Here is a 57,671-nt window from a genome sequence, read left to right as displayed (position 1 = left end):
CTGTAGGAGTAATGTTAGGTAAAATGTACTTTGATGTACTAGTTCCATTATTTACAGAACATCCAGAAATTAAGCCTGAAGAGCTCAATTAATAATATATAACGTATTATCATGGGGTTGATTATTTTAGAACTATTTGACTAAGAGATATTTTAATAATTATTTTTTAGAAGATAATTAAATCTGAAACGCCAAATATATTTATTTGCTACGGTAGCCGGTAGTGAATTAAATAAAATTTCTTATTTAGCAACACCTACTTACAAGCGTTATAATACTTGCCTACTATTTTTATAAAAAAGTATTATGTCTTTGCCTCTTTCTTCTGATGAGCTTCAGTTAAATATCAAATCGGATCTGGTTTTACGCGTTGGTAAAATTTGTCTGGCAGCAGGTACCGGGAGTTATCGCATTAAACAGTCAATGCGTCATGTTGCTTATATGCTCGGTGTGGAAAATCAGGCACATATTACGCTTACTGAAATCAACTCTACCTGCCGTAATGGTAAACAGTTTAAAACTGAGGTTACCACGATTCAAGGTGTTGGAATTAATACGAATAATATCCAATTGCTTGAAACTCTGCTGATAGATACACAGGCTCGTTATCAGCAGATGAGTGAAAGCGAGCTGATTCGCTTTCTTGATAAATCTTTGTCAGAAATTGAAAATCAACCAGCCCTATATAGTTTACGGCAGTCAGCTTTGTTTGCTGCGGTTGCGTGTTCATCTTTTACTTTTTTAATCGGTGGTGGTTTAATTGAAATGCTGGGTGTATTTTTTGCCTCTGGTTTTGGCCAGGCGCTAAGAAAAACCCTGTTACATAAACATCTGAATCAGTTTGTTGTCACCATGCTGGCAGCTGCTGTAGCTTCTAGTGTGTATTTTCTGATTATTGGCGGTAGCCATCTTTTGCTGAAAGTAAATATTCAGCATACTGCCGGCTATATAGCTTCTATGCTGTTTCTGATACCCGGCTTTCCATTGATAACCGGAGTGCTGGATTTAGCCAAACTGGATTTTTCATCTGGTATTCAGCGTGTAGGTTATGCCATAACTGTAATTTTTTGCGCCACTTTTGCTGCATGGGTAGTTGCAGCCGGAATCCATATGGCACCGGAAGCTATGCTTTCGCCTAATCTCTACCCGGTATGGACAGCTTTTTTTCGTCTGATTGCCAGCTTTTTTGGTGTACTTGGTTTTTCCCTACTTTTTAACAGTCCGGTAAAAACTGCTTTAATGACTGCTTTTATCGGCATGTATGCCAATACTTTACGGCTGGAAATGATAGACCTGACTAATATACCTATTCAGGCAGCTTCTTTGATAGCAGCTTTTATTGTCGGTATCAGTGCATTTTATTTTAGCCACCATAGTAAATGTCCGCGTATTGCTTTATCGGTACCGGCAGTATGTATTATGGTACCAGGCATTTATATGTTTCGCGCTATGTATTTTTTACAGCAAAACGATATTATTAATGCTATTAACTGGGGAGCACAGGCGATGCTTATTGTCTTGGCTTTACCATTAGGCTTAGTACTCGCACGGGTATGCACGGATAAAGAATGGGCATTTAATCAGCTCCCTGCTACGGAACATAAATAGTTTTTTATTTTGAAAATTATTTATATATTTGATACAAAATAAATTGATATTTGACTTAATAAGTCAAATGCAGATTGAGTATGCAAATTTTATGCTAATCTGCAAATCTCTAAAAAATGACTATTAGTGATTTTAAGTTTTATAAAATAAAAAAAGATATCTAAATATTAGATATCTTTTTTTGGAATTCTGGTGCCCAGGAGAAGACTCGAACTTCCACACCATTACTGGCACATGGACCTGAACCATGCGCGTCTACCAATTCCGCCACCTGGGCTTATTCACCAACACCGTTGTGCTTGTGAAGTTGTGCATTATATATTTTTGGCCAAGATTGTCAACAGTATTACTAGTACATCAGACTATAACTATTGATTATCAAAGAAAAGTATTTACCAGCAAAGAAAACTGGACTTAATAGTAATCACTTCTTTACTAAATTGCTTTTATTCAAGTTTATTTCTTAGCAAATTTAGCTTATTTAGGTTTCTTAATTAAGTATTAGATTTAAAGATATTTATTTTTTACCACTTTAATAAATAAAATCGATTATGAATACGGTTATTCAACCCAGCCTGTTCGAGGAACCCTTCTCTTCTCTTAAGTTGGAATTAATGTAATTATTTATATTTGTATACTTCGCTATAGCTTTAGCCCTCGCTATATAGTCCGTCATAATAATTTTTATTAATTTAAAACAATTGTACCGATGTGAAAGTATATCTTTAAGATACAGATATTCAAAATTTATAAGGTTTATAAGCTTTTGTGAAAGTCTGCAGTAAAAACTATTCTGAACTGCTTTTGGAAAGAAATTTTGAAGATTGAAGTCTATTACTAGATAAAGAAAATAACTTGGTGCCCAGGAGAAGACTCGAACTTCCACACCATTGCTGGCACATGGACCTGAACCATGCGCGTCTACCAATTCCGCCACCTGGGCTTTTGCATATATTGCAACTTTCAGTTAAAGTATGTCTTTAACTAAGGAAGTGCATTATATATTCTCTAAAGAGATTGTCAATACTCTATGAAAAAAAAATCAGATTTGCGCCATCAAGATCCATATTTAAAACGTGAATTACAACGTTATTCCAAACCTTTACCCAGCCGGGAATGGATTATTGCTGTTTTGGATAAAGTCGGTATTCCGGTCAAAATGACTGAATTATCACAGAAACTTAATATTACTAATGAAGAAATAGTTTTTTTTGAGCGCCGTTTAAATGCTATGGCACGAGACGGACAGATTCTAATTAATCGCCGCGGTGCCGTTTGTGTAGCCAATAAACTGGCACTGGTTAAATGCCGGATTGAAGTACACAAAGATGACTTTGGTTTTGCTGTACCGTTAAACCCTGCTGATGGTAGTGATTTTGTACTCTACGCTCGCCAGATGTGCGGGTTAATGAACGGAGATATTGTCACTGTAAGACCGGCTGGTTCTGACCGTCGCGGGCGGCGTGAAGGTCAGGTGCTGGATGTCATCGAACGAGCTAATAAAGATGTGGTAGGACGACTCACAATTGAACATGGCATAGCTATGCTGGTGCCTGAAGATAAACGTCTGGGAGCAAGTATTGTGCTACAGCCTGACTCTTTGGGTAAAGCTAAAGCCGGTCAGGTTCTGGTAGCAAAAATTGAGTCCTATCCGAATGCAACTCAGGCAGCTGTGGCACGTGTTACAGAAATTCTTGGTGATTATGCTGACAGTGGTATGGAAATTGAAATTGCAGTACGCAAACATCATTTACCCTATCAGTTTAGTCAGGCCTGTATGGCTCAGGCCACTAAAATACCTGATCATGTTAAAGCTGATGAGCGAAAAAACCGAAAAGATCTGCGTGATCTGCCGCTTATTACTATTGATGGCGAAACAGCACGCGATTTTGATGATGCGGTATATGCAGAAAAAATTGGTCGTAATTACCGCCTGGTAGTTGCTATCGCTGATGTTAGCCATTATGTCCATCCTGATGATGCTATTGATCAGGATGCACAGGAACGTGCTACGAGTGTTTATTTTCCACGGCGGGTTATTCCGATGCTACCGGAGAATTTATCTAATGGCATCTGTTCCCTTAATCCGAATGTAGATCGCCTTTGCATGGTATGCGATATGGTGATTACTTATGCAGGCAATATTAAAAGTTATGAATTTTATCCGGCGGTAATGCGTTCACATGCACGGCTTACCTATACACAGGCATGGGACTGGATTAGTAATGACCAGTTTGATGACCCGATGAAAACACATGTACTGAGTTTATACCGGCTATATCAGATTTTACTGAAAAAACGCCTGCAGCGTGGTGCCGTGGAATTTGAAAGTATAGAAACACAGATGCTGTTCAATCAGCAGGGTAAAATTGAACGTATTATACCGGTTGAGCGCAATGAAGCTCATCGTCTGATTGAGGAATGTATGCTGGCTGCGAATGTCTGTGCTGCAGAATTTCTCAAGCATCATAAACATCCTGCTTTATACCGTAATCATGCCGGTCCGACCAGTGAGCGTCTGAATACTTTACGTGAGCAATTATCGCTACTTGGTTTACACCTAAATGGCGGTAATAGCCCTACTCCAAAAGATTATGCAGAACTAAGCGAAAAAATCAAAGAACGGCCTGATCAGAATGTAATCAGTATTATGCTGTTACGCTCAATGCAGCAGGCGGTTTATGAACCACAAAATATTGGCCATTTTGGTCTGGCCTATCCGGCATATACACATTTCACTTCACCAATCAGGCGTTATCCTGATCTGACTGTTCACAGAGCCATTAAGGCCATTTTACAGCACAAACAATATCAGCCAAAGTCGTGGTCTGAACTGGGTGTGCATTGTTCACTGGCAGAACGTAGAGCTGATAATGCCAGCCGCGATGTGCAAAACTGGCTTAAAACTTACTATATGCAGGACAAAATTGGTGAGGTTTTTTCCGGTACGATTTCCGGTATGGCAAATTTTGGTTTGTTTGTTACTTTAGATAATGTTTATATTGACGGTATGGTTCATATCAGCGATCTGGGTGAAGATTATTTTAATTATCATCCTGAAATGCTGGCCATTGTCGGAGAGCGCAGTGGTATCCGCTTTAAGCTGGGTGATAAAGTTGTAGTCAAAGTTGCTCGCGCGGATCTGGATACAAGCCGGATTGATTTGGTGCTGATTAGCACAAATAGTGGTAAGCGTCGCCGGACAAATAATGCGCAAAATATTCAGAAACAGCTTAAAGCCACTGTTAAACAGCCGCGCAAAGCACCTGGTAAGAAAACCAAGTCAAACAAAACAAAAACTGTTGCCGTTCAGAAGTCACGTAGTAATGGTTCACGCAAAAAACCAGGCCGTAAAAAGTCCTGATGCTGCTTTATAATTGATTAAATTAATTTCTAAAAAGGCTTTTATCTGTATTGATTCAGATGAAAGCTTTTTTATATTATTGACTATTTTTATGCCAATAACACATTTATAAAATAATCAGTATGCGTTACTTATTTTATAAAAAGTAATTTTAATGAAATAAAATATTTTTATATGTTTCTCTTGTACAGGCCGTTTGTTTCTGATTTTTCAAATTTAACTTTATTTTTTAATATATAGATTAAATTGCAATTATTTAAATTTAGGAATTATTACTCTGGTTACTATAAAAAAACTGAAGTCTGTTACTACAGACTTCAGTTTTCAATGGCATTTTACTTTTAGGTAAAATATTAATCAGATGCAGGTATTGATCTGTACTGCTTATTTATTTTTACCTGTAGCAGAAGCAATAGCCAGATTTTCATTGCGATTTAACGCAACGCTGGTCACACCTTCCGGGAGCACTAAATCGGTCAGGTGACGAATTTCACCGGCACTGATGGTAGAAACATCCAGTTCCAATACAGCCGGAATGTTTTTCGGTAAAGCATTTACTTCTACGCTGGTAGCCAGCAGAGACACACGACCACTTTGCAATTTTTCTGCCGGAGAAATAGCAGCATTCAGCAAGTGCAGCGGAACGCGAATATTGATGGCTTTATTTGCATCAACGGCCTGGAAATCAATGTGCTGTACCTGTTGTTTAAACGGATGCATCTGGAAATCACGTACAATAACGTCGTAGGTTTTGCCATTAACATCCAGTTTGATGATAGCAGTATGGAAAGATTCTTTTTCCAGTGCGTACCATAAAGTACGATGATCTACTGTAATGGCTACCGGTTCGGTACCTTCACCGTACAATACAGCCGGTACTTTACCTTCGCGACGCAGGCGGCGGCTCGCACCAGTGCCCTGAGCTTCACGGATTTCTGCTTTAATTTCGTAAGACATAACTACTCCAAAGTTGATAATGCCGTCATCGGCCGCGACCAGCTTAAGACGGCTTGGGGGTATTAAGGGAGGAACATTGCTCCCGGTATGGCCACATCTTCATTGAAAAGATATGACACAGATTCTTCGTTACTGATACGACGTACAGTTTCTGCAAGCAGGCCTGAAATACTCACCTGACGAATGCGTTCACATTTCTGTGCGGCTTCAGATAAAGGAATAGTATCAGTGACTACAACCTGATCGATTTCTGATGAAGCAATACGCTCAATCGCTGCTCCGGAAAATACCGGATGAGTAGCATAAGCCAGCACGCGTTCCGCACCGCGCTCTTTTAATGCTGATGCAGCTTTACATAAGGTATTTGCTGTATCAATCATATCATCAATAATCAGGCAGGTACGATTCTGAATTTCACCGATTACATTCATTACTTCTGCCACGTTGGCTTTTGGCCGGCGTTTATCAATAATAGCCAGATCAGTACCCAGTGTTTTTGCTACGGCACGGGCGCGCACTACACCACCGATATCAGGGCTGACAACTGTCAGGTTATCAATGCGCTGCTTTTCAATATCATGCACCAGAATGGGTGTAGCATAAATATTGTCTACCGGAATATCAAAAAAGCCCTGAATCTGGTCAGCATGCAAGTCAACTGTAAGTACACGGTCGATACCGGCAGAATACAGCATATTGGCTACCAGTTTGGCAGAAATCGGCACACGTACTGAACGCGGACGGCGATCCTGGCGTGCATAACCGAAATAAGGAATGGCTGCAGTAATCCGTCCGGCTGAAGCACGCTTGAGTGCATCAGCCATTGTCAGGATTTCCATTAAGTTATCGTTAGTCGGTGCGCAGGTAGGCTGTACGATAAATACATCACGACCACGTACATTTTCGAGTAATTCAATTGCTATTTCGCCATCAGAAAATTTTCCAACTGAAGCACGTCCCAGAGAAATATCCAAATGTCTGGCCACGTTATTTGCCAGTTCCGGGTTTGCATTGCCGGTAAAAACCATCAAACTGTCGTATGCTGCCATTTCTGTTGTACCTGAGTCCTGTTTTGGTTTGATTTGATTTGTGTGAGGTAGATTAAACATTAATCCAAGGCTTTCATATCACCACTTACGCTGTAGTGTATCTGTCATATAAACAAGTAATGGCTTTCAACGTTATGAAATTTTGTGCTCATTTCGTTGTTAACCCGTTTACGTTATTTCTAAACTCAAAAGCAATGATCACCTCTTTAAAAAATATTTCCAGTCTGTACTGAATAGCTGCAAGTATCATAGTTGAAACAGATTTAATCAATTATTTTACTGATATTTAATAGAAATACAGCAAAATAGTAACACTATTCTATTACTATGATTAAAACTGTATTACATTTTTGCAGACTCAATCACGCTATGTATCACTAAAAAGTGAATACAATAATACAAACTTACAATATTTATGCCTGTTTTCCGACTGGAACCTGCCCGTCTGAAATTTAGACAAATTATATCACTTATGGCATCAACACGCGCCCTAAAATAACAATTTGTCATTTACACATTAAATAAGCGTGTAAGTAAACTTACACGCTTATCTGAATTGGCTGGGGAGGTAGGATTCGAACCTACGCATACCGGAATCAGAATCCGGGGTCTTAACCACTTGACGACTCCCCAATAGGGTTTACTGCCTGTTTGCTCGAAATGTGGCTGGGGAGGTAGGATTCGAACCTACGCATACTGGGATCAAAACCCAGTGTCTTAACCACTTGACGACTCCCCAATGCTCTTTATCAAGCAACTGGCTGGGGAGGTAGGATTCGAACCTACGCATACTGGGATCAAAACCCAGTGTCTTAACCACTTGACGACTCCCCAACTACACACATCATTGATAAAACGGATGCCTCGTCAGGGAAGCAACACAATATGCCTGATGCGCACAAGAAACTTTATTGTAAACAGCTTTTGCTGCACTTTCAGAATTAAATGACAAAAATACACATGCACCAGAACCACTCATCATTGGTGAACCGTATTCAGCCAAAACATCAAATGCCGCTTTTACTGCTGGATACTCAGCTAAAACAACGCTCTGCATATCATTGCGCCAGTGCTGTCCTGCTTGGAAGTCTGGCATTATCCATGGCTTGGAATCACGTGTCAAGTCTTTATGTGCAAATATTTTCGGCGTACTGACATGCACCGGGGGCTTGATAATCACATACCATTGTTTTGGCAAAGATATCGGGCTTAATTGCTCACCAATGCCGCGGGCAAATGCACTTTGTCCAAAAATAAAAAACGGTACATCTGCACCTAAGCGCACGCCAAGCTGTAATAGCTCTGTCTTACTCAGATTAAGCTGCCACAAACGGTTAAGCACCATTAATACGACTGCCGCATCCGCACTGCCGCCACCTAGTCCGCCACCTACAGGAATCTGTTTTTCCAGCCAGATATCTACTCCGTATTCAGTACCGGTATGGCCGGATAATAACTGGGCTGCACGTACACACAAATCCTGTTCTTCAGTAATGCCGTCAGTTGGCGTATGTAACTTTATGCAGCCTGTTTGATTTACGTTGAACCAGATATGATCATACAGCTCAATCAGAGTAAAAATGCTTTCAAGTAAATGGTAGCCGTCGGCGCGCCGTCCGACGATTCTCAAATCAAGATTCAGCTTAGCCGGCGCCAGAAAATGCCGTGCATCAGCTGCTGGAGATTTATTCATATTTTAAATAATTAATCAGGATAATCTTTGACGCAATTCGCATTGTGCTGATTTCGGACTCTCATCAGTATCTGTATATTCATCAAACACCAGTCTGATATTAAAGCGTGCATTATTTAACAGTACAATACGTGGATTACGGCTTCCGTTTTGTTGCTGACGCTGGATAATCCAGCCAGACTGTTTAAGCTTGCCGTCGGGCAATAACTGATAAGGCTCACCTGTAATCCAGTATCCCTGCACCCATTGATTTAAATGATCAAACGGAAGCTCAAAACCAAGCATACGCTGACTTAATTCCTCAATACTGGCTGCAGTAATTACCTGCCCTTTACTGTCCTCTGCAATTACTCCTGAGCTATCAGTACATAAAACCCCTACACTATTACCCAATGGTGTTTTGACTTCAATTGTTTGTACCATACCGGTATTCTGCCAGCTAAAATTTGCATAGCTTCCTTTACCCTGATCCTTGATAGCCAGACGTCCGGAACTGTCAAAACCGGAAACATCATTTTCATTACCGGCCTGCCAGTCTGATGCTGATGTTATTCTGTCCGGTATCAGGCTGCCACAGGCACTTAAAGCCAAACTAAAAATAACTACAGCCAGATAACGTTTTTTTGTATACAAATATGAATATATCATTTTTCGCTTTAATTTCAATAATGGTGATTATTGTAATGTTAGAAGTAGTAACTGTATCTACAATATAAAGTTAAATTTATAATTACAATTTTAAAATAAATAATCAGCTGCCGTTTATACTAGTGCATACGGCAGCTTTTCCAATCAATTTCAATAATTCTGCATCAAAATCAGTAACTATTAATTATTTGCTGTTTTGTGTCTTCGGTGTGGCAGTTACTGTAAGAGTCGACGGATTTACATTAAATTTCTTCAAAATTTGCTGTAATTCTTTCTGGTCTGAGTCTTTATTAGCCAATCCCTGTGCCCAGATTTGGCGCGCCTGTTCCTGCTCTCCTTGCTGCCACAATACTTCACCCAGATGTGCTGCAATGGCACTTTCCTGCCGAATCTGATAGGCTGAGCGTAAAAGCGGTAACGCTTTTTCAGGCTGGTTATTCAGATAATAGGCCCACCCCAGACTATCCTGAATCGCCCAGGACTGATTATCCAGCTGACTTGCATGTTGCAAAATCGATAAAGCCTCTGCCCAGTAGCGTTTTGGCATACTCAGCATAGTATAGCCTAGCCCATTATATCCTTCCGCATCATCAGGTTTTAATTCAATAAAAGCGCGAATATCTTTTATTGCTTTTTTCGGCTGATCCAATTTGTCACTATAAGCTGTTGCTCGCGAATACAGGAGGAATGCTTTTAGGTCTGTATTATTATCTTCAGATGTAACAGTTTTTTTGTCTGCATCTTTTAGCATCTGTGTAAGCTTTTGCACATAAGCTTTCGGATCAAGGGTTTTATTATCAATTGAAACTGATAACATAATGGTATCGATATCATCGGAAACAGGTGATTCTTTATTCTGATTCATCCGATCTAACCACTGCTTTGCAGCCGGTATATTATTCTGGATTACTTCAATCATCCCCATCAGATAGGCTTTATCTCTGGCTAATTCATTATCAGTCACTTTATCTAGCCACTTACGTGCAGAGGTCATATCCTGATTAGAAAAATAATGAGTTGCAGCGAGAAGTGCTGCCTGGCTTTGTTGAAGTTTGTTACCTGTCTGAATAACTTTGTTAATATTTTCAATCAAAGCCGGTTCATTGGTTCCGTTGCTAAATAAAACTGCTGCCTGTTGCAAATAGACATCTGCCTTAGCCTGAGTTTCTGCTGTTTTCGCTGTAGCTAAGGGCAGACTGGCCGGAACGATTTGATATTTACTCAATATTTCACTCAGAATCTTATGATCACTGGCTTTATTAATCCAGCCCTGAGCCCATATCTGACGAGCTTCATCCTCACGCCCCAGCTGCCAGTAAACTTCACCCAGATGGGCAGCCACTTCACTCTCCGGCTGATTATGAAATGCATACTCTAGTAAAGGCAACGCTTTTTCTGCATCACCATTAAGAAAATAAGCCCAGCCAAGGCTGTCATTAATTGCCGGAGACTGGCTACTTAATGCATAAGCTTGCTCGAGCAATTGCTGAGCCTCCTGCCAGTTATCTTTAGGCAGGCTTAATAAGGTGTAGCCCAGTGCATTAAGTCCTTCCACCTGATTAGGCCGCATTTTCACATACCGGCGCAGATCTGCTACTGCTTTTACTGGCTCATTAAGATTATCTGCATACAATAGTCCGCGCAGGAGTAATAACGGCGGAACATCTACTGTCTGCGCTCTGGCATCACCATGTTCTGCTTCATTAATCACTCTATTCAGATATTGTTCATATTTCTGGTTGGTGAGTGAAGAACTATTTATAAATGTTTGCAGACGAAGTAAATCCGAAGCGCTGAAAAAAGTACCTGCCGGTGTTTTAGTTGTCTGAGCTTTATTCAGCCATTGCTGAGCTGCTTTCCAGTGTTTTTCTTCAGCCTCAAGTGAGCACATCATAAGTGCCTGGTCAAAGAAAAACTGCGGGTCATTGACTTTAGTTGCCCATGTACGGGAAGCCGGCAAATTATGTTCATCATAATAGCGCATAGCCACCATCATGGCTGCTTTACTGCGCTGAGTAGGATCACCCAGTTCGACAATTTTATCTGCATATGAGGCAATGGTATCTGTAGCAGCTTTCTGACTGACAGCCAGATAAACCGCCTGCAAATACAGATCCGCGCTTTTACTGTTTTCAAGTAACGGCTGTATAAGCTGATATGCCTGTTGTAATTGATTATTTTTAATCAGCAACTCTATATAAAGACTTTGCCATTTAGCCGGCATAGTATCTACACCGGTTTGCTGATAGAAATCCAGTAAATATTGCGGCTGCTTAAGGTTAATCAGATTTAGTGTCAGCTGACTGGCCGGAAAAATATCGGTATCCAGACGAACCAATGACTGCAATGCTTTAATAGTTTGTTCTTTGTGTGAACCGGTTACACCATAAATGGCATCAGCAATTAACGCTTCTGCCATTTGAGGATGTAAAATTGCTGTTTTGTGTATCGGTGCATTCAATTCATCAGTGGCATTCAGATTATTTACCCGCAGCTGTGCCAGTTTTAAAAACAACCGGCGCAGCTGATAATCATTAACATTAGATAAAACTGCATCTGTATTTTTCAGTACTTGCGGCATATCATTTTTGGCAATAGCCAGCTCTAACAGCAAACGCTGTCTGATCGGCGTCTCTGTCGGCTCGATTTGCTGCCAGCGATTGGCAATGGTTTGCGCTTCAGTGATTTTATTTGCATCAAGAGCCATTTCCATTGCCCGTTCAGCTACCTCCGGTTCCTGTGTATGCTCAAGCATTCGCATATCTGCAGTCAGAGCGAAATCAGTTTTACCCCCAGAATAAATAAGTTCATTAGCAAACAAAGTAAAAATATCATTGGCACGGCCGGCAATAGCCAGACGCCGTTGCAGCGAAGCTGCATCATCCGGTGCTGTAATCTGATTATTTATCCGCTCAATTTTAGTTTGAATCAATGGTACTGGTTTATGCTGCTCTGACACACTGTTGGCATTGGCCATATGTACAGCCATTAAACTTAAAACAATCGGGGTAATACGATGAATCCAATGAGGCATTAAACTTCTCCATATATGCAAATCAGTTTACGTAGACACTGAATCATAAATAAATAACAATTCTGTACTTGTGCAGGAAATTTTTTACTAATCGCGGTCTATTAGGCAATACGTGTTAAGTTATTAAATACTTTAACTGGCACGATAAAATTTGCAGCCGTTTAAAGAATAAACTATAAGGGTAAAATAATTTGCTACTTTAACACAGACAATTTTAGCTGCGTATGACCTATGCCAATTTTATCTAATTAAAACGGATACTGTATGTGCTTTAAATTTTATTTTCATGATGCTATTGTAACGATTCTATTCTGAAGAATATAAATAAATTATGCCCGAATTACCCGAAGTAGAAACAACGCTGCGCGGAATCGCCCCTTTTATTGTCAATCAAACTATTTCAAGGGTAGAAGTGCGTCAGCCGCGTTTACGCTGGCCGATAATAGATAATCTTGGGAAACAGCTTGGCGGCGAAAAAGTATTATCAGTCAGACGCAGAGCTAAATACCTGCTGATTGAATTAGCTTCAGGTACATTAATTATTCATCTGGGTATGTCGGGCAGTTTACGCGTCTTTACTGACTTTACTGCACCGCCGGTACAAAAGCATGATCATGTAGATATTAATTTCAGTAATGGTACGCTCTTACGATTTCATGACCCGAGACGTTTCGGAGCTGTTTTATGGTTTATCGGACTCATTGAACAACATCCTTTATTAGTTAACCTCGGGCCTGAACCACTCAGCCAGGATTTTAATACTGATTATTTGCAACAAAAACTTTCAAACCATAAACGTGCGATTAAAACAGCAATTATGGATAATAAAATTGTTGTCGGTGTAGGCAATATCTATGCTAACGAAGCATTATTCCGCACTGGTATCCATCCGGCCACTCCGGCTATGAAGCTAAATAAACAGCAGATTAGTGCATTAACTGCAGAAATTAAACAGGTATTACAGGAGGCCATTACGGCCGGTGGCAGTACTTTAAGAGATTTTGTAAATAGTGCTGGCACAAGTGGCTATTTTCAGCTACAACATCAGGTATACGGGCGAGCCGGAGAACCATGCCCGCAATGCGGGCATCCGATTGAAAAAATGGTTTTAGGACAAAGAAGCAGTTTTTATTGTCCTCTATGCCAGAAAAAACGATAAATAAAAATGACAAAATCAGAACATACTTCTTTAATTACCCGTTTTTCGCGTATTTTCAGACTGGCTGTATGGCTGGTTAAGACAATCAGACGGGTAAATCGGTTTAAGACCCTGAATGAAACAGAGCGAAATAAGGAATTAATTTCAATTGCACATAATTTACTTGATATTCTGCACGTAAAGGTAAACTCTGAACAATCCTTACCAAACACAGCAAGTATGCCCTGGCTTACTGTAGCCAATCATATTAGCTGGCTGGATATTTTCGTATTAATGTCCTATATCCCTGGTGGTTTTATTGCCAAACAAAGTGTCAAATCATGGCCGGTAATCGGCAGACTGGCCACAAACGGGGGTACTGTTTATATTAATCGTCAGTCGAGGCAAGATATTAATCCGGTTATCAAAGCCATAGTGCTGGCATTACATGAAGGTAAAAACGTCCTGTTTTTTCCCGAAGCATATACATCTGGGGGAATGACTACCCTGCCATTTAAAGCAGCGCTGTTTCAGGCAGCAATTGATACAGATACACCCGTGATGGCAGTAGCCATGCGCTATTACAACCCTCAGGGACAGCGTACATCTAAAGTAGCATTTGCCGGCAAAACCAGTTTATTTCGTAGTCTGTGGAATATAGTATCTATGCCGGAAATTATAGTAAAAGTAGATTTTTCTGCGTTGCTGAATATTGCTGAAAACAAAACAAATGATCGTTTCAGCCTGAAAACTCAGGCTGAAGATTTTATTCAAAACAAAGTTCTTATGGACAGTCCGGCTACAGCAACCGCACCTTCAACTTCCGATTCAATATAGGCACAAAAAGATGTTTAAGGCGATAGGCGCTGTTTAATCCAGAGATTATTTTGTCGTGTATACTGAATACGGTCATGTAAACGGCTTGGCCTTCCCTGCCAGAATTCTACCAGCTCAGGTTTAACCAGATATCCGCCCCAATGCGGCGGTCTGGGTACATTGAACAAATATTTTGCTCCCAGTTTTGCTGCGCGCGCCATCAGCTCGGTTTTACTATTAATTACGGCACTTTGTTCGCTAGCCCATGCGCCAATACGGCTGCTGTAAGGCCGGGACTGAAAATAGGCATCTGATTCTGCTGTAGGTAATTGTTGTACGCTTCCCTCCACCCGTACCTGACGCTCCAATTCCGGCCAGAAAAATGTGAGTGCCGCATGCGGATTCAGACTTAAAGAACGACCTTTACGGCTATGATAATTAGTAAAAAATACAAAGCCTTCCGTTGTCACTTCTTTTAACAGCACAATGCGTGAATTAGGTCGTCCGTTTTGATCAACAGTAGCAACATTCATAGCTGTCGGTTCATTTACTTTGGCATGCATGGCAGCCATTAACCATTTTTGAAACTGCTCCAAAGGCTCTTCACAGCAATCAGCTTCACTAAGTGACTGTTGGCTGTAATCCTCGCGAATATCGTGTAAATCCAGATTCTTCATTCTTTATTTATGCATGCGAAAAAAGTTATTTACATCACTCTCAGGCATGATTTACTGCTTTTTCAGCACTGATAGCGTATAATTGCCCGATTTAATAACTTTATATTTATATAGAATATAAAGTCTGGCTGGCAATTATCCTACCCGCGGTAGCGGGCAAACGCAAATTACTTCAGGTAGTATGTCTTTAACCGTTATCGGACTTAATCACCAAACTGCGCCAGTTTCTGTACGTGAACGTTTGGCTTTCCCTGCCATAGAACTGGCAGAAGCACTGACTGCGCTTGGCAGTCAGGAAGAAATAGCAGAAGCAATGATTCTGTCTACCTGTAATCGTACAGAAATTTACTGTATTGGTAATGCAACCACAGCTATACAATGGCTGGCCGACTACCATCAATTGCCATTATCTGAATTTGCTCCCTATTTATATCAATTCCATGATAAACAGGCTGTGCAGCATGCTTTTCGGGTGGCTTGCGGACTGGATTCAATGGTTTTAGGTGAACCGCAGATTCTCGGACAATTAAAAGAAGCCGTACGCGTTGCCCGCAGCCGGCATACGCTGCATCAGCAGCTGAATGCTCTGTTTGAAAAAACTTTTGCAGCAGCTAAAGAAATTCGCAATGAAAGTGCAGTCGGCGAAAACTCTGTATCCATGGCAGCGGCAGCAGTCAAAATGGCCGCACAAATTTTTCCCGATATTTCGGCATTGAATGTTTTAATGGTGGGTGCCGGTGAAATGATTGAGTTGGTGGCCACCTATTTTGCCGCAGAATGCCCGCGGCGCCTGACTGTTTTAAACCGTACGCTGGAACGAGCTCAGGAATTATGTCAGAAATTAAGCTGCGAAGCAGATGCACGCATATTAACTGCTTTACCTGAAATTCTGGCTGAATACGACGTAATTGTTTCTTCTACTGCCAGCCCTTTTCCGGTTATTGGTAAAGGTTTGGTAGAACGCGCACTCAGGCAGCGGCGCGGCATGCCGATGTTTTTGCTTGATCTGGCCGTACCACGCGACATTGAAGCCGAAGCAGGCGAACTGAACGATGCGTATTTGTATAGTGTTGATGATATGGTGCATATTGTGCAGCATGGTCAGGCAGCACGGCAACAGGCTGCAGCTGAAGCTGAAAAAATGGTTGCAGGCAAAGTTGCTGAATTTATTGCATGGCAACAGACACGCAACAGCGTTCCTTTAATATGTGAATTGCGCGATCAGGGTGAACAGCAGCGCAGCAAAGCAGTCAATAAAGCTCTGCGCCGTCTGCGTAAAGGTACACCTGTTGAAGAAGTATTGCAGCGTTTAAGCCGTGAATTAACCAATAGCCTTTTGCATGCACCTACCCGAGCTTTAAATAAAGACAGTCAGCAATATCCTGAGCTGGCCGAGGCCATTTGTCAGATTTACCAGCTGCATGGAAAAAATCAGCAGCATTAGCTACTGCCTCCAATTTATTCATAATCCTTAACTCTATATATTTAATACAGTCTCAATGGACTGATAGCTTTTATTTAATACGGAATACCAGATGAAACCTTCATTGATAGACAAGTTACAGCACCTGACTGAGCGTCTGGAAGAAGTAACCGCTTTGCTGGCTTCTCCTGATGTCACGAACAATATTGACGAATATCGTCGCCTTACCCGTGAACATGCCGAGCTTACACCGGTAGTAGAAACCTATCGCCGGTATACACAGGCAGAAACTGATTTAGCTGCCGCAGAAGAAATGCTGGCAGACCCGGAATTAAAAGAATTTGCGGCTGAAGAGATCAATACTGCCCGTAATCAGATTACTCAGCTGGATGGCGAGTTGCAAAAACTTTTGTTACCGAAAGACGAAGATGATGATAAGAATATTTTCATAGAAATTCGTGCCGGAACCGGTGGTGATGAAGCAGCTTTATTTGCCGGCGATTTATTGCGCATGTATACCCGCTTTGCAGAACGTATGGGCTGGCAGGTAGAAATTGTATCCGCCAGTGAAAGCGATCTGGGTGGCTATAAAGAAGTGATTGCACGAATTGCAGGCATGAATGTTTACAGTCAGCTCAAATTTGAATCTGGCGGCCATCGTGTTCAGCGCGTACCAACTACAGAAAGTCAGGGCAGAATCCATACCTCAGCCTGTACTGTGGCCATTATGCCGGAAGCCGATGAAGTGGCTGAAGTACAGCTCAATCCGAACGATTTACGCATTGATACTTTCCGCGCCTCCGGTGCCGGTGGTCAGCATATTAACAAGACGGATTCTGCCGTACGTATTACTCACTTACCAACGGGTATGGTAGTGGAGTGTCAGGATGGGCGTTCACAGCATGCCAATAAAGCACAGGCAATGCGAGTACTTGCCTCCCGACTGTATGAACAGCAGAAACATGCTGCTCATGCCAAAGAGGCTGCTGAACGTAAAAGCCTGATTGGCAGCGGCGACCGCAGTGAACGTATTCGAACTTATAATTATCCCCAAGGCAGAGTAACCGATCATCGCATCAATCTTACTCTGCATAAACTGGATTTTATTATGGATGGTGATTTATCTGAGCTGACACAGGCATTAATTGCCGAGCATCAGGCTCAGCAGCTGGCACAATTAAGTAATGCCGGCTAAGCTCATCAAAAAAAGCTGTTCTGAATTTCAGAACAGCTTTTCAATATAAATCGGCTACAACAAAGAATTAAGCTTGCTGCCATACAAAAGAAACCAGATTGCAGCAATCGCCAGTACAATTCCGGCAGCATTCAAGCCATCGATTTTTTCTTTAAACACAAAAGCGCCAATAATAGTGGCCAGTGTTATTACGCCCAGATTCATACCGGCAAACACCAGTGAAGGATCTTGCTGAAAATACTGATGTGCAAGAATGTAAAACAGAATATTGGCAAAATTCAAACCACCCAGTATCAGACCTGCCAGAATACTGGCCGCATTCCAGACTGTTCTGCGTAGACACAGATAACATATAATCAGAATACCAGCGAGAACAAAAGACACCAGTAAAGTCGGTGCTAAAGCTGTTCCGCTTTTCGATATCTGTTTAAACAGAATATCTGTTGTTCCATAACAAAGCCACACACCGAATAAATAGCCGGCGGTACTTAAAAAATCGCCTTTTACTTTGCTTTTAGCCGGATTCTCACGGTACAGCAAGGCAAGCAAGGCCATCAGTGCCAGTGCAATTCCAATAATTTTGTTAGTGCTTAAAGTTTCTCCAAAGAGCACAAATGCGGCTACTATAGGTATAAATAGCGACAGGCGCTGTGCAGCATCTGTTTTTACCATTCCCGCCTGTTCGATAGCCCGCCCCAGCACAATAAAGCCGAGCGGCAGAGCAAGACCTAAAGCCAGAAAAATAACCCAGTGTCTGGTATAAGTATGCCAGTCAGAAAAATCCGGACGTAAAAAAAACCAGGTGCAGGCAGCAGCTACCGGGTAATTAATCGCTACGGCCTGAGCAATATTAACACCGTTTCTGCGTGCCAGTTTCAGTAATACTGACACAGAGACACTACATAGAATACTAATAATCAGAAAATGCATTTTTCCCCCAAAATCAAAATTTAAGAACTGACTTATCAGCTATTAAAAACTAAAAATCAAAATCTGCCTGTAGCCATATTTGCTCAATCAGATTTTGTTCTGTCTGGTCTGCTGGTTGTGATTGCATTTGCTCCAGCTTGCGCCGGCGCAATGCACACAAACGCAGCACATACTGTTTCTGAGTATCAGACATACGTAACCAGTAAAGACGCTCGTCCCTGCTGCGCAGACAGCCTTTGCAATATCCCTTATGATTGCTTTCACAAACACCTTTACAGGGACTGGGAATAACAAAAAATTCTAACTGTTCCATTGCCTAGGTTTTGCATCCCTCTTCAATACCACAATTACAACAGATTGCCTTAAATAACCCAGCCGGAATAACACCGGAAAAATGTTAACTATGACACATACACAGATGTAAGTCAGCCTCTTTAATACTGACAGAACATCTGATTTTGCTAAAAATTCCACGAAAAGCAGAGTAAATGTTATAATTCAAGGTTAATTTTCCTTACAAATAGCTAATAAACTAGGTTACACACTCCTATGAGTAAAAAAATTCGTAATATTGCCATTATCGCACACGTCGACCACGGCAAAACCACACTGGTAGACCAGTTATTGCGCCAGTCCGGTACTTTCCGTGCCAATCAGCAGGTAGACGAACGAGTAATGGACAGCAACGATCTTGAAAAAGAACGCGGCATTACCATTCTTGCCAAAAATACCGCCATCGAATACGAAGGCTACCATATTAATATCGTTGATACACCCGGACATGCCGACTTTGGCGGTGAAGTAGAACGTGTACTGGGAATGGTAGACTGTGTGCTACTACTGGTAGATGCACAGGAAGGCCCGATGCCGCAAACCCGCTTTGTTACCAAAAAAGCACTGGCATTAGGGCTGAAACCGATTGTAGTGATCAATAAAATTGATAAGCCAAGTGCCCGCCCGAGCTGGGTAATTGACCAAACTTTTGAATTGTTCGATAAACTGGGCGCAACCGATGAACAGCTCGACTTCCCTATCGTTTATGCTTCTGGTCTGTCTGGCTTTGCCAAGCTGAATGAAGAAGACGAATCTACCGATATGCGTCCGCTGTTTGAAACCATTCTGAAATATACCCCGGAACCAGCCGGTGATGCAGATAAACCTCTGCAATTACAGATTTCTCAGCTTGATTATGATAACTATACCGGCCGGCTGGGTATCGGTCGTATTCTGAACGGACGAATTAAACCCGGTCAGGTAGTAGCTATCATGAATGAAGATAAGCAGATTGGTCAGGGACGCATTAATCAGTTGCTTGGCTTCAAAGGATTGGAACGCATTCCGCTACAAGAAGCGGAAGCCGGTGATATTGTTACGGTTTCCGGACTGGAAGATATAGGTATCGGCGTTACCATTGCTGATCGTGAACAACCTCAGGGGCTGCCCATGCTGAGCGTGGACGAACCTACCCTGACGATGGATTTCATGGTCAACACCAGCCCGCTGGCCGGTACAGAAGGTAAATTTGTTACCAGTCGCCAGATTCGCGAACGTTTGCAAAAAGAATTGCTGACCAATGTAGCCCTGCGCGTTGAAGACACAGCAGACGCAGATGTATTCCGTGTTTCAGGCCGTGGTGAGCTTCATCTGACTATCTTGATTGAAAATATGCGCCGTGAAGGTTATGAGCTGGCTGTCGGCAAACCACGTGTGGTTTTCCGTGAAATTGACGGCGTTAAATGCGAACCTTACGAAAACCTGACTGTCGATGTAGAAGACAATACTCAGGGTGCTGTAATGGAAGAACTGGGTCGCCGCCGTGGTGAACTGACCAATATGGAAAGCGACGGCAAAGGCCGTACCCGTCTGGAATACCGTATTCCTGCGCGCGGTCTGATTGGTTTTCAGGGTGAATTCATGACCATGACCCGTGGTCAGGGACTGATGAGCCACGTATTTGATAATTACGCACCAGTAAAAGCAGAAATACCCGGCCGCCGCAATGGTGTACTGGTATCACAAGAACAAGGTGATGCCGTAGCCTATGCTTTATGGAATCTGGAAGACCGCGGTCGTATGTTTATCAATCCGGGCGAAAAAATTTACGAAGGCATGATTATCGGTATTCACAGCCGTGACAATGATCTGGTTGTTAATCCGCTTAAAGGCAAAAAACTGACTAATGTCCGTGCTTCCGGCACAGATGAAGCAGTGCGTCTGACTCCGCCGGTACTGATGTCTCTGGAAGCTGCGGTAGAGTTTATCGATGATGATGAACTGGTAGAAATTACTCCGCAAACTATTCGTCTGCGTAAACGCTACCTGAGCGAACAGGAACGTCGCAAACACTTTAAAAAATTAGATTAATTAAAGTTTATTTGGCACAGGCAGCTTTTTAAAGGCTGCCTTTTTTCAATATCGAATATTTATCTTTAAGAACAACATTTTTTAATAAATAGCATTGATATTCAATCTGATTAATGTATTGATATTGAATCATCCAGTCTCAACAAATAACGCAGCTTTATTTATCATTTATATTTTATACAGATTGTCTGTACTGTAATTGCTCACTAATATACAGATACCATGCCAAACTGATAAAATTATCTGTTAGTAATCACCGGTTGATTACATATTTTTTATCTACACTACAAAATTTATCCTTGTATGTGACAACCGCATCCCCCATTTTACTATTCTATATTATGAATTTTATTAAGGACTAATTTGCCATGAATGCAGTATTAGTAATATTGGCTATTGTTTTATTACTCATTGGTTTATTAGGTACATTTATGCCTGCTTTACCTGGTCTGCCTCTCATGTTCGGAGGTGCATGGTTACTGGCATTGAGCAGCAATTATCAGATTATGGGGGCACCCACATTAATTACTTTAGGTATACTGACTTTATTAGGTTGTTTTCTGGATTATATGGCCGGTATGCTGGGTGCTAAACATAGTGGTGCAAGCAGAAGAGCTATCTGGGGTTCTTTTATTGGTGCGATTATTGGCATGTTTTTTGCCTTACCGGGCATGGTATTGGGGCCGCTAATTGGTGCAGCAACCGGTGAATTTATTGCCAGACGGAATCTGGTCGCTGCCGGCAAGGTAGGTTTTGCCACACTGATTGGTCTGGTTGTTGGTGTGGTTGCCAAAATTGGCTGTGCATTTGCCATTCTGATTACCATCGCTGTGATGTATTTGTATTCGCTATATTAATTATTATTATGTAATAATAGCCATAATTTCAGGACTGTGTCTGAAACTGACTTGTTATTCACCCATTCCAAACAATTCTGTTTCAATTGTCTGCTTATCAGGGCTTGTCTTATCATAGCTTGCCCATAAGTACTGGCAATCAATTTCTATTATCTGTAAAACTAAAATTATGCCCGCTGCTGCTTCATTCGCATTGCCTAAAACCAGACAGACTGTAATCTGGTCTGATTTAAATGCTGGTAGTCTGCCATTATTACTTAGCCAGCATTTACCTGAAAAAAAACTGAAAATTATTTTAACTGCAGATGCCGAACAGGCAATCCGTATTCAGGCAGCATGGCAATTTTTTGATCCTGCTGCACGTATCATGTTTTTCCCGGACTGGGAAACTCTGCCCTACGAACATTTTTCTCCTCATCATGAGCTAGTATCAGAGCGACTAAGTACACTGTGGCAACTAAAAAACGGACTGGTTGACGTTTTATTGTTACCGCTGGCAACAGCCATGCAAAAAATTGCTCCTCCTTCATTTTTGCTGGGACATACTTTCTGGCTGAAAACCGGGCAGGAACTGAATATTGAAGCATTGAAACACAGCCTGGTTGAAGCCGGCTACAACCATGTTTCTCATGTGGTGGCGACCGGAGAATTCGCTATGCGTGGCGGTATTCTCGATATTTTTCCAATGGGCAGTGACACACCGTTTCGTCTGGACTTATTTGACAATGAAATTGATACCATCAAAACATTTGATGCAGACAGCCAGCGTACATTAACCAAAGTAGATGAAATTCGTCTGTTACCGGCACATGAATTTCCAACCGACAGTGATGCACAGAAAATATTCCGCAGCCGCTTTCGGGAAGAAATCAATAGCGAAGCCCGAAAAGCAACTGTTTATAATGCAGTATCTGAAGGACATTTCGGGGCGGGTGTTGAATATTACCTGCCTTTATTTTTTGAAGAAGAATGCGTCAGTATCTTTGATTATACAGATGATGAAGCCATTCTGGTTTGTCTGGGTGATATTCATCAAGAATCTGCCCGTATCTGGCAGGATGTCAAACAACGCTACATTCTGGCACAAGGCGATCCGGCCTATCCACCTCTGGCACCAGATTATCTTTATCTTAGTGAAGACCAGTTCGGGGCACGTATTAAATCTTATGCGCGTCTTGTTCCGCAAATCAGCGAAGACACTACTTATACGCTGCCAAGTGTCGCAGTAGACAGACAGGCTGATGATCCGCTGCACACACTGAAAAATTTTCTCCAACAATGGTCAGGACGGGTACTGATTTGCGCAGAAAGTCTCGGACGCCGGGAAACCATGCTCAATTTTATGCGCCAGTACAGTTTACAGCCAGATATTGTCAATAGCTGGCAGGACTTTCTGAACAGTAATTCCAGCTTGTGCCTGACTATTGCGCCGTTAAGTTACGGTTGCCTGCTGACAGATCAGCAACTGGCCATTATTACTGAGGCTGATTTATACCAGTATGTTATTCGCGGCCGGCGTACAAGACGCAAGCATAGTGCTGTTTCTGACGGCATGCTGCGCGATTTGGCTGAAATTAAAATTGGTGATCCGGTAGTACATGAACAACATGGTATCGGACGCTATCAGGGTCTGGTAACCCTGGATTTAGGTGAAGGTGCCTGTGAAATGATGCTACTGGAGTATGCTGAAGGTTCTCAGTTATATGTACCTGTTAGTCAGCTCCAGCTTATTTCCCGCTATGCAGGCAGTGCTCATGATAACATCAGTTTGCATAAACTGGGTCATGGAGCATGGGATAAAGCACGACATAAAGCCGCGGAAAAAGCCAGAGATACAGCTGCCGAATTATTAAATCTATATGCTCAGCGTGAAGCTCAGCAAGGCCACCGTTTTAGTCTGAATGAGATGGATTATCAGGCTTTTGCCAATGGCTTTGGCTATGAAGAAACCGAAGATCAGGCTGCGGCAATCGCTGCAACCATAAAAGATTTATGTGCTGAAAAGCCCATGGACAGACTGATTTGCGGAGATGTAGGCTTTGGTAAAACTGAGGTTGCGCTACGCGCCGCTTTTGTAGCAGCAATGGCTGGTAAACAGGTGGTAGTACTTGCACCAACTACACTGCTTGTTGAGCAACATGCACAAAATTTTGCTGATCGCTTTGCAGACTTCCCGATTAAAGTTGCCCAGCTTTCCCGTTTTAATACCAGTAAACAAACACAGGCCACACTTGCCGGACTGGCTGACGGCACAGTAGATATTGTGATTGGTACCCATAAATTGGTTCAGCCGGATGTCCATTTTAAAAATCTGGGACTGGTTATTATAGATGAAGAACATCGCTTTGGCGTACGTCAGAAAGAACAGCTTAAACGCCTGCGTGCTAATGTGGATGTGCTTACACTGACCGCAACACCTATTCCGCGTACATTAAGCATGGCTCTGGAAGGCCTGCGTGATTTTTCATTGATTACCACAGCTCCAAGCCGCCGGCTGGCTGTAAAAACCTTTGTTCGTCCTTACAGCGATGGTTTAATACGAGAAGCCGTATTACGTGAACTGAAACGTGGCGGACAGGTATTTTTCCTGCACAATGAAGTTGATACTATTGCTAACACTTATGAAAAATTAACTACTTTATTACCTGAAGCCCGTATCGGTATCGCTCATGGACAACTGCGTGAACGCGAACTGGAGCAGATTATGCGGGATTTTCTTCAGCAGCGTTATAACGTGTTACTGTGTTCAACTATTATTGAAACCGGAATTGATATTCCCAATGCCAATACGATCATTATTGAGCGGGCTGATAAATTTGGTCTTGCCCAGTTGCATCAGCTGCGTGGCCGTGTAGGCCGTTCTCATCATCAGGCATATGCATATCTACTGATACCGGATGCAATGACCAAAGATGCACAGAAACGTCTGGAAGCCATAGAAATGGCTGATGATCTGGGAGCCGGATTTACATTAGCCATGCAGGATTTAGAAATCCGTGGTGCCGGCGAAATTTTGGGTGAAGGACAGTCTGGTGAAATGATTCAGGTCGGATTTACTTTATATACCGAAATGCTAAAGCAAGCCGTGCGCAATTTGAAGAAAGGCAGAGAGCCGGATTTGGATGCCCCGCTGGGTATTACCAGTGATATTAAATTGCATAGCCCTGCTCTGCTGCCGGAAAGTTATTGCCCGGATATTCATGCCAGACTGGTGTTGTATAAACGCCTGGCCAGCTGTGAAACCGAAGCTGAGATAGACCAGATACACGAAGAACTGATCGACCGTTTCGGACTTCCTGAACCGGCCGTCTCCACGCTGATTGCCAGCCATCATTTACGCATTGAAGCAGCCAGCTTAGGCATAGACACAATTGACGCCAGTAGTGAAGCCATTACTTTTACTTTTGGCAAACATCATCGCATTAATCCCGCAACTATTGTAGCCATTATGCAAAGTGATAAAAACTACCGTCTGATTGGAGCAGATAAACTCAGAGTTAGCATTGGTATTGAAGACGTTATGCAACGTGTCCAGATTATTAAAAACATTATGAAACAACTTGCGGTTGATGCCAGCTAAACCTAAAAATAACAGGTAAGCATTTTTAGCTGACAACCAAAAATATAAATCAGCATTTAAAGCTGAATAACAAAAAGCAGTCATACGATGAAAATAGTATGGCTGCTTTTTATTTTGTATCAGTATTGAAAACAGCCGGAATTTACCAAATTTTCTAGAGTGAGACTTTAGCTGAATTTATCCAGAGCAAACAGCTCATTAGCATATTTTTTTAGCCACTTACGAGCATTATCAGCATCAGCACAGTATTCTGCAACCATTGCCCAGAAAGCTTTACCATGGTTGGCATGGCGCAAGTGACACAACTCATGAATACAGACATAATCCACCACGTCAGCAGGTGCGCCAATTAATCTCCAGTTCAGACGGATTCCGCTACGCCGGCGACATACTCCCCAAAAAGTTCGTGCCTGACTTAATGTCATTGCCATTGGCTGCAACTGCATTACATTTGCCCAATATTGCAAGCGTAGCAACAATTCTTTTTTGGCACTTTGTTTTAACCATGCTTTCAAAAGTACATAGGGCGACTGCGAATTTACCAGTGGTACTAAAAAGCCATATTGCTTATGCCATTGCACTCTTGTTAGTACGGATATCTGAGTAAAAGGATATGCCTGACCACGAAACCAGATAAATTCAGGTAATGCTGCCGCTATTTTTTCTGATTGCTGCCACAGTTTTTTAATAGCGATTTCATTAACGTTCAGCCATTCAGACAAAGATTTCATTGATACAAATGGCGGAACGTTAATATCCAGTAAACAACCTGATGCTGGACGTACAATAATATTTTTTTTTGCTGTACGCCGTAATTTCAGCCTGATGGTATCGCCATCTGTAGTTGTGTGAAGAAATTCCGACATGACAACTAATCTGTTAAAAATGTAAATAAATTACTATCTGAGACAAGCAGACACTTCTATTAACCAGCACACCATATCATTCATATCCCGTTTCAGATTCAGCTTTAAAAAAAATTAAATAGGCTATCTGTTTATCTGCTCAGGATTCAGCAAAACACTATTTCACAAATAAAAAAGTATCAATATTCAACTAATATCAATTAGTGCGGCACAAACGGCGTTGGTACTTGCGGATGCTCTGGTGCAAATGGCCCTACCCCCTGAATTTTTACTTGCTCGGATTCTATCCATTGCTCACAGATTCTGATTAATTCTTCCGGATTATGAGCTGACTCATAATGAATCGGTTCACCAATCACTACTGTTACTTTACCCGGATATTTAAAAAAGGAATCTTTAGGCCAGAATTCGCCACTATTTAATGCGACCGGCACCAGATTCATATGTAGTTCCTGTGCCATTCGGGCAGCACCTTTTTTATAATGGCCACGGAAACCTGGCTTAATTCGTGTACCTTCCGGAAAAATACAAATCCACATCCCCTTTTGCTTGCATATTTTCCCCTGACTGATAATCTGGGCATTTGCCGCTTTAGGGTTTTTACGATCAATACCTATTGTGCCGCGCCATTTGAGTGCCCAGCCAAAAACCGGTATACGAAAAAGTTCGCGTTTAGCCACAAAGGCAAGATCAGGGAAAAATACCAGCATGGCCAGCGTTTCCCAACCGGATTGGTGTTTACAGCACACAATTCCGGGTTCGCGCGGAATATTTTCCCGGCCGGTTACTTCGTATTTCAATCCGATAATGTGCTCCAGCATCCAGAAAAGAGATTTTCCCCACACAGTGGTTGTCCATGTAACCCCTTTTGGTACCAGCATGGAAACAATTACTACCACCAGCCAGATTAATGAAAATACACACAAACAAAACCAGTAAATCAAATTACGCAACAACAGCATGTTATATTATTCCTCGGCTGCCTGTTCAGCCAGAGTACGACAATATTTGGCAAAATCCAGCAAATCATCGTACACCTGAGTATCTTCCGGCAATTCTTCCATTTTTAATGTTTCCTTGCCTTTACCGGTTAAAACCAGTACAGGATGACCGCCAATTGCGGCAATTGCCTGCATATCGCGAATACCATCTCCGACAAGCCAGGTATTTTCTGCTTTCATATGCAGACGATCCAGAATATCCAGCAGCAAACCCGGTTCAGGTTTACGACATTTACATTTAGCATTACCGGTATGCGGACAAAACCAAACCCCGCTTAAGCGGCCGCCAGCTTTCTGTATATGAGTATGCATTTTGCTATGTACTTCATTCAGCTGCTGCATACTGACCTGATTACGCCCGATACCAGACATATTTTCCGCCACAACAACGGTATAACCACTTTGAGTCAGAAAGGCAACAGCATCCATACTACCCGGTAAGGGAAGCCACTGATCAGGATCGCTGATGGGCTGTGGTTGCATAACATTCAACACACCATCGCGATCCAGTATGATTAATTTGCCTTTTCCATTCAATGCCATATTTAACCTTATTGCACCGGCTTCAAACTTTGCCGCCACTGAATCAAAGCACTATCAAATACGCCATCAAGTAAAGACTGATTTTCATCATTAATTTCTACATGATAAAAACTTTGCAAGGCCGGCGTATTTAATGTTTGCACATAATCTTCCATAAAACGACCATAGCCCTCATCTTCATCTTCATAGTAATAAAGTGAAAACCGTCGTCCTTCATCATTAAAATCACTGTCTTCCAGACAACCGGCCATATTATTCAGAACAAATTCAGCTCCGCTCATAACCTGAGCTTTCAGTGCTGCCATATCTTCTTCTGCAGCTTCATCCCATTGCGGATTATATAAACCCCGGCGTACAGCCCATGACCAGTAATAACCCATATGTGTAGCAGCATTAGCCAGTGACAACGCAGGCGGATAATCTTCTTCTGTATGGAATACTATATTATCAAATATCATAATTTAGCTTTCATCCACTATTTAAGAATGAGCAGAAATGTCTGCTATTATTTACTCACTTAATAAGGCAATATCGGCCACAGCATTCATCTGCTGAGATAAACACAGTAATAAAGCCAGACGGTTATTCTTAATAGCTTCATTTTCATCCATTACCATCACATTAGTAAAGAATGCATCCACTTTTTCTTTAATTCCGGCCAGCTCGGTTAATGCCTGAGCAAAATCCTGCCGTTTCAGCACAGCTTGAATTTTTTCTGCAACCTGCTCAGTTGCCTGATAAAGCTGTTTTTCATCCTGCTGCTGCAAAAGATCCGGATTAACAGCGGATAAAGCAGAAATATCGGCTTTTTTCAGTAAATTATGAACACGTTTATTAGCTGCAATCAGTGCAGTAGCTTCATCCAGCTGTTTAAAGCGGGTTACTGCGGCAAGTCTGGCTTCCAGCTCACCCAGATTTTCTACCTTACCGGCCAGTACAGCAGCCACTACATCCTGTGCAAAGGAATTCTGTAACAGAATTGCCAGTCTGGCCTGCATAAACCCGGCCACTTCGCTGACAGTATTTTCAGCCAGTCTGCCTGAAGCAAATGTATCAAATGCTGCCTGTAATAATGGCTTCAGCGCCAGATTGTGCTGCATCAGCATTCGTAAAATACCCAGTGCACTGCGGCGCAACGCATACGGATCTTTATCCCCGGTCGGAATAAGCCCGATACCCCAGATACCGAGCAAAGTTTCCAGTTTATCTGCCAGAGCAACCACTGTACCAGTTAAATTGTCCGGTAAAGCATCATTAGCAAAACGCGGCCAGTAATGTTGCTCAATTGCTACAGCAACATCAGCATTTTCACCATCATGCAAAGCATAGTATTTACCCATAATTCCCTGTAGCTCAGGGAACTCCCCTACCATGTCGGTCAGTAAATCAGCTTTAGCCAGCTCAGCAGCACGTACAGCCTTATCTACATCAGCATTAAGTAGCGGTGCAATAGCTTTTGCCAGCTGAGTAATACGCTGAACTCTTTCTGCAACACTACCCAGCTTATTGTGATAAACCACGTTTTGCAGACGAGGCAGACGACTTTCAAGAGTCGTTTTCTGATCCTGACGGTAGAAAAATTCGGCATCTGCCAGACGGGCTCGTAATACACGCTCATTTCCATGAATAATATGTACCGGATTTTCTGTTTGCAGATTAGATACCAGCAGGAAACGATTAATTAGTTTGCCATCACTGTTTAACAGCGGAAAATACTTCTGATTTTGCTGCATGGTTAAAATCAGACATTCCTGCGGCACTTGTAAAAAGCGCTCATCAAAACCTGCCTGTAGAACTACCGGCCATTCAACCAAAGCTGTAACCTCATCCAGCAAGCCTTCTGCATAGGCTACCTGAGCATGTAGTGCATCAGCCGCTACAGATAAACCTTGCTCAATACGGGCTCGGCGCTCGGCAAAGCTGGCTACTACTTTACCCTGCTCCAATAATACTTTTTCATAATCTGAAGCATGGTTAAAAATAATTCTGTCTTTACTCAAAAAACGATGACCTAAAGTCCAGTTCTGGCTGTTTAATCCCAGGACACTGCCAGCAACCGTTTCAGTACCATGCATCATCACCAGTCCATGTACAGGCCGGACAAAAGTAAAGGTACTGCTACCCCAGTGCATCACTTTCGGAATAGGCAGTTTTTTGATAGATTGATTCAATATATCGCTTAACAAGGCATTCAGTGGTAAACCGGCCTGAGTATATTCATAGGCAAATACCATTTGTTTGGCATCATTAATCTGGCTAAGCTGACTGATTTCTACCTGATTACTGCGGGCAAATCCCTGCAAAGCCTTAGTAGGCTCACCATCTTTCATACCCGCTGTTACACTGGGACCTTTTTTCACAATTTGCTGGTCTGCCTGCACCGCTTTAACATTTTGCACCAGAACACCCAGCCGTCTGGGTGCAGCAAATACCTGATAATCAGCCACACCATTAATCAGCTGTGCTTTTTCCAGACCCTCAACAACTCCGGCGGCCAGACTTTCACCCAGATTATTCAGTGCCCTTGGTGGCAATTCTTCAGTACGCAGTTCAATTAATAAAGGAGCATTCATGCAAGTATTACTTTCATTCAGTTTCAGGCAGTCTGATTAGTTGTATTTTTATTCAGTAATGGAAAACCAAGTTTTTCACGGCTTTCAACATATTTTTGTGCAACTGCACGGCTTAAAGCACGAACACGGCCGATATAAGCAGCCCGTTCGGTTACAGAAATAGCACCGCGTGCATCAAGCAAATTAAATGTATGTCCTGCCTTAAGTACTAATTCATAGGCAGGTAATGCAAGACTGACATCCTCTACAGCCAGCAAACGTTTTGCTTCGGTTTCATAATAATTAAACTGTGCCAGTAACCATTCTGCATTACTGAATTCAAAATTATAAGTAGACTGCTCGACTTCATTCTGATGATATACATCACCATAGGTGACAATCCGGCCATCATGAGTTTTAGCCCAAACCAGATCATAGACATTTTCAACACCCTGCAGATACATTGCCAGCCGCTCAATACCATAGGTAATTTCACCCAATACAGGCGAACAGTCCATACCGCCTACCTGCTGGAAATAAGTAAACTGAGTCACTTCCATACCATTGAGCCAGACTTCCCAGCCAAGTCCCCAGGCGCCCAGAGTCGGATTTTCCCAGTCATCTTCAACAAAACGGATATCATGCTGACAGGGATCTATACCCAGTTCCTGTAAAGATGCCAGATATAACTCCTGAATATTATCAGGAGCAGGCTTCAGAGCGACCTGAAACTGATAATAATGTTGCAGACGATTTGGATTTTCACCATAACGCCCGTCCTTAGGACGGCGTGACGGCTGCACATAGGCTGCAAACCATGGTTCCGGCCCCAATGCACGCAAACAGGTTGCCGGATGGCTGGTACCCGCTCCTACCTCCATATCCAATGGCTGTAACACCACGCAGCCCTGTTTAGCCCAATAGTTTTGTAATGTAAAAATAATTTCCTGAAAAGTCAGCATGACGTGAAATTTCTGATAGTCTGCAAAATTGTCTATTTTACTGTGCTTGCAAGCAGTTGAACAGCCATAGACCTGCACGTGGATAAATACCGGCACAATAATAAAAATAAAAAACACTTGCACCTTTAGGGCGCTAGTGAAACGATAGTCATCTCACAAATTACCTTAGCAAGCAAAATATGTATCGCGGTGAACGCTTTAATGCGTACTCTCATTTTATCGGTTTTATTCTTGCCATTACAGGCACCGTATTTTTATTAATTAAATCCGCCATGTACGGAGATGCTTACCGTATTGTCAGCTCAGCCATTTATGGTGCCAGTCTAATATTCTTATATGGTATATCTACACTTTATCATTCAATTTATTCTCATCGAGCCAAAGCGGTATTACAAAAATTTGATCATTGTGCAATTTATCTGTTAATTGCAGGCAGTTATACACCTTTTACCCTTACCACATTACACGGAGGCTGGGGCTGGTCAATTTTTGGCATATCATGGGGACTGGCAATATTTGGTATTATTCAGGAAGTGACTATCGGACGTAAAAGTGAAACCCGTATTCTGTCATTAGTCCTGTATATGATTATGGGCTGGTTGATTATTGTTGCTATTTATCCGTTGATTCACCGGATGTCTGCACCAGGGTTATTCTGGCTGACTGCCGGCGGGCTGGCATACAGTATCGGCATATACTGGTTTGTCAATGATGAAAAAATTCGTCATGGACATGGTATCTGGCATTTATTTGTTTTGTTAGGCAGCCTGGCTCAGTATATATGTGTTTACGCCTATATCTAGCTGCTCAATTACCTCATGAAATAGATTTTGCAGTGATTAATGGTAATTTTGCGACCAGTCCAGGTATAAAAATGGAACTAGGCTATACTTAACAAAATTTCAGGGTAATTTAAGTTACTAAAGATTTATTTTTACTGATTAATCTTTAATATATATTAGAAAGGATCATAATGACTTGGAGTAAACAAGCCATTGATGCAGTTCAGCCTATTTATCATCAAATTATGCAACACCCTTTTATAGTCCAGTTGGCAAATGGCTCTCTAACACAAACACGATTTAATCATTATCTTGAACAAGATACCTTATATCTGGCCGAATACCGGAGCATATTAGCTACTATCGGAGCAAAATGTCACAACAGCAGCCATCAGAAACAATTTTTGCATTTTGCTATGGCCACCATTGAAGCAGAGCAAATAGTTCATCAATACTTTTTAAAGAAATCTACTTCACTGACCTACCAAACCATGCCTGCGACTGCACTGTATACTGGTTATTTATACCAGCAGCTAACCACACAACCGCTGGCAGTCGCAGTAGCCAGTATTTTACCGTGTTTTTATTTGTATCAGCAGGTTGGAGAGGCCTTACAGCAGCAACAGCTTGCATCTAATCATCCGTATCATGCCTGGATTAGTACTTATGCCAGTGAAGCGTTCAAACAGGATGTTATCACCGTGGTAGATATTGCTGATCAATTGGCTGCCAATAGTATGCCAGACATTCAAGCACAGATGACAGAAGCCTTTCTTACTGCGGCGAAAATGGAATGGCTGTTCTGGGACGGTGCCTGGCGGCTAGAAAGCTGGCCGATTTAAATTGCACACTATTGGTGATTAGTCCGGCTATCAACATCACAGCTGCCGTGATCATCATTGAATTGAGTAAGATCAATAGCAACTAAATCCAATAACCACACGGTTATTTTCATGAGAAGTTACCCTCAGCCTACATGATGCTATATAACACTAAATAAATTTCTTACAATATTAGTGCCACCACTAATTATACTTATTGCCTCACTACTATTAACTGATCAGCAATCTGCACTGCTGATAAAAACAGCCAATGGGTAAAAAACATAACAGCCTCATATAATCCAGATGCATTTAAACAGTATGCATTCAAGCGCTTTGCCTGCTATAAATATCATCTGTATCATGGGTTATGAATTGCCTTTAAAACGAGTATTTATCCAGCCATGTATCCAAAAAATCTTGCAACCACCAATGAAATACCATTAGACCAGAAAATCAATCTTGAAACTGCCCGTATCAACTGGCATGAACTGCAAACTCACTTTGCCCGGGGTGTTTGCATATATGTTGCACCAGAACTGGATTTGGTCAATATAGCCCACATGATAGCTACTGATAACTCCGCTGCCATTGCACTTTTGATTCAAGAAGGTAAAATTGGTAAAGTAAGCGATATAATGGCGCAACAATATTATGATTGTAACCAGCCAATGTGGGCAGTAGTTGTTATGCCATATGTGCTGGTACAGCCTGACAATACTATTGTTGAAAACAATTAATCATAAGCATTTTAAAAGAAAGAGAATATAATGCAACGTCAAAATCAGGGGTTTACATTGATTGAAATGATGGTCACTATTACCATTCTTGCCATATTGGCAGCGATTGTCTTCCCATCATACAAAAACTATCAAATAAAAACCCGCGAACAAAATGCCCGTGCCGACCTAATGCAAAATGTTAGCAATCTGGAAAAGTATTATGCTAAAAACAATACATTCAGTGGATATTCTGAAGAGCTCAAACAAAATAAAAGCGCAAAATTTTTCACCTTTTCCGGCACATATGAATCTGATAATTATTCCCTGACAGCCACTCCTACTGCAGCAAACAGCGGGGAAGAAAAATCCATTGTTTATGATAGTGTTCGTGGTATGTTATTGTGCTGGGGAGAGAATAATAGTAGTACAGACGCCAATAACAGTAGTGCAAGCGCCAGTAATCTCAGCCATTGGGCAAACTGTAAACCATTTTAATTTACTTTCACATACAGTTAATGACTGGTGTTTATTGGAGAATATTTTTATCTATTTAATGTACAATTTATACAAATGATTGTTATTTTTTAATATCTATAAGACCAAGCAAGATATCAGATTCAAATCAAAGGATTGATATCTTGCTTAACAAAAATATATGAATACACTTAAATCTGTTTTACTACTTTCTGTTACTTTGATTTTCACAAACTCTGCACTCGCTGCTAGTCATAAAGAAGTTATTAATAATAATGAATTTAATGAAACTGAAAAAATCATAGCCCAGATGTACTATCAGCAACAGCTAATTGAAAAGGAAATCGACAGATTATCCGCTTCAGCTATTCAGAATGATAATCAGGTTAAGCTGTTTAAAAACTGTAAACAGCCGGAGTGCCATCAATATTGGGAAACAACATCCTTTCATCTTGATCCGAATCAGAATTTCACTTATCAGAATCAGATTAGTAAAGACGGACAAAGCAAATCAGTTACCCGTAGAGGTAAAATTACTCAGCGTAATAACAGACAAACTTTAATACTGAATAATGCATACAATGAACCAGATGTTTATTTACAACAGTAAATTCTCAACTTTCAAAAGTATAGAATATAAAATATCCGATAAATAAAAAGGCAATGATTTTTCATTGCCTTTTTATTTAACTATTATAAAAATATAAAAATCTATTTATATTTACGTTTCGGTGACGTCACCACAGAGCGCTCGATTATCTGATCTAGCTTATAAACATACTGATTATCTGTAGCTGTACCCGTTACATCATCCGGTTTAACTTCATATACATTCAGACGTAATACCTGATTTTCCTGCGGATTAAACTGCCAGCCATCAATCTTGCCGGCAAAATTACGCCACACACCAGTTTTAACCTTAACCCCCTGATCATTGTAGCTAACTTCTCTGACTTTCAAACACTGGGCTGCGCCCTGTGCAGTTTGGCAGGTTTGGGTTTGCGGACTTATTTCCCAAAATACCACAGTAGGCTGACCATACTGAGCAACGGCAGCAGGAACACCGCGCCAGAGCAAATGTTCCCCGCGCCGGTTTTCAATCCATAATTCTGGCTGCGCATTCTGGTCGTTTTCAGCATTAAGCAGCCCTACATGTAATATCTGACCATTCATAAAAGCCACAACTGCAGAGTCCTGCGCCATAATATCAGGCGCACAGGCTTTCATAGTGCTTACCGGAGCCTGAATTTGCATATCCTGATCATTTAACTGATAGTTAGAACTGATATTATTACAGCCACCGGAAATATTCAGCCGCTGACCGGAAAAATTCAATATCATAGATGAGCCGGCTGCAAAACCTGGTAACGGCTGGCCTTGCCGGTCAGTAGCTTCAGCCAGCTGCCAGTCATAGGCATTTAACTGCGGAACAGTGACGGCACTTAACTGCGGAACAGTGACGGCACGCATACTTACCTTACGGTCAGATGTATGTGCACAGGCAGCAAGACTGCCGGCAATCAGAGCGGAAACTGCTAATTTTTTGATATTCATAAGTACATCCTTGCTAAAATAACACTACACTTGCACATTAAAATAATTCAACACATAAAACAACAGTCATGTTTTATTCGGCAGACAGATATAACTATCATGCAACAACTGCCGCAAATACAGGAGTATTCTTATGCAATTCGGTATCATTATAATTGGTGATGAAATTCTGAATGGTTCGCGTCAGGACAGCCATTTTGTTTTTTTCAAACAATTATTACAACAACACGGTTTATATATGGCCTGGGCGCAATATTTACCAGATGATCAGGCAGTCATTACCAGACAGCTTATTGAATCATTTAAAGAAAAAATACCTGTTTTTATTACCGGCGGCATAGGTGCCACACCAGACGACCATACTCGCCAGGCCTGTGCAAAGGCATTAAACCTACCGTTAACACCTCATCCGGAAGCACTAAAAGCAATTGAAGCTATTTCACTGAAACAGGGAGATACTCTTGACAGCCCTGCACATTTGCAACGGACAAAAATGGCTGAGTTTCCACTGGGCTCAGCATTGATACCTAATCCTTTCAATAACATTGCCGGTTTTTCAATCAATGAGCATTATTTTTTCCCGGGCTTTCCCCAAATGGCACACCCCATGGCGCAGTGGGTACTGAGTCAATATTACCAGCAGAATTTTTTCCGGCAAAAACTGGTAACTAAAGCAGCTCTGGTTGATGGTGTGCCTGAGTCCAAAATTACGCCATTGATGGAAGCAATTGAACACAGCTGGCCTGGGATTAAAACTTTTAGTTTACCCACCATTCGTGATGATTTACCGGCAGAAGAACAAATACATTATTACCGTCTCGAATTCGGTCTGAAAACTCATGGTGAAAATTCTGCTTTTTTGCCAGAAGCCTGGGAATATGTATTACAGGAACTACAAAAACTGGGAGCAACCAATATTATCCCGCTGGATAAAAGCAGTGAGGGCTGAATATAAAGATATGACTGATGGCTTATCTCAGAATAAATCCGATTATTTATAGAAAAATTACCTGTTCAAACGTAAAAAAAAAGTGGTTTAAACTAAATCCATTATACTAACAGGCAGAAATAACCATACTTTTGCTACTTTACATGCAAAACGGTTTTGTATTTGCGTTCCCATTATCAAGCAACTAGAATTTCACCAGTTCACTGACAGATTGCAACATTAATCTGTAAACAGACTGCCGGTGTATACACAACCATCAAACGGACTGAAATTAATCAACAACAGTACATTTCTGTAACAGGTTTAAATTTATTCATGACAACACTGAACACATACAATTTTTCTGCCGGTCCTGCAATACTGCCAGAGGCCGTATTAGAAACAGCACAGGCTGAAATGCTGGATTATAATGGTACTGGTTGCTCAGTCATGACCATGAGCCATCGATCAGATGCTTTTATTAGTATTCTGCACCATGCCGAGCAGGATCTGCGCCAGCTTATGCATATTCCGGACAACTATAAAGTTTTGTTCATGCAGGGCGGTGCCAGTGCCCAGTTCAATATGGTCGTAATGAATCTGGCCAATGGTTTTAAGCGGGTTGATTCAGTAGTCTCCGGTAACTGGAGCCGTATCGCACACAGCCAGATGGGTAAACTTTCCGATGCAGAAATACATCTGGCAGCACATGGTGGTGATTTATATAACTACACAGATGTACCGCCGGTTGAAAGCTGGGATGTGGATCCAAATTCTGCATTTGTTCATTACTGCATTAATGAAACAGTACATGGCCTACAATATCGCAACATTCCCAAACCAGATGGTTTGCCCCCTGTCATCTGCGATATGTCGAGCGAAATTTTATCACGACCAGTAAATGTGGCAGATTTTGGCGTTATTTATGCCGGTGCACAAAAAAATATCGGACCATCAGGTGCTACTATTGTGATTATTCGAGAAGATCTGCTTGATCGCTGTTCTGAACGAATACCTGATGTGTGGAATTATCAAAGTCATATCAGCCGGCAGGGAATGTACAACACTCCGGCAACTTACCCGATTTATATTTCAGGTCTGGTATTTCGCTGGCTGCAAACTCACGGTGGTGTGGAACAGATGGAAGCCATTAATACCCTTAAAGCTGAAACTTTGTATTCTGCTATCGATAACAGCAATGGATTTTATATCAATAATGTGAAACAGCATGCACGCTCACAGATGAATGTTATTTTTCATACACCTACAAAAGAGCTGGATAAGATATTTGTAATGCAAGCCGGTGCTCATGGTTTGAGCGGATTACAAGGCTATAAATCAATGGGTGGAATGCGGGCGAGTATTTATAATGCCATGCCCATACAGGGGGTTGAAGCTTTAGTGGAGTTCATGCAGGAATTTCAGCGCCGCTACGGATAATTAACTGATTTTTTTTCTGATTACTGGTGTGGCGATAATATACCACACCAGTTTTTCATCCCTATTCTGGAAATATTCAATTCGCTCAAAGCTAAGTTCAAACCCAATGTCTAGTGAGTGGTTGCCGGACGGTACCGCTCCAGAAATAGATTACTAAATTTATTCTCTAGATCTAAGCGCTCTTTAAGCTTAAAAAATTCTGCTGCCCGTGGGTATGCTCGCTGAAATTGCTCCTCAGTTGCATGCAATTGATAAGGTAAATAATAAGTACCTCCGTTTGCCAATGCCGCATCTATTAATTCCCGTGTCCATATTCCTACCTGTTTTTTACTCTGTTCATCAGTTCCTTGCTGATAATAAATCACAAAAGCAAATACCTCAGTTTGAGCCCATGCCAGCAAAGAACCACTATCAGGATTAGCATGGCGAATAGAGATATTGATAATATTTGCCTGATGCTTTTTCAGGATGTCGATCATCTGCGGATAAAAATCATCAAACTTTTCTACTGGTATGAAATATTCTTCCAAAGCAAAACTTTTATCGTGCATGGAAATAGGCTCTAAAAGCGCTACTGCTAAGCTGGCTTCATAATTACGCATCATTACTGGCTGTTTTACAAAATAGGCATCATCATATAATTTGCGCAATTCTTTACCAAAATCCGATGCAGCAACAATTTTCAATTGTCTTTGGCGTTTGCGTGTTGGTGCAGAAAGAGGTCTTAAACGGGCAGAAATAGTTAATGGTTCATCAGTCTGCTTAAAAGTCACTGCTCTGACCTTTTTGAAATCAGGAGGATAAATAATGGCATTATGAAATATGGCCGTTCTGTCAGAACGAATCTGCTCAGAGAAATAAGAGGAATACTGACTAATCGGCATTACATCATTAATTCGTTTTACTTTTACATTTTCAGTAAGGCGTAATGTTACTTCTGTGATAACTCCTAGTGCACCATAGCCACCAATAGCACCATAAAAAATATCCGAATTTTCTTGCGGACTGGCTAAAACTATTGAACCATCTGCCAGTACTATTTTAATTTGTTCAACAGACAGGATAATAGGACCTGACCCCATATATCGACCATGTACATTAACACTTAAAGAACCACCAATACTAAAATCAGCCAAACTTTGCATGATTTTCACAGATAATCCATATGGATCAATCAGCTCCTGTACCTGACGCCAGTTTGCACCTGCTTCTATAGTTAAAAGTTTTTGTTCAGGATCAAAAGCAATTACATGATTGAGTTTTTGAGTATCTATTTGTACGCCATTCTGAACAGCAGTTTGCCCGCCCATACTGTATTTACCACCAGCTATACTAATGGGACCGGTTGTGTGCTTAACCAGCTTTGCAACCTCCTCGGTTGATTCAGGCTGTATCACAGAGGACATCTCTACCGGCGTCATACCGGTAACATCATTGACTACCACCGCATACGCCGTTAATGGCAACAACAAACAAAAACAGCTATACCAGGTAATTAGTTTTTTCATTATTAAATAATATTTATTCTTATAAAATAAATATTATTGTACTAATTAATGATAGTATAATATTTGTTCTAAAACAAAATTTTTGATTATTTTCACTTTTTCAGAATATTCTGATTATCTGCATAATCCAGACCAATATCCAGATAGCGTGCGCTGTGGGTCAAATAGCCCATCGCCAGAAAATCTACGCCTGTTTCTGCAGCAGCTACCACAGTATCCGGTCGCAAATTACCTGAAGCCTCAGTCTGACAATGTCCCTTACACCAGCTCACAGCTGTTCGCATTTCTTCTATTGACATATTATCCAGCAATACCAAACTGACGCCTTCATCCAGAATCTGACGCAGTTGCTCCAATGTGTCAACTTCTACTTCCACTGCAATCAAATGGCCGGCATAAGATTTAGCTTGCTTAACAGCAGTAATAATATCTCCCCCGCTAAGCGCTATGTGATTGTCCTTAATCAGTATGGCATCATCCAGACCCATACGATGATTACATCCCCCGCCCATTCTTACTGCATATTTCTGGACTATTCGCAAATTAGGTATGGTTTTACGTGTACACGTCAGCTGAGCTCCGGTATGGGCTATAGATTTCTGAGTTTCATGAGTTGTAGTGGCTATTCCGCTAAGATGCGTCAGAAAGTTTAACGCTGTGCGTTCGGCAGCGAGAATAGCACGCGCATTACCGGCAACCCGGGCCAGCACTGTACCGGCAGCGATAATATCACCATCATTTTTGTATGCAGTAAATTCCAGATTTTCATTCATCAGAGCGAAGCTCTGCCGGGCCAGCTCTAAGCCGCATACCACACCGGGCACTCTGGTTACAATACTGAATGCGGCCATCCTGTCTGCCGGTATCACTGCCTGTGAGGTAACATCTCCGCGTCTGCCTAAATCTTCTGACAGTGCAGCCTGTACCAGTGGCCGGGTAATTATTTCTGGTAAATCGCTAATCATATTGTTAAGCCCTGATATATACTCTTTTGGAGTATATATCAGTAGTCAAAGTCTGAAAATACGTTAACAAATAATAAGCAGATAAATTTGAAAAGTGGTAGTTTTTAAATTCAGCAAATTAATCAGATTTATTTGTTTAAAACCAAGAATCAAAAATTTTTAATTAGAAAATTTCTATTTTATCAACAGAATTGATAACAATTATGCTATCCGAATTACTGAATATGGTTATTAATTAATGGTAATCTGTAACCGGAGAGCAGACTTTCCTGTAAAACATTTTCATTAAAACGGTACAGCTGTGCCGGACGTCCGCGCTCAGCCACTACTGTGGTTCCGGTTGGCACAACCAGCTGCTGATTGTTGATTAATCTGCGAAAATTCTGTTTATGTAAATCTACGCCATTCAGCGCCTCTATGCTTCTCTGCAACTGATATAGAGTAAATTGAGGCGGCATTAAATCAAAAATTACCGGACGATACTGTAATTTAGCTCGTAAACGAGATACAGCAGTAGCAAGAATACGGCGATGATTAAACTGCATGGAGCGACCGGTCAGCATAGCCGGCAGACGACCGTCGAAATAGGGAGATTCAGTGATCATGCCAACTTCATACATCAATTCATAACGCAACAGAGCATTTTCTGCCAGCCATTGCTGCCCGTTTATCCCCCAGCATAAATTCAGACGCTGCTGACGCTGATTGCGGATTTCCTGATTCGGAGCAGCATCTACCCAGTTCTGCATCGGCAGGATTAATTGATCAAGTATCTGCTTATGCTTATGCTGAGGCAGTCTGCTGTCTTCCCAAGGAAAAAATTCATACCAGTCATGCCATTTGGCTTCCAGCTTTAAACCACTCTCAGCAGCTTCTTTTACCAGTCCGAGATAGCTGATATTAATTACAGCATGGCCGCAATGATGGCTGCGTTTGACATCAACAAATGTATATAACTGTTCCATATAGCCTAATGGCTGACCTGTCTGCTGATGTACCCAAGTTCTGGCACCAGCCTGTAAAGAATGATGTACAGGCTTCAGCGGACCATATGGCAATAGTTTTCCATCGTTTATGGTAAGTACCCGCGCACTAAAATCGGTAACAGCAAACAATACCGCCACGAGTTCAGCTGCACTGTCGCTATAACTTGAAGATGAATATTCAGCTGAAGAGTGCATGCGGATAAACTCCTTTATTAAAGCTGGCTAATTGTAAAGAATTTGTCGCAAAAAAACAAAATTCACTGATTGAGTACATTACCGCAAAAGCACCGTTGTATCTAACTGAATTCAACTAATTATCTCATTCAGTCGAGTTTATTCGAGTTTTTGGTTTTTTCGTATTGCCTTATATACTCATTATGAGCATAATTAATTATTCCTTTCAGGAGCAATTATGCAAAGTACCAATCAATGGCGTGCATTCGATTACGAAAAACCACAATTGTCATCAGTTGCAGCTACTGAGAATGCTGCACAAACTACTAAAGATGAATCTGCTGTGCTGCAATGTGCCTGGGCTAAAATTCCACAGCAATTGGACCGGCAGCAAAAGCAAAAATATATTGAACAGGTAAAAGCTTTATTACAGCAACAGCAAGCTGTGATGCTGGCACATTACTATGTTGAACCGGAATTGCAGGATCTGGCTCTGGCTACTGGCGGCATGGTTGGTGATTCACTGGAAATGGCACGTTTCGGAGCACAGCATCCGGCAAAGACATTATTGGTAGCCGGAGTGAAATTTATGGGCGAAACAGCACGAATACTCAGTCCGGAAAAAACTATTCTTATGCCCGATACTGAAGCCACCTGCTCTCTTGATCTGGGTTGTCCGGCAGAAGAATTTACTGCTTTCTGCAACCAATATCCGGATCGGACAGTTGTGGTTTACGCCAATACCAGTGCCGAAGTTAAGGCCAGGGCTGACTGGGTCGTTACTTCGTCAATTGCTCTGGAAATTGTTTCTTTTTTACATGCCCAAGGAAAAAAAATTATCTGGGGTCCGGACAGACATCTTGGAGAATATATTCAGAATCAGACTGGTGCAGATATGGTGCTCTGGCAAGGTTCCTGTCTGGTACATAATGAATTTAAAGGTCAGGAACTGGCTTTAATGAAAGCACGCTATCCGCATGCCAAAATATTGGTTCATCCTGAATCACCGGCTGCTGTAGTTGCTTTAGCTGATGTAGTAGGTTCTACCAGCCGTCTGTTGCAGGCAGCAATTCACGATTCGGCAGATACATTTATTGTAGCGACAGATCAGGGCATATTACATGAAATGCATAAACATGCTCCGGAAAAAACCTTTCTGGCTGCGCCTACTGCAGGCAATGGTGCCACCTGCAAGTCTTGTGCTTTCTGCCCTTGGATGGCTATGAACGGATTACAAGCCTGTATAGATGCTTTAAGCAAACCAGAACATCATAAAATTGATCTACCTTCTGCTTTAGGTAAACAGGCTGGTATTTCCATACAGCGTATGCTTGATTTTTCAACTGCATGGCGGGAATTTCATACTGATAAGACCAATCTTCACCATACAGAAAACCATTCACCCGATATTTTTGCTCACTGGATTAGCCAACATGACCAATATCACACCCTGCTCTGTTAATACTACTGATGTTTTGATTATTGGTGCCGGTTTGGCCGGGCTGACGGTAGCCTTATCTTTACCGGAAAATTTTCACATTACTTTGCTGGCAAAAGAAGATTTATCAACCTGTGCCAGTAATCTGGCACAAGGCGGAGTAGCAGCTGTTATTGATCAGGCAGACAGTGTAGCCGAACATATTAAGGATACGCTTATAGCCGGTGCCGGCTGCTGCAATGAAAAACAAACTGCCGAAATTCTGGCTGAAGGCAACAGTGCTATTGAATGGTTATGCGCCCATGGCGTGGAATTTACCCGTGAGAATGGTCGCCTGCATCTGACACGTGAAGGCGGACATGGCCGGCGGCGTATCGTACATGCGGCAGATCATACTGGTCACAGTATTACTCATACACTCCAACAACAGCTATCAGCACGACCAAATATTCATATTTTGCCGCATAGCTGTGTTATCGATTTAGTGTATGAAAATTCAGTTTGTACTGGAGCAGTCGTACAGATGGCACAAACTGATGAGACCGTAACTATTCAGGCTAAGCATACTGTACTGGCAACCGGAGGATTGGGACAATTATTCCCTCTGACCACCAATCCGGTAACAGCAAATGGACAAGGAGTTGCTTTAGCGGCTCTGGCTGGTTGCAGAACGCAAAATCTGGCTTTTGTACAGTTCCATCCCACAGCACTTGCCTTACCCGAAAATCCGTGTTTTCTAATTTCTGAGGCTGTACGAGGTGAAGGAGGTATTTTACGTAATCAGCAAGGCCGGCGCTTTATGCCTAAATACGATAACCGTGCCGAGCTGGCTCCGCGTGATATTGTTGCACGCGCCATTGCCAGCGAAATAGCCAAAACCGGCCATCACTGTGTGTATCTGGATATCACTCATTTACCTGAAAGCTTTATCCGCGCACATTTCCCGCAAATTCATCAACATTGTCTGCAACTGGGTCTGGATATCACTCGTGAATTAATTCCGGTAGCACCAGCAGCACACTATGCCTGTGGTGGCATTGTTACAGACACCGATGGGCGTACCGATATGGCTCAGTTGTATGCTATAGGTGAAACTGCCTGTACCGGGCTACATGGTGCCAATCGTCTAGCCAGTAATTCTTTACTTGAATGTGTCGTAACCGGACGCAATGCCGCGGCATCGATAGTTGCTTCTAAAGAACATCCGCAAATATGGCCAATCAATCAGCAGATGAATTCATCAGAATTAACCTGGCAGGAAATTATTTTCCCGGAACAACCTCATCCGATTCAGGATATCCCTTCTTTCAGCATGCAAGCACTGCAACACTCCATGAGCCGTTATTTTGGAATTTGCCGGCGAACTGATGAAATGCTCACGCTGCATAAAATATTACAATACTGGTATCGGCAAACCATAAATCAGCAACATAAGCTGTCACTGGTAACTGCGTTATTAATGGTACAGGACGGACTGAATCAGCAAATGAACCGTGGCACCCACTTTAATCTTGACCTACAGGAAAATCTATAAACGAACCTTGTGCTGTTTACACTGCTGTCTGGCTTCAGCAATCACTTGATTCAGCTTTATTTCACTCAGTGTACCTATCAATGCCCGATGAAAACCGCATTTAGGTGCCTGAACCTGAGTAAAAGGTACTCCGCCAATATTATTGCCTAAACGTTGCATCCATGCGCGGCTATCCGAACCTGTATAACGGTATAACGGATACGGTAATGACATCTGCTGAGTAAAGCGTTGTAAATTTGCATCATTATCTAAAGATACACCAACGACAGCAATGGTTTTCTTCCCTGAAGTTCGTTGTTGCTGATACCAGCGCGAAAGCATAGCTATTTCACTACGACAAGGTTTACACCATGTTGCCCAGACATTAACCACCAGTATCGGGGAATTAGTTGGTAAAGTGGCCGGTGTACGCTGAGGCCAGTTTTGTAATTCTGCAGCATGTACATGAATACAACTCAGAAACAGCGCACTAATTAAAAATATTTTTTTTAAGACTCCGGCAGACGGAAACATATCATTACCTTAATATTACTTTTAATAGCAATTATTATAGAATAATTCATATACAATTTTGCAGCAAAAACATTAGCAGTTAAGGGGTTTATTTATTTTTATTTTGTATAAATCAATTGAAACACATATTTAAAAACAGATAATTTATTTACATCCGGCACATTAATTCAGCTTTAGCTTTAGAATAATTAATAATACTTGTCAAAATTTGAAGTTTCGTCCACACTTCCAATTTAGATTTTTTATTTTTAGAAGTTCAGGGATAATCATGACAAATACCGTCATACTGTACCACAATCCGAATTGCTCTAAATCGCGGGCAGCCCTGTCTTTACTTCGGGTACGCAATGTAAATACCAAAGTCATTCCCTACCTGACCGAGCCTTTATCTGAGGCACAAATTCGTTCACTTAAACAAAAACTGGCCATCAATTCAGCTCGGGAAATGATGCGTAGTAAAGATGATCTGTTTACACAATTGAATTTGCGCGAGGCGGATGAAGATACACTGATTGCCGCGATGGCTACACACCCGATTCTGATCGAACGTCCTATAGCTGTATACGGCGAACATGCCGCTATCGGCCGCCCATTAACGAATATTGAAGCTTTACTCGAATAATAAATGAGCTCTGGTTCACGTTTCGGTTTCTGGTATTGTCTGCGCACGGTGATTGCCGGATGTTGTTTGTTCGTTGTGGCCAATTATGCTTTTAGTGTTGCCACCGTCTACCAGTTTGGTCATCCACAAAAATTATTAACAGAATCCGATGCTGCTATTGTGCTTGGTGCAGCAGCATGGGACAAACGTCCTTCACCAGTATTCCGTGAACGTATCAATCATGCCATTAATCTGTATCGTGCCGGCATAGTAAAAAAAATTCTCTTTACTGGTGGCAGCCCCAGAGCCGGTTTCATGACAGAAGCAGCCGTCGGACGACGCTATGCTATCCGTAACGGCGTAGATGCCAATGATATTATTTATGAAAATCATTCGCGTGATACCTGGCAAAATCTGGTTAATGCAAAAGCCATAGCAGAAGACAATGATTTAGAAAGTTTTATTATAGTCAGTGATCCATACCATCTGGCACGTGCGTGTTTTATGGCTCGGGATCTGGGTTTAAATGTACAGGTTTCTCCTACTCCGACTACCCGATATACTGCAACTCAGTCGAAATTACGCTTCATTGTACAGGAGAGTTATACCTTGATGATTTATCAGTGGGTGCAGCATCTGGCAAATTTTCCGCGTCTAATTCGCATTCTGCGTACGCTTATTTAATAATTTATCCTTTTATTGCCAAAAATCTGACAACTCAGACCATTATTTTAGCTAAAAACATAATTATCATATAGTTATACTATTTTAAATCTAAAAAATCTTAGCTCGATTTTTTGTATATAACTTATGATTTTACAATTTGCTATAGACTCTTTATATTTTCAGAAAAATAAGATGAATATTGCTTAATCAGATATCAGTAGTAAAAATTATTATATTAATATGTAATAAAAATTTATTTTCTTAATTGAGTATATTTAATGCTGTAATGATAATTTATTTTATCTCCCGGATACCTGTCCAAAGGCTAAAGACAATTAACCTTTAAGTGTAATCGATAGTATGATTAATCCCTGAATGCAAGGTATCTGATATTCCAATAAAGCAGAGGTCATAATCATGGATAGAAACCAGCAGCTTTTTGAAAAAGCAAAAACCATTATTCCCGGGGGAGTAAATTCTCCTGTTCGGGCGTTTGGAAGTGTCGGAGGCATACCCCGCTTTATTAATAAAGCTCAGGGAGCGTATGTATGGGATGAAAATCAAACACGATATATTGATTATGTCGGCTCATGGGGACCTGCCATTGTCGGACATGCACATCCTGAAGTTGTTCAGGCAGTCTGTCAGGCGGCCAAAAATGGCTTATCTTTTGGAACCCCGACAGAAAATGAAATTCGTATTGCTGAAGAAATACGCCATATCATGCCCAGTATGGAACAGATTCGGCTGGTCAGCTCAGGTACAGAAGCAACCATGAGCACTATCCGTCTGGCCAGAGGTTTTACCGGACGGGACAATATTATTAAGTTTGAAGGCTGTTATCATGGTCATTCAGATAGTCTGCTGGTTAAGGCCGGATCCGGTCTGTTAACTTTTGGTAACCCTAGCTCAGCAGGTGTACCTGAAGATTTCAGCCGCCATACACTGGTATTACCTTATAATAACGTTGAGGCTTTGCAACAAACGTTTGCCAATAAAGGCGACAGTATTGCCTGTGTTATTGTCGAACCAATTGCCGGTAATATGAACATGATACCTGCTACAACAGAGTTTGTTCGGGCACTGCGGGAACTTACAGAACGGTACGGAAGTGTTCTTATTTACGATGAAGTAATGACCGGTTTTCGTGTTGCCCTAGGCGGAGCACAGTCCATCCATGGTATTAAGCCTGATTTAACGACAATTGGCAAAGTAATTGGCGGAGGCATGCCAGTAGCAGCTTTCGGTGGTCGTGCAGACATCATGGCCAATATATCGCCTTTAGGTGCTGTTTATCAAGCAGGTACTCTTTCCGGTAATCCGGTATGCGTGACGGCCGGACTGAAAACACTGGAAATCATACAACGACCCGATTTTTACACTACACTCAGCAAACATACCCGACAGCTTAGTGATGGTCTGACGGCAATCGCACGTGAAGCCAATATCCCTTTCAGCAGCCGCAGTGAAGGCGGTATGTTTGGTTTCTACTTTACTGATAATCTGCCATCCTGTTTTGCAGATATGCAAAACACTAATCAGATACTATTTAAAGAGTTTTTCCATGCCATGCTATCACGCGGTGCTGCATTTGCACCATCAGCATATGAAGCGGGTTTTGTTTCAGCTGCTCATAGCAGTGAAATCATTGCAGATACACTGGGTTTAGCTGCCGAAGCATTTACGGAAATTGCGCGTACTGTCTGAGAAACTTATTCTTACCAGTGTATGTCAAAAGTAAAACATACACTGGTATCTTAAGTTGTATTAAATTAAATCTTAATCATGAAGAAATAATTTAAATATTTTATATTTATATCAGTGTCCATCACATATTAAACCATATAAACATTTATATTCTTAAAAAACTTTATTTATTATCACAGCAAGGAAATAATTAATATTTTATTATTAATTAACACTTAAAACATCAAAGCCATCTAATTCTAATATAGTATTATTTTAAATTCTAAACTAATAACCAATTTTATACTTACTATATTTATTAACATTTAATTACTTTTATTTAACAATAAAAAACATTTCGCTAAGTCTTGCCTAAGTATTTAAAGTCATACTGTGCATTAACAAGAACCGAGATGGTTATTGTCTTTAACTACTTTAAATGGAGATCTATCATGAAAAAAATTACTGCTGCTGTTGTAAGTGCTATCTTTGGTTTAACTACTGCTGCTGCCTTTGCTACACCTCCCAAACCAGCTGCAGCTACTACCACTACAACCACCACTACAGCTAGTACCGTTAAACCAGCTGCTAAAACTGTAAAACCTGCTGCAACTGTGAAACCAGCTACTAAAAAAGTACACGCCAAAAAAGTGCATGCTAAAAAATCCCATGCCAGAAAAGCAGCCGCTAGCACTACTACAACCAAACAAACCACTACTACTGAATATAACTAATCAGTTTATCGGTTAACATTTAAATAAAACCGTTTCAGGAATACTGAAACGGTTTTTGTTATCATAGATATTTTACAGTCTGAGTTTAAACAGACTGATTGACAAGTCTATGCGGAAAAATGTTAACCCATGCGAATCTTACTTCTTGAAGACGACAAAATGATTGCAGAGGCATTAAGCGATATGCTGCATATTGCCGGTTTTGCAGTTGATTGTGTTACTGACGGGCTGGCAGCTGAACGGGTATTACAACCAGATATTTACGATATTGCCTTACTGGATATTGGTGTCCCGGGGCAGGATGGTCTGTGTGTATTACACCACTTGCGTGCTAAAAATAGTGATTTACCTGTTATTCTGATTACTGCCCGTGACACGGTGGAAGAACGCATTAATGGTCTAGACAGTGGTGCCGATGACTATGTAATTAAACCTTTTGCGCCTTCCGAATTACTGGCGCGTATCCGGGCTTTATTACGCCGCCGCAGCGGACATGCAACTCCGGTGCTGAGCAATGGCACCATTACCATGAACCCCGCTACTCGTGAAGTAAGTGCCAACGGACAGGTTACCCGGCTGTCAGCACGAGAATATGCTTTGCTGTACAGTTTATTACTGCAACCAGGTACGATATTGTCACGGCAGGAACTTGAAGAAAAACTTTATGGCTGGAATGAAGAAGTAGAAAGCAATGCCGTAGAAGTGGTCATTCACGGAATTCGAAAAAAACTGGGTAGTAATGTGATTAAAAATGTTCGGGGATTGGGATGGCTGGTAGACCGGCACGGATAGTCTCATCACTACAATGGCGTTTATTATTGGTTTTAACCATCGTAGTAACTTCAATTGCTATCATTGGTGATATTCTTGCCTATCAGACTGCTTTTCGGGAAACTCAGGACCTGCAGGATGCTCAGCTGGAGCAAATTGCTCATTTACTTGATCCGCGCAGTTCCATTCTGCGCAAAGATACACAGGAAGACCTTAATTTTCCTGAAAGTGCCAGAACCCTGCCCAAACCGCGTGTACTGGCACAGACACTTGACTCACCCTATCTCAATATACTGATGGGAGATGAAAATGCTGTCCAGAATCTACAGCAACTACCGGATGGCTTCCATAACTTTACTACGGTAGCCCGGCACTGGCGGGTATATATCCTTACCCGGGAGCGTGAGCGGATAATCATTGCTCAGCGCACCGCATACCGCAATCATATAGCTAAAGACAGTGCATTGAGTGTAGTCTGGCCATTTCTTATTCTGATGCCTATTTTATGGCTGTTTACAGCTATCTGGATTCGCCGCCTGTTTCGGGCAACACAGGAAATGAGTAGCGAATTAACCGCGCGCAACGCCAATGATTTGTCACCTCTGGATACCAAACACGTACCGACAGAAATCCGCCCTTTCATTACCGCACTTAATCGCTTATTCAGTCAGTTACAGGCTGCAATTGAACATGATAAAAAATTTATCAGTTATGCAGCTCATGAATTACGTACCCCGATCACCGCACTTACCCTGCAAATAGCCCGTTTTGATGAACCGGAATTGACTATTCAGGAACAGCATAAGCTTATTGAACAGATCAAAGCAGGTATTGCCCGTACCGAACAACTGCTTACCCAGTTATTATCGATGGCCAGAGTACAGCATCAGCAGCAACATCTTATGACGGATAATGTTCAAACCGCTTTAATGCCATTACTGCGTGGTTTGATTGCTGAATTATTGCCTCTGGCGGAACAAAAAAAACAAAATTTAAGTTTTGATATCAGCGAAAATGTTTATCTGCCTGTCTGCAGTAATGATTTATATACCATTTTGAAAAATATTTTGGGTAATGCCATCAAATATACTCCTGTTGATGGACAAATATGCATTTGCATTAGACCAACCACGGATAACAAAACAATTTTACTCATAGAAGACAATGGTCAGGGAATTTCTGAAACTGAACGTCAACTGGTATTTGAACCGTTTTACCGCATTTTAGGCAATAATGAAAGCGGTAGCGGTCTCGGATTGGCAATCGTCAAAACCCTGTGTGATCAGTGGCGCATCAGTATTAGTCTGGCAGACTCCCGCCTGCAAAATTCTGAACAGAAACCAGGACTAGCAGTAAGTCTGATATTCAAATCGGATAAACTGTAAACATAAAAAATATTCATCCTGTAACATGTAAAATGATTACATCAGATTCTATTTATCCAGCAATTATTCAATTTATTATCCTATAAAACATTTGTTTATTTCTAATCCGGTCAGACAATTTTATTTAGAGTAATTCTCTGACATTTATATCCATTTGCTTAAAACAAAACTGAATTTAATTCGGCATAATAAAAAACACAGAATTTTCTGCATGGAAAATTCTGTGTTTTTTATTAGCAGATTATTTCAGCGATCAGGCTGCATGAAATAAATCGGATTTAAATCACCAGTGTTTTGTACCAAAAATCTTGTCACCAGCATCGCCCAGACCTGGAATAATATAGCCATTATCATCCAGATGATCATCCAGTGCTGCCGCATAAATAGTCACATCAGGATGTGCCTCATTGACAGCCTTTACACCTTCCGGAGCTGCCACAAGAACCAACGCCTTAATATCCTTACAACCTTTTTTCTTAAGTAACTCAATAGTTGCATTCATAGATCCGCCTGTTGCCAGCATTGGATCAATTATCAATGCCGGGCGTTTATCCATCTGACTGACAAATTTTTCGAAATAAGGTACCGGTTCCAGCGTTTCTTCATCGCGCTGTAAACCCACAACACTGATTTTGGCTGTAGGAATCAAATCCAGCACACCATCCAGCATACCCAGCCCTGCCCGCAGAATCGGTACAACAGTAACTGTTTTGCCTTTAATCTGGTAAGCATCAATCTCACCACACCAGCCCTGCATTTTGACAATTTCTACATCAAAATCACGACTGGCTTCATAAGCCATTAAGCGTGCCAGCTCTTTAGTCAGAGTACGAAATCGATAAGTACTGCAATCCTCTTCACGCATTAATGACAGCTTGTGCTTTACCAGTGGATGCTCAATTACATTAATATTCATAGTCTGTTCCAAAAAATAATTACTATAAAATCCGAATAAAACAGCTACCGGAAAACATTTCCGAACAGAATTCAGTCAGACAGAGGCCAGCAAAGTCTGTAATTCACCTGCTTCAAACATCTCCATCATAATGTCAGAACCACCGATAAATTCACCTTTTACATATAATTGCGGAATTGTAGGCCAGTCTGCATATTCCTTGATACCCTGCCGGATATCCTCATCTTCGAGCACATTAACAGTATAGAAATCTTTTAATCCGGCCGCCTGCAATATTTGCACAGCACGGGATGAAAAACCACACTGTGGAAACTGCTTAGTGCCTTTCATGAACAACACAACCGGATGTTCAGTAACAAGCGTTTTAATTCTTTCCTGAGTACTCATGTACATTCCTTCTCAATATCACTTTATTTAATACGTGTTAGTACAGCGGCAAAAAAACCGTCTGTATGATGTTCACCGGTGCTCAGCTGCAGATAGTCACCCTGCATGACAGGTAAGGTATTATCTTTAAGCAAAGTCTGCACCGGCTCTATATGCCAACCAGTATTGGCAGCCAGAAAATGATTTAACTGCTGCTGATTTTCCGTTTCCAGAATACTGCACGTTGCATACACAAGCCTCCCGCCCGGACGTACCAGTTCAGAAGCTGCCTGTAAAATTGATTGTTGCTGCTCGAGCAATGTCCGGATATTGTCATTACTCTGACGATATTTTAAATCAGGGTTACGGCGTAACGTGCCCATTCCGGAACAAGGTGCATCAACCAGCACACAATCTGCCTTATATTTTAATCGGGCAATACGGGTATCATGCTCATTATCAATCCGCTGAGGATGAATATTAGTCAGACCTGCCCGAACCATTCTCGGCTTCAGATTAGCCAGACGCTTTTCAGCCACATCGAAAGCATATAACCGTCCACTACCAGCCATCATGGCGCCCATTGCCAATGTTTTACCACCGGCTCCGGCACAGAAATCGACAGCAATCTGACTACGTTTAACGCCTGTTATTAAAGCCAGTAGTTGACTGCCCTCATCCTGGACTTCCAGCACACCGTCAAGAAACAGCGGGTGTCGGTTTAAAGCCGGCTTATCATATAGCCGTATTCCCCAGGGTGAAAAAGGCGTAGCCTCAGCACGCAACCCTTCTGACTGTAACATAGACAAAATCTCATCACGTTTACCTTTCAGGGTATTTACCCTTATATCCAGCGGTGCCGGTTGCATAACACTGCGACCGTAAGTGACAATCTGATTGTCATCCCAGCCCTGCTGTTGCAGACATTCAATTAACCATTGGGGCAGCTCAGCGGCTGTAGTGAGCTCAGAAGAAAAAGCAGATTTTTGCTCTTTAACATCAATCAGCCACTGCTTTTCTTCTGGGTCACAAAGTGATTCCACACTGTGTACACTTACTCCCCGCCCTAAAACCAGTGCAGCCAAAGCTGCCCGACGTGGTTTTTGATGCGGTTTTGGCAGCATCTTCTGAATTTTTTGCAAATGGCGGATAGTAGCAAACACAGTTTCAGCTATTTCCTGCCGATCACGCATACCCAGCTTACGTTCACGCCTGAAAAAAGCTGACAGCACAACATCTGCAGGCTGTCTGAATGTTAATACCTGTGCCAGTGCAGAAGTAGTTAAATCAAGTTGTTGTGCATTTATCATAATATTTAAAAAACCTTCCCGTTGATCTGGCCGCCTTTCAGTTGCAATGTATATACTTTACCATTGTCCATATAGCTAATCCGTACCGGAATATTATCAAGCTGGGGTGCAAAAGCATATTCCACCAAGTCATCGCCACGGCTGATACTGAACTGTCTGATATCAATTTGCCGTCCATTTACCATCATCTGAGCCATTCCACGACTTTGAACAGCATTAAGCTGATACACTTTCTTACCATTAGTCAGATAAGTATTTGCGGGCAATTTGCCGTGATTAAAACCCAGCTGCCAGCCAAGAGCAAACATATCATACACTGACCCTTTCACTGACATATGCTTAACAGCTTCCGACACCTTACCATAATCAACACCCTCCCCGGAAAAACGAGCCTGTGCATACGGCTTGCCAGAACGGCTGTCGGTATAGGAAAGCGGTTTTAAAATAGTACTTTTTATGGTACCGGAAGAAATAAACTGCATTTTGTAAAAAATCAAATCAATTTGTGTATTAATCTGATAGTGACCATCCTTTTGCACAAAATCCATGCTCACCGGCAAACCATTACTGTCAACAAACTGAAGTTGTGTCTGCTGAGGTAGGTCTTCAGCTTGTGCAATTGGTATTAACAGCAAATTTACCCACACTAGCAATAAACCTGCCCATACTTTCAATTTCATATTGCGCTCATAACATTTTAATTTTTCAGGCAGACTGCACTATCTGTGCCAGCTGCGGCAAGATTATTCACCCTGTTACCTTCTATCACCAGATTACCGGCAACAAAATCCGTCACTGCTTGTGGTAAAAGCTGATGTTCAAGCTCTAAAACCCGGTGGGCCAGAGTATCGGCTGTATCGCCGTTCAAAACAGGTACCACACCCTGAGCTATAATCGGACCGCAGTCCAGTTGGGGTGTGACAAAGTGAATTGTACAACCTGCAACCCGACAGCCACTGTCCAGTGCACGCTGATGAGTATGCAATCCGGTAAAAGCAGGTAATAATGACGGATGAATATTGATCAATTTACCTGTGTAATGCCTGCAAAATTCAGATGTCAAAATACGCATAAAACCGGCCAGTACCACCAAATCAGGCTGATAAGCATCAATATGCTCTATTAGTGCCGCATCAAATGCTTCACGACCTGGATAATCATGGTGGCAGATTGCTTCAGTTACCAGCCCGTGTTGCGTAGCCCACTGTAAACCCGCTGCCTCAGCCCGGTTACTGATTACTGCCACTATTTCTGCCTGTGCAATATTGGCTTTTACTAAAGCCTGCATATTACTGCCACGACCTGAAATCAGAATCACAATTCTTTTTTTAATATTCATTGCCCACCTGTAAAAATACCTAGCCTAAAGAAATCATTTCCAGTTGTTCCAGACTTCTGCCTAGAAACCGCTCACCAATTGTCTGGAAACGTAGTGGTATATCACTGACATAAAACCGATATTGTGCGTCTGAATGATCAGGATTAACCAGATGATGCTGCTCCAGTGCTAATGCAGTGGCTTCAGCAGTTGTAATTGCCGAATCAACTAATTTCAGCTCAGGAGCCTCCTGCCGGATTAATGGCTTCAGTAACGGATAATGAGTGCATCCCAAAACCAGCGTATCCACATCTTCTGCCAGAATCGGCTTAAGATACTCTCGTGCAGTCAGTCGAGTAACTTCATGATCCAGCCAGCCCTCTTCCACTAGCGGCACCAGCAACGGACAGGCTTGTGAAAAAACCCGTGTTTGTGCATTCTGATCGTGAATTGCCCGTGCATAGGCATTACTGTTAACGGTAGTGCTGGTAGCAATTACACCAATATGATTATTCTGAGTAGTTTCCAGAGCAGCCTGAGCACCTGCGGCAATCACATCCAGCACAGGCATTGTACCGGCCAGCTGCCGCACTTTTTCTCTCGCCACCGCTGCTATAGTATTACAGGCCACAACCAGTGCCTTAACATTATGCTCTAGCAGAAAAGACACAATCTGTTCAGTATAAACTTCTATTGTATGTCTGGATTTCACACCATACGGTACACGCGCTGTATCACCAAAATAAATAATATTTTCATTAGGTAACCGTTCCATCAGTGCACGAACCACAGTCAGTCCACCTACGCCGGAATCAAATACACCTATTGGTTGTTGTTGTATTGCAGTCATTTGTCTCTTCATTATTGACTATGACATTCAGTTCACCATAAACTGAATTAATCAAATACCCGTCATCAGTATAATTATAGCATTTCCTGAAAATATACTTATTGCTTCATCCCTACAATATATGCATAAAATAAAGCTGCCCCCCGGCAACAATACATACAGACGGAATTTTATTACTTTCGTTATTACAAACTTTATCGCATAATAACCCCGTTTTGTTTAATTAAAAACATTATGCCTGCATCTAAAATCCGAGAATTTTTTCTGGCTGGTGAAAATAACACCCTGCAACTGAGCAAGCGCTTTGCACAGCATATAAGCTCGCCTTTAATCATCTGGCTGGAAGGCGATCTGGGTGCAGGTAAAACAACCTTTACCAGAGGTCTACTCAATGCTCTTGGTTACAACGGTGCAGTCAAAAGCCCTACATATAATATAGTTGAAACCTATTTTTTTAATGGATTCAACCTGAATCATTTTGACTTATATCGTTTTCAGAGTCCGGAGGAATGGCTGGATGCGGGACTGGATGAACTGATTACTGCAAACAGTATTAATTTGATTGAGTGGCCACAGCTCGGCGGTGATTTGGCACCTCCGGCTGACATTATCTTGAATATCACCATCAGCAGTAGTGGTCGCACCGTACAGATCAATGCAGTTACTGCACACGGAATAAATATATTAAATAAGATTATAGAATAACCATGTCAAACCATATCAGCCGCCGAAAACTCTTGATTGCTTCAACCGGCACGCTTTTAATCAGCCTTACCCCGATAGCACACGCAGCTCAGGCAGGTGCCGATATTGTGGCTTCACGCATCTGGCCGGCCACAGCCTATACCAGGATGACATTAGAATCCACAACACCCATCCAGTTTAAATATTTTCAGCTTAAAAATCCTGACCGGCTGGTTATTGATATTCAGGGTTCTGCTACCAATCAGTTTTTACGTGAACTAAGCAATAAAGTTCTCCCATTGGATCCCTATATTGCCAGTGTCCGCGTCGGACAATTTAATCCTGAAACCATCCGTATAGTGATGGATTTAAAAACCACCGTTAATCCTCAGGTATTTACCCTTGCACCGGTTGCTAATTTCAAAAACCGGCTGGTAGTGGATTTATATCCTACCGCCACAGTAGCTATAGAACAGGAAAAAAATGATCCGCTGATGGCACTTTTACAGGACTATAGCCACGGTAAAGTAAACAGTGACGGTACGACACGTCCGCAAGCAACTGTGCCAACACCACCCGTGAAAACCAAGCCGCCTGCAGTACCCGGTACACCAAATAAACTTAACCGTCAGCCAGTGATTATGATTGATCCCGGACATGGCGGCGAAGACCCCGGAGCCATAGGACCATCAGGTCTGCGTGAAAAGGACGTGGTACTCGCCATAGGGCGTGAAGTAAAAAAGATATTGGATTCGTATGGTTACAAAACTTACATGACCCGAAATGAAGATATTTTTATCCCATTGGGTGTACGTGTTGCTAAAGCACGTAAACTCAGAGCCGATTTATTCATTTCGATCCATGCTGATGCTTTTACCAATCCATCAGCAAGAGGAACCGGTGTATATGCCCTTAATCCTAAGGGTGCTACCAGTGCAGCAGCCAAATATCTGGCACAAACTCAGAATGCAGCTGATTCTATTGGCGGGGTAAATTATTCAAGTGATAAAAATGTTAACAATACTCTGTTTGATCTGACTCAGACAGCAACTATCAATGATAGTCTGAAATTGGGTAAAGACGTGCTGAATCAACTGGCCAAAATTAACAACTTGCATAAAGGCAGTGTCGATCAGGCAAATTTTGCTGTCCTGAAAGCACCGGATATTCCATCAATTCTGGTTGAAACAGCATTTATTTCCAACCCGACTGAAGAACGATTACTTTCAGGTAGTGATTTCAGAAAAAAAGTAGCAAATTCTATTGCTAATGGCATTAAAGTTTATCT

52 protein-coding genes and 5 tRNA genes (2 of these 57 cut by a window edge) are annotated in these 57,671 nt (G+C 41.7%); 27 read left to right on the top strand and 30 right to left on the bottom strand.

Translation table 11 applies throughout. The annotated features are described in order from the left end of the window. Both GY065_RS04915 and GY065_RS04910 read left to right on the top strand, forming a co-directional pair. On the top strand, positions 1 to 92 hold the final stretch of the coding sequence (locus GY065_RS04915) for a hypothetical protein (protein ID WP_174833280.1). The gene continues 130 nt to the left of window position 1, outside the view; only the last 92 of its 222 coding nucleotides appear in the window; its start codon lies beyond the left edge, outside the window; the stop codon is at positions 90 to 92. 214 nt (positions 93 to 306) lie between these two features. Then, positions 307 to 1,608, top strand: coding sequence for a threonine/serine exporter ThrE family protein (locus GY065_RS04910; protein ID WP_174833279.1), 1,302 nt, complete (start codon positions 307 to 309; stop codon positions 1,606 to 1,608). Between the two features lie 190 nt (positions 1,609 to 1,798). Here the strand turns inward: GY065_RS04910 and GY065_RS04905 are convergent. Both GY065_RS04905 and GY065_RS04900 read right to left on the bottom strand, forming a co-directional pair. Beyond that, positions 1,799 to 1,885: transfer RNA gene (locus GY065_RS04905), tRNA-Leu, on the bottom strand. Positions 1,886 to 2,464: 579 nt separating this feature from the next. After that, positions 2,465 to 2,551, bottom strand: a tRNA-Leu gene (locus GY065_RS04900). 87 nt (positions 2,552 to 2,638) lie between these two features. On the opposite strand from GY065_RS04900, the gene rnr reads away from it, so the two are divergent. Continuing rightward, on the top strand, positions 2,639 to 4,972 hold the full coding sequence (gene rnr / locus GY065_RS04895) for a ribonuclease R (RefSeq protein WP_174833278.1): 2,334 nt from the start codon (positions 2,639 to 2,641) through the stop codon (positions 4,970 to 4,972). A gap of 384 nt (positions 4,973 to 5,356) precedes the next feature. Here the strand turns inward: rnr and GY065_RS04890 are convergent, their stop codons facing one another. From GY065_RS04890 to GY065_RS04855, 8 genes are all read right to left on the bottom strand, one after another. Next, positions 5,357 to 5,929 (bottom strand): 50S ribosomal protein L25/general stress protein Ctc, encoded by a 573-nt coding sequence (locus GY065_RS04890; protein ID WP_037391835.1) that lies wholly within the window; start codon positions 5,927 to 5,929, stop codon positions 5,357 to 5,359. Positions 5,930 to 5,991: 62 nt separating this feature from the next. Then, positions 5,992 to 6,978 (bottom strand): ribose-phosphate pyrophosphokinase, encoded by a 987-nt coding sequence (locus GY065_RS04885; RefSeq protein WP_100115887.1) that lies wholly within the window; start codon positions 6,976 to 6,978, stop codon positions 5,992 to 5,994. A gap of 557 nt (positions 6,979 to 7,535) precedes the next feature. Further along, positions 7,536 to 7,611 (bottom strand) — tRNA-Gln (locus tag GY065_RS04880). 30 nt (positions 7,612 to 7,641) lie between these two features. After that, positions 7,642 to 7,717: transfer RNA gene (locus GY065_RS04875), tRNA-Gln, on the bottom strand. Between the two features lie 19 nt (positions 7,718 to 7,736). Beyond that, positions 7,737 to 7,812, bottom strand: a tRNA-Gln gene (locus GY065_RS04870). Between the two features lie 10 nt (positions 7,813 to 7,822). Continuing rightward, positions 7,823 to 8,671, bottom strand: coding sequence for a 4-(cytidine 5'-diphospho)-2-C-methyl-D-erythritol kinase (ispE, locus tag GY065_RS04865; protein ID WP_174833277.1), 849 nt, complete (start codon positions 8,669 to 8,671; stop codon positions 7,823 to 7,825). 15 nt (positions 8,672 to 8,686) lie between these two features. Further along, positions 8,687 to 9,304 carry a lipoprotein insertase outer membrane protein LolB gene (gene lolB / locus GY065_RS04860; RefSeq protein ID WP_174833276.1) on the bottom strand — a complete coding sequence of 206 codons (618 nt, stop codon included), beginning with the start codon at positions 9,302 to 9,304 and terminating at the stop codon, positions 8,687 to 8,689. Positions 9,305 to 9,503: 199 nt separating this feature from the next. Beyond that, positions 9,504 to 12,353: a tetratricopeptide repeat protein gene (locus GY065_RS04855; RefSeq protein ID WP_174833275.1), complete on the bottom strand. Its 2,850-nt coding sequence runs from the start codon at positions 12,351 to 12,353 to the stop codon at positions 9,504 to 9,506. Between the two features lie 331 nt (positions 12,354 to 12,684). On the opposite strand from GY065_RS04855, the gene mutM reads away from it, so the two are divergent. Continuing rightward, positions 12,685 to 13,512, top strand: a complete 828-nt coding sequence (gene mutM, locus GY065_RS04850) for a bifunctional DNA-formamidopyrimidine glycosylase/DNA-(apurinic or apyrimidinic site) lyase (RefSeq protein ID WP_174833274.1) — start codon at positions 12,685 to 12,687, stop codon at positions 13,510 to 13,512. 6 nt (positions 13,513 to 13,518) lie between these two features. Beyond that, positions 13,519 to 14,328, top strand: coding sequence for a lysophospholipid acyltransferase family protein (locus tag GY065_RS04845; protein WP_174833273.1), 810 nt, complete (start codon positions 13,519 to 13,521; stop codon positions 14,326 to 14,328). A gap of 14 nt (positions 14,329 to 14,342) precedes the next feature. On the opposite strand, the gene pdxH is transcribed toward GY065_RS04845, so the two are convergent. Further along, entirely contained in the window at positions 14,343 to 14,975 is a 633-nt protein-coding gene (pdxH, locus tag GY065_RS04840; protein ID WP_174833289.1) for a pyridoxamine 5'-phosphate oxidase, read from the bottom strand. 190 nt (positions 14,976 to 15,165) lie between these two features. On the opposite strand from pdxH, the gene hemA reads away from it, so the two are divergent. Continuing rightward, on the top strand, positions 15,166 to 16,428 hold the full coding sequence (gene hemA, locus GY065_RS04835) for a glutamyl-tRNA reductase (RefSeq protein WP_174833272.1): 1,263 nt from the start codon (positions 15,166 to 15,168) through the stop codon (positions 16,426 to 16,428). 91 nt (positions 16,429 to 16,519) lie between these two features. Further along, complete coding sequence (gene prfA / locus GY065_RS04830) at positions 16,520 to 17,602, top strand: peptide chain release factor 1 (RefSeq protein ID WP_084554327.1); 1,083 nt, start codon at positions 16,520 to 16,522, stop codon at positions 17,600 to 17,602. Between the two features lie 54 nt (positions 17,603 to 17,656). On the opposite strand, the gene GY065_RS04825 is transcribed toward prfA, so the two are convergent. Together GY065_RS04825 and GY065_RS04820 are read right to left on the bottom strand one after the other, a co-directional pair. Next, positions 17,657 to 18,532 (bottom strand): EamA/RhaT family transporter, encoded by an 876-nt coding sequence (locus GY065_RS04825; RefSeq protein ID WP_174833271.1) that lies wholly within the window; start codon positions 18,530 to 18,532, stop codon positions 17,657 to 17,659. Between the two features lie 49 nt (positions 18,533 to 18,581). After that, on the bottom strand, positions 18,582 to 18,845 hold the full coding sequence (locus tag GY065_RS04820) for a DUF1289 domain-containing protein (protein ID WP_174833270.1): 264 nt from the start codon (positions 18,843 to 18,845) through the stop codon (positions 18,582 to 18,584). 236 nt (positions 18,846 to 19,081) lie between these two features. On the opposite strand from GY065_RS04820, the gene typA reads away from it, so the two are divergent. The 3 genes from typA to mfd all read left to right on the top strand — a co-directional run bounded on the left by typA (position 19,082) and on the right by mfd (position 25,333). Further along, positions 19,082 to 20,896, top strand: coding sequence for a translational GTPase TypA (gene typA / locus GY065_RS04815; RefSeq protein ID WP_025330592.1), 1,815 nt, complete (start codon positions 19,082 to 19,084; stop codon positions 20,894 to 20,896). A 368-nt stretch (positions 20,897 to 21,264) separates the two neighbouring features. After that, complete coding sequence (locus GY065_RS04810; protein WP_025330591.1) at positions 21,265 to 21,753, top strand: DUF456 domain-containing protein; 489 nt, start codon at positions 21,265 to 21,267, stop codon at positions 21,751 to 21,753. Between the two features lie 169 nt (positions 21,754 to 21,922). Continuing rightward, positions 21,923 to 25,333: a transcription-repair coupling factor gene (mfd, locus tag GY065_RS04805; protein WP_174833269.1), complete on the top strand. Its 3,411-nt coding sequence runs from the start codon at positions 21,923 to 21,925 to the stop codon at positions 25,331 to 25,333. Between the two features lie 167 nt (positions 25,334 to 25,500). On the opposite strand, the gene GY065_RS04800 is transcribed toward mfd, so the two are convergent. The 6 genes from GY065_RS04800 to glyQ form a co-directional block, all read right to left on the bottom strand. Continuing rightward, positions 25,501 to 26,199 (bottom strand): M48 family metallopeptidase, encoded by a 699-nt coding sequence (locus tag GY065_RS04800; protein WP_084587065.1) that lies wholly within the window; start codon positions 26,197 to 26,199, stop codon positions 25,501 to 25,503. 200 nt (positions 26,200 to 26,399) lie between these two features. Then, positions 26,400 to 27,161 (bottom strand): 1-acyl-sn-glycerol-3-phosphate acyltransferase, encoded by a 762-nt coding sequence (locus tag GY065_RS04795; RefSeq protein ID WP_037475573.1) that lies wholly within the window; start codon positions 27,159 to 27,161, stop codon positions 26,400 to 26,402. A 6-nt stretch (positions 27,162 to 27,167) separates the two neighbouring features. After that, positions 27,168 to 27,743 (bottom strand): D-glycero-beta-D-manno-heptose 1,7-bisphosphate 7-phosphatase, encoded by a 576-nt coding sequence (gene gmhB / locus GY065_RS04790; RefSeq protein ID WP_025330587.1) that lies wholly within the window; start codon positions 27,741 to 27,743, stop codon positions 27,168 to 27,170. An 8-nt stretch (positions 27,744 to 27,751) separates the two neighbouring features. Further along, positions 27,752 to 28,201 (bottom strand): cell surface protein, encoded by a 450-nt coding sequence (locus GY065_RS04785; RefSeq protein WP_180214728.1) that lies wholly within the window; start codon positions 28,199 to 28,201, stop codon positions 27,752 to 27,754. Between the two features lie 51 nt (positions 28,202 to 28,252). Continuing rightward, on the bottom strand, positions 28,253 to 30,316 hold the full coding sequence (gene glyS / locus GY065_RS04780; RefSeq protein ID WP_174833268.1) for a glycine--tRNA ligase subunit beta: 2,064 nt from the start codon (positions 30,314 to 30,316) through the stop codon (positions 28,253 to 28,255). Positions 30,317 to 30,339: 23 nt separating this feature from the next. Then, positions 30,340 to 31,257: a glycine--tRNA ligase subunit alpha gene (glyQ, locus tag GY065_RS04775; protein WP_037392164.1), complete on the bottom strand. Its 918-nt coding sequence runs from the start codon at positions 31,255 to 31,257 to the stop codon at positions 30,340 to 30,342. Positions 31,258 to 31,436: 179 nt separating this feature from the next. Between glyQ and GY065_RS04770 the strand changes: the two genes are divergently transcribed. The 5 genes from GY065_RS04770 (at position 31,437) to GY065_RS04750 (ending at position 34,666) form a co-directional block, all read left to right on the top strand. Next, positions 31,437 to 32,060, top strand: coding sequence for a hemolysin III family protein (locus tag GY065_RS04770; protein ID WP_084547783.1), 624 nt, complete (start codon positions 31,437 to 31,439; stop codon positions 32,058 to 32,060). Between the two features lie 170 nt (positions 32,061 to 32,230). Continuing rightward, positions 32,231 to 32,881 (top strand): TenA family protein, encoded by a 651-nt coding sequence (locus GY065_RS04765; RefSeq protein WP_174833267.1) that lies wholly within the window; start codon positions 32,231 to 32,233, stop codon positions 32,879 to 32,881. A gap of 383 nt (positions 32,882 to 33,264) precedes the next feature. After that, the gene (locus GY065_RS04760; protein WP_174833266.1) at positions 33,265 to 33,600 is read left to right on the top strand and encodes a DUF2288 domain-containing protein; all 336 of its coding nucleotides are present in this window, start codon (positions 33,265 to 33,267) and stop codon (positions 33,598 to 33,600) included. Between the two features lie 30 nt (positions 33,601 to 33,630). Further along, a complete protein-coding gene (locus GY065_RS04755; RefSeq protein WP_174833288.1) occupies positions 33,631 to 34,077 on the top strand; it encodes a type IV pilin protein in 447 nt (148 codons plus the stop codon). 160 nt (positions 34,078 to 34,237) lie between these two features. Then, the gene (locus GY065_RS04750; protein ID WP_174833265.1) at positions 34,238 to 34,666 is read left to right on the top strand and encodes a hypothetical protein; all 429 of its coding nucleotides are present in this window, start codon (positions 34,238 to 34,240) and stop codon (positions 34,664 to 34,666) included. A gap of 101 nt (positions 34,667 to 34,767) precedes the next feature. Here the strand turns inward: GY065_RS04750 and GY065_RS04745 are convergent, their stop codons facing one another. After that, positions 34,768 to 35,610, bottom strand: coding sequence for an META and DUF4377 domain-containing protein (locus tag GY065_RS04745; protein ID WP_174833264.1), 843 nt, complete (start codon positions 35,608 to 35,610; stop codon positions 34,768 to 34,770). A gap of 133 nt (positions 35,611 to 35,743) precedes the next feature. On the opposite strand from GY065_RS04745, the gene GY065_RS04740 reads away from it, so the two are divergent. Together GY065_RS04740 and serC are read left to right on the top strand one after the other, a co-directional pair. Then, the gene (locus GY065_RS04740; protein ID WP_174833263.1) at positions 35,744 to 36,559 is read left to right on the top strand and encodes a molybdopterin-binding protein; all 816 of its coding nucleotides are present in this window, start codon (positions 35,744 to 35,746) and stop codon (positions 36,557 to 36,559) included. A gap of 315 nt (positions 36,560 to 36,874) precedes the next feature. Further along, entirely contained in the window at positions 36,875 to 37,978 is a 1,104-nt protein-coding gene (gene serC, locus GY065_RS04735; protein ID WP_084551571.1) for a 3-phosphoserine/phosphohydroxythreonine transaminase, read from the top strand. Between the two features lie 110 nt (positions 37,979 to 38,088). Here serC and GY065_RS04730 read toward each other — a convergent pair whose 3' ends face one another. The 3 genes from GY065_RS04730 to GY065_RS04720 form a co-directional block, all read right to left on the bottom strand. After that, positions 38,089 to 39,486 carry an FAD-binding oxidoreductase gene (locus GY065_RS04730; protein WP_174833262.1) on the bottom strand — a complete coding sequence of 466 codons (1,398 nt, stop codon included), beginning with the start codon at positions 39,484 to 39,486 and terminating at the stop codon, positions 38,089 to 38,091. Between the two features lie 92 nt (positions 39,487 to 39,578). Further along, positions 39,579 to 40,451 carry a carboxylating nicotinate-nucleotide diphosphorylase gene (gene nadC, locus GY065_RS04725; protein ID WP_174833261.1) on the bottom strand — a complete coding sequence of 291 codons (873 nt, stop codon included), beginning with the start codon at positions 40,449 to 40,451 and terminating at the stop codon, positions 39,579 to 39,581. 215 nt (positions 40,452 to 40,666) lie between these two features. Continuing rightward, entirely contained in the window at positions 40,667 to 41,632 is a 966-nt protein-coding gene (locus GY065_RS04720) for a hypothetical protein (RefSeq protein ID WP_084554355.1), read from the bottom strand. Positions 41,633 to 41,849: 217 nt separating this feature from the next. Between GY065_RS04720 and nadA the strand changes: the two genes are divergently transcribed. Continuing rightward, positions 41,850 to 43,073, top strand: coding sequence for a quinolinate synthase NadA (gene nadA / locus GY065_RS04715; protein ID WP_174833260.1), 1,224 nt, complete (start codon positions 41,850 to 41,852; stop codon positions 43,071 to 43,073). Then, complete coding sequence (nadB, locus tag GY065_RS04710; RefSeq protein ID WP_174833259.1) at positions 43,045 to 44,583, top strand: L-aspartate oxidase; 1,539 nt, start codon at positions 43,045 to 43,047, stop codon at positions 44,581 to 44,583. The genes nadA and nadB overlap by 29 nt, the downstream gene beginning before the upstream one ends. Here the strand turns inward: nadB and GY065_RS04705 are convergent. Continuing rightward, the gene (locus GY065_RS04705; RefSeq protein ID WP_174833258.1) at positions 44,578 to 45,096 is read right to left on the bottom strand and encodes a TlpA disulfide reductase family protein; all 519 of its coding nucleotides are present in this window, start codon (positions 45,094 to 45,096) and stop codon (positions 44,578 to 44,580) included. The two genes, nadB and GY065_RS04705, sit on opposite strands and share 6 nt — an antisense overlap. Positions 45,097 to 45,364: 268 nt before the next feature. Between GY065_RS04705 and arsC the strand changes: the two genes are divergently transcribed. From arsC to GY065_RS04675, 6 genes are all read left to right on the top strand, one after another. Next, complete coding sequence (arsC, locus tag GY065_RS04700; protein WP_174833257.1) at positions 45,365 to 45,718, top strand: arsenate reductase (glutaredoxin); 354 nt, start codon at positions 45,365 to 45,367, stop codon at positions 45,716 to 45,718. 3 nt (positions 45,719 to 45,721) lie between these two features. Further along, entirely contained in the window at positions 45,722 to 46,381 is a 660-nt protein-coding gene (locus GY065_RS04695; protein WP_174833256.1) for a YdcF family protein, read from the top strand. Between the two features lie 399 nt (positions 46,382 to 46,780). Beyond that, positions 46,781 to 48,070: a glutamate-1-semialdehyde 2,1-aminomutase gene (gene hemL, locus GY065_RS04690; RefSeq protein WP_174833255.1), complete on the top strand. Its 1,290-nt coding sequence runs from the start codon at positions 46,781 to 46,783 to the stop codon at positions 48,068 to 48,070. 431 nt (positions 48,071 to 48,501) lie between these two features. Beyond that, positions 48,502 to 48,783: a hypothetical protein gene (locus tag GY065_RS04685; RefSeq protein WP_174833254.1), complete on the top strand. Its 282-nt coding sequence runs from the start codon at positions 48,502 to 48,504 to the stop codon at positions 48,781 to 48,783. 129 nt (positions 48,784 to 48,912) lie between these two features. Next, positions 48,913 to 49,575, top strand: coding sequence for a response regulator transcription factor (locus tag GY065_RS04680; protein ID WP_174833253.1), 663 nt, complete (start codon positions 48,913 to 48,915; stop codon positions 49,573 to 49,575). Continuing rightward, a complete protein-coding gene (locus tag GY065_RS04675; RefSeq protein ID WP_174833252.1) occupies positions 49,551 to 50,939 on the top strand; it encodes an ATP-binding protein in 1,389 nt (462 codons plus the stop codon). The genes GY065_RS04680 and GY065_RS04675 overlap by 25 nt, the downstream gene beginning before the upstream one ends. A gap of 283 nt (positions 50,940 to 51,222) precedes the next feature. Here the strand turns inward: GY065_RS04675 and upp are convergent, their stop codons facing one another. The 6 genes from upp to murI all read right to left on the bottom strand — a co-directional run bounded on the left by upp (position 51,223) and on the right by murI (position 55,699). Further along, a complete protein-coding gene (gene upp, locus GY065_RS04670; RefSeq protein WP_037475542.1) occupies positions 51,223 to 51,855 on the bottom strand; it encodes a uracil phosphoribosyltransferase in 633 nt (210 codons plus the stop codon). Positions 51,856 to 51,930: 75 nt separating this feature from the next. Further along, positions 51,931 to 52,242, bottom strand: a complete 312-nt coding sequence (grxD, locus tag GY065_RS04665; protein WP_037475540.1) for a Grx4 family monothiol glutaredoxin — start codon at positions 52,240 to 52,242, stop codon at positions 51,931 to 51,933. A gap of 23 nt (positions 52,243 to 52,265) precedes the next feature. After that, positions 52,266 to 53,528: an RsmB/NOP family class I SAM-dependent RNA methyltransferase gene (locus tag GY065_RS04660; protein ID WP_174833287.1), complete on the bottom strand. Its 1,263-nt coding sequence runs from the start codon at positions 53,526 to 53,528 to the stop codon at positions 52,266 to 52,268. An 8-nt stretch (positions 53,529 to 53,536) separates the two neighbouring features. Further along, on the bottom strand, positions 53,537 to 54,211 hold the full coding sequence (locus GY065_RS04655; RefSeq protein ID WP_174833251.1) for a DUF3108 domain-containing protein: 675 nt from the start codon (positions 54,209 to 54,211) through the stop codon (positions 53,537 to 53,539). A 17-nt stretch (positions 54,212 to 54,228) separates the two neighbouring features. Beyond that, on the bottom strand, positions 54,229 to 54,870 hold the full coding sequence (gene purN / locus GY065_RS04650) for a phosphoribosylglycinamide formyltransferase (RefSeq protein WP_174833250.1): 642 nt from the start codon (positions 54,868 to 54,870) through the stop codon (positions 54,229 to 54,231). A gap of 19 nt (positions 54,871 to 54,889) precedes the next feature. Beyond that, entirely contained in the window at positions 54,890 to 55,699 is an 810-nt protein-coding gene (gene murI / locus GY065_RS04645) for a glutamate racemase (RefSeq protein ID WP_174833249.1), read from the bottom strand. Positions 55,700 to 55,933: 234 nt separating this feature from the next. Here murI and tsaE point away from each other — a divergent pair, with 234 nt between their 5' ends. Further along, on the top strand, positions 55,934 to 56,404 hold the full coding sequence (tsaE, locus tag GY065_RS04640; protein WP_174833248.1) for a tRNA (adenosine(37)-N6)-threonylcarbamoyltransferase complex ATPase subunit type 1 TsaE: 471 nt from the start codon (positions 55,934 to 55,936) through the stop codon (positions 56,402 to 56,404). 2 nt (positions 56,405 to 56,406) lie between these two features. Further along, positions 56,407 to 57,671, top strand: partial view of an N-acetylmuramoyl-L-alanine amidase gene (locus GY065_RS04635; RefSeq protein WP_194241830.1) — the 5' portion only. 28 nt of this gene lie beyond the right edge of the window; the window shows 1,265 of its 1,293 coding nt (coding positions 1-1,265); its start codon is at positions 56,407 to 56,409; its stop codon lies beyond the right edge, outside the window.

This window comes from Snodgrassella sp. ESL0323, assembly GCF_013346865.1.
Classification (GTDB): Bacteria; Pseudomonadota; Gammaproteobacteria; order Burkholderiales; family Neisseriaceae; genus Snodgrassella; species Snodgrassella alvi.
The sequence above is the reverse complement of the archived record's forward strand: the minus strand, read 5'-3'. Positions and strand labels throughout refer to the sequence as shown.

What these genes read in the sequence shown, in the direction of transcription:
- GY065_RS04910 (WP_174833279.1), top strand. Translation starts at nt 307, where the DNA reads ATGTCTTTGCCTCTTTCTTCTGATGAGCTTCAGTTAAATATCAAATCG.
- rnr (WP_174833278.1), top strand. Translation starts at nt 2,639, where the DNA reads ATGAAAAAAAAATCAGATTTGCGCCATCAAGATCCATATTTAAAACGT.
- GY065_RS04890 (WP_037391835.1), bottom strand. Translation starts at nt 5,929, where the DNA reads ATGTCTTACGAAATTAAAGCAGAAATCCGTGAAGCTCAGGGCACTGGT.
- GY065_RS04885 (WP_100115887.1), bottom strand. Translation starts at nt 6,978, where the DNA reads ATGGCAGCATACGACAGTTTGATGGTTTTTACCGGCAATGCAAACCCG.
- ispE (WP_174833277.1), bottom strand. Translation starts at nt 8,671, where the DNA reads ATGAATAAATCTCCAGCAGCTGATGCACGGCATTTTCTGGCGCCGGCT.
- GY065_RS04855 (WP_174833275.1), bottom strand. Translation starts at nt 12,353, where the DNA reads ATGCCTCATTGGATTCATCGTATTACCCCGATTGTTTTAAGTTTAATG.
- mutM (WP_174833274.1), top strand. Translation starts at nt 12,685, where the DNA reads ATGCCCGAATTACCCGAAGTAGAAACAACGCTGCGCGGAATCGCCCCT.
- GY065_RS04845 (WP_174833273.1), top strand. Translation starts at nt 13,519, where the DNA reads ATGACAAAATCAGAACATACTTCTTTAATTACCCGTTTTTCGCGTATT.
- hemA (WP_174833272.1), top strand. Translation starts at nt 15,166, where the DNA reads ATGTCTTTAACCGTTATCGGACTTAATCACCAAACTGCGCCAGTTTCT.
- prfA (WP_084554327.1), top strand. Translation starts at nt 16,520, where the DNA reads ATGAAACCTTCATTGATAGACAAGTTACAGCACCTGACTGAGCGTCTG.
- GY065_RS04825 (WP_174833271.1), bottom strand. Translation starts at nt 18,532, where the DNA reads ATGCATTTTCTGATTATTAGTATTCTATGTAGTGTCTCTGTGTCAGTA.
- GY065_RS04820 (WP_174833270.1), bottom strand. Translation starts at nt 18,845, where the DNA reads ATGGAACAGTTAGAATTTTTTGTTATTCCCAGTCCCTGTAAAGGTGTT.
- typA (WP_025330592.1), top strand. Translation starts at nt 19,082, where the DNA reads ATGAGTAAAAAAATTCGTAATATTGCCATTATCGCACACGTCGACCAC.
- GY065_RS04810 (WP_025330591.1), top strand. Translation starts at nt 21,265, where the DNA reads ATGAATGCAGTATTAGTAATATTGGCTATTGTTTTATTACTCATTGGT.
- mfd (WP_174833269.1), top strand. Translation starts at nt 21,923, where the DNA reads ATGCCCGCTGCTGCTTCATTCGCATTGCCTAAAACCAGACAGACTGTA.
- GY065_RS04800 (WP_084587065.1), bottom strand. Translation starts at nt 26,199, where the DNA reads ATGTCGGAATTTCTTCACACAACTACAGATGGCGATACCATCAGGCTG.
- GY065_RS04795 (WP_037475573.1), bottom strand. Translation starts at nt 27,161, where the DNA reads ATGCTGTTGTTGCGTAATTTGATTTACTGGTTTTGTTTGTGTGTATTT.
- gmhB (WP_025330587.1), bottom strand. Translation starts at nt 27,743, where the DNA reads ATGGCATTGAATGGAAAAGGCAAATTAATCATACTGGATCGCGATGGT.
- GY065_RS04785 (WP_180214728.1), bottom strand. Translation starts at nt 28,201, where the DNA reads ATGATATTTGATAATATAGTATTCCATACAGAAGAAGATTATCCGCCT.
- glyS (WP_174833268.1), bottom strand. Translation starts at nt 30,316, where the DNA reads ATGAATGCTCCTTTATTAATTGAACTGCGTACTGAAGAATTGCCACCA.
- glyQ (WP_037392164.1), bottom strand. Translation starts at nt 31,257, where the DNA reads ATGCTGACTTTTCAGGAAATTATTTTTACATTACAAAACTATTGGGCT.
- GY065_RS04770 (WP_084547783.1), top strand. Translation starts at nt 31,437, where the DNA reads ATGTATCGCGGTGAACGCTTTAATGCGTACTCTCATTTTATCGGTTTT.
- GY065_RS04765 (WP_174833267.1), top strand. Translation starts at nt 32,231, where the DNA reads ATGACTTGGAGTAAACAAGCCATTGATGCAGTTCAGCCTATTTATCAT.
- GY065_RS04760 (WP_174833266.1), top strand. Translation starts at nt 33,265, where the DNA reads ATGTATCCAAAAAATCTTGCAACCACCAATGAAATACCATTAGACCAG.
- GY065_RS04755 (WP_174833288.1), top strand. Translation starts at nt 33,631, where the DNA reads ATGCAACGTCAAAATCAGGGGTTTACATTGATTGAAATGATGGTCACT.
- GY065_RS04750 (WP_174833265.1), top strand. Translation starts at nt 34,238, where the DNA reads ATGAATACACTTAAATCTGTTTTACTACTTTCTGTTACTTTGATTTTC.
- GY065_RS04745 (WP_174833264.1), bottom strand. Translation starts at nt 35,610, where the DNA reads ATGAATATCAAAAAATTAGCAGTTTCCGCTCTGATTGCCGGCAGTCTT.
- GY065_RS04740 (WP_174833263.1), top strand. Translation starts at nt 35,744, where the DNA reads ATGCAATTCGGTATCATTATAATTGGTGATGAAATTCTGAATGGTTCG.
- serC (WP_084551571.1), top strand. Translation starts at nt 36,875, where the DNA reads ATGACAACACTGAACACATACAATTTTTCTGCCGGTCCTGCAATACTG.
- GY065_RS04730 (WP_174833262.1), bottom strand. Translation starts at nt 39,486, where the DNA reads ATGAAAAAACTAATTACCTGGTATAGCTGTTTTTGTTTGTTGTTGCCA.
- nadC (WP_174833261.1), bottom strand. Translation starts at nt 40,451, where the DNA reads ATGATTAGCGATTTACCAGAAATAATTACCCGGCCACTGGTACAGGCT.
- GY065_RS04720 (WP_084554355.1), bottom strand. Translation starts at nt 41,632, where the DNA reads ATGCACTCTTCAGCTGAATATTCATCTTCAAGTTATAGCGACAGTGCA.
- nadA (WP_174833260.1), top strand. Translation starts at nt 41,850, where the DNA reads ATGCAAAGTACCAATCAATGGCGTGCATTCGATTACGAAAAACCACAA.
- nadB (WP_174833259.1), top strand. Translation starts at nt 43,045, where the DNA reads ATGACCAATATCACACCCTGCTCTGTTAATACTACTGATGTTTTGATT.
- GY065_RS04705 (WP_174833258.1), bottom strand. Translation starts at nt 45,096, where the DNA reads ATGTTTCCGTCTGCCGGAGTCTTAAAAAAAATATTTTTAATTAGTGCG.
- arsC (WP_174833257.1), top strand. Translation starts at nt 45,365, where the DNA reads ATGACAAATACCGTCATACTGTACCACAATCCGAATTGCTCTAAATCG.
- GY065_RS04695 (WP_174833256.1), top strand. Translation starts at nt 45,722, where the DNA reads ATGAGCTCTGGTTCACGTTTCGGTTTCTGGTATTGTCTGCGCACGGTG.
- hemL (WP_174833255.1), top strand. Translation starts at nt 46,781, where the DNA reads ATGGATAGAAACCAGCAGCTTTTTGAAAAAGCAAAAACCATTATTCCC.
- GY065_RS04685 (WP_174833254.1), top strand. Translation starts at nt 48,502, where the DNA reads ATGAAAAAAATTACTGCTGCTGTTGTAAGTGCTATCTTTGGTTTAACT.
- GY065_RS04680 (WP_174833253.1), top strand. Translation starts at nt 48,913, where the DNA reads ATGCGAATCTTACTTCTTGAAGACGACAAAATGATTGCAGAGGCATTA.
- GY065_RS04675 (WP_174833252.1), top strand. Translation starts at nt 49,551, where the DNA reads ATGGCTGGTAGACCGGCACGGATAGTCTCATCACTACAATGGCGTTTA.
- upp (WP_037475542.1), bottom strand. Translation starts at nt 51,855, where the DNA reads ATGAATATTAATGTAATTGAGCATCCACTGGTAAAGCACAAGCTGTCA.
- grxD (WP_037475540.1), bottom strand. Translation starts at nt 52,242, where the DNA reads ATGAGTACTCAGGAAAGAATTAAAACGCTTGTTACTGAACATCCGGTT.
- GY065_RS04655 (WP_174833251.1), bottom strand. Translation starts at nt 54,211, where the DNA reads ATGAAATTGAAAGTATGGGCAGGTTTATTGCTAGTGTGGGTAAATTTG.
- purN (WP_174833250.1), bottom strand. Translation starts at nt 54,870, where the DNA reads ATGAATATTAAAAAAAGAATTGTGATTCTGATTTCAGGTCGTGGCAGT.
- murI (WP_174833249.1), bottom strand. Translation starts at nt 55,699, where the DNA reads ATGACTGCAATACAACAACAACCAATAGGTGTATTTGATTCCGGCGTA.
- tsaE (WP_174833248.1), top strand. Translation starts at nt 55,934, where the DNA reads ATGCCTGCATCTAAAATCCGAGAATTTTTTCTGGCTGGTGAAAATAAC.